Origin of the sequence: Bacillus sp. JJ634 (genome assembly GCF_036962285.1) — a bacterium.
In the GTDB taxonomy this organism is placed as follows: Bacteria; Bacillota; Bacilli; order Bacillales; family DSM-1321; genus Peribacillus; species Peribacillus asahii_A.
Map to the genome: position 1 here is coordinate 1 of NZ_JBALMU010000002.1, position 57,671 is coordinate 57,671.

Genomic DNA, 57,671 nt, shown 5'->3' on the forward strand with positions numbered 1-57,671 from the left:
AGCACGGTTGAATAATATTTTTTCCAATTTCTCCAATCGCTGAAACGCCACGCTACGATTAATACTATAAATTCCAAAATGATTGTTAAATAGTTTAAAAATCCCAAACCTTTCACCCCAAATTTAACTCTTATAGCCTCCCTTGATTATGTATATAACCATTGCTATTAGTTTATATAGTTTCCTTTTTTAGGGATTCGATTCAAATTTATCTATATTTAAATTTTTTAAAGTCTTCTTTGTTAAAATTCGACTTTGATTATGTATTCTTGTTCAGCAAAATGGACCGATTCATTAAGAAGAGCACATTTCTTGCTACAGAAATGCGCCCTTTAATGGAATAACTGAAACGGACCTTCTTCTATAAACCACCTGATCCTTCTTCAACTATCGCACCCTTTTCTGAAATAAGAAAATTATCATAATTGCAACTATCAGTCCAAAAGGAGTGAGTACCCTTTGTGACATAATCTACCTTACTGGAAACTAGAAATAAAGGGCAGCGACCTCTTAAAGAGCTGTACGAACCTTGGGTATTACAGGGGATAGTCTCCACACTCTTGGGTTACATTAATCTTTGAAGAAAATAATTAACAATCAATGGAAGGAAAAGATAATGGAGAAAGGCAAAATCTCATCTCTACAGATGGCCATCATGATGTTTCCTACGATTGTGGCTACCGCTATTCTTGGGGTTCCAAGCGTTACGGCGCAATATGCCAAAAATGATTTATGGCTGTCACCCATTTTGGCGTCCCTTATCGGGTATGTGACGGTGTTTATCGCTTATAAACTGCACAAATTGTATCCGAAAGAAACGGTTATCCAATTCAGTGAACGTATCATCGGCCGATTCGCGGGGAAAATTCTTGGTATTTTATTCTTGTTTTTTTATATCCAGGGCACAGGACTTATCATAAGACAGTACGCAGAATTTGTTGTTAACTCTTTTTTAGTCACTACTCCGATTAGCGTGATCATGGTATCGATGGTATTCCTCTGTGCCTTAGTGGTACACGGAGGTTTAGAAGTATTGGGGAGGGTTGCTCAATTATTTTCACCTGTTTTTATAGTTCCACTCCTCCTCTTAATTATTTTAGCATTCCCTGATTTTGAATTTAAGAACATATTCCCGATATTGGGAAATGGGATGTTGCCTCCAATCAAGGGTGCGATTGTGCCTGGTGGTTGGTTCACAGAATTTTTTCTGATTACTTTTCTCCTGCCTTTTTTAGCAGATCAGAAAAAAGGAATGAAATACGGAATGATAAGTGTTTTTGCTGTGATGATGTTGTTAATTATAGTCAATCTTATCGTTCTTTTTGTACTCGGATCAACGACTGCCTCTAGGGCTTATCCCTTATTTAACATATCTCGATACATCAGTATAGCCGACTTTTTTGAACATTTAGAGTCCGTCGTCATGGCTATTTGGGTAGCAGGGGCGTTTGTCAAAATTTCTGTATTTTATTATGCAGCAGCTTTAGGTACCGCACAATGGCTGAATCTTCCGGACTATCGACCCATTGTATGGCCTTTAGGGATCCTGATTGTAGCATTCGGCTTTTGGTCAATTCCTAATGGAATGGGATTGCAACGTTTTCTTGTCGGGACCTTTCCTCTATACGCACTATTGATACAAACGATTGTCCCTTTGTTTTTGTTGGTGATTGCTGTTGTTAGGAAAAGAAAACGTAAAAGAACCGAAATTATCTGAACTGTTACATAGATATCCAAATTTCTATAAAGCTGTTGTTCAACAATATGGACCTTAAATGAAAAATGAGCGCTTATCCAGTTCTGGATAGCGCCCGATTATTGAACAAAGAAATACTCTAAAGAATAGATCTTTTTATCAAACTTTATTATAAATAATCAACCCTCTTCATAAACTTCGAACTTTATTTTAAATCAACAAAAATACAACTTATCATCCCAATGGCGAAAGTCGATGTTGAATCTTCCCTTTAATCCTTTAAAGAAATGAAACTTCTTAAAGTACAAAAAATCCCAAGCATTAAGCTTGGGATTTTTCATTATCCAATAACTCTTCCAACATTTCAATTTTCTTTTGTGTATAATGTTCAAAATGATCATTGTACGATTTTGGATCTTTCGGATTTGCAAAGTGAGTAATTTTCCCTGTCACTGGGTCAATAAATTTACTCGCTGCACCGCAGCCAAGGCCGAGAATCGTTTGCTGCTCTTCCATAATCATAATGTTATAAATGCTTTCCTGACCTGGCAATGAGTAGCCGACATTTTCTAAATTACCGAGGATGTTTTTCTGACGATATAAATAATAAGGAACATATCCATGATCCGCTGTCCACTTCTCTGCTGCATGCATCATTCTTTCTACTTCATCACGAGATGCGACTTTATATTTTTGTTTATTCTTCGTCATTTCTGAAGCACGTTTAAAAGAAAGTGTATGAACGGTTAAGGATTCCGGCATCAATTTTTCCGTTTCAGCCAACGTTGTTTCAAACTCCGGTAATTCTTCACCAGGGAGACCGATAATTAAATCCATATTGATATTATTCATCCCCATGCTGCGTGATAAGTGGAATTTATCAATCGTTTCTTGCACAGTATGATGCCGGCCAATCGCTTTCAATGTTTCTTGAATGTACGATTGCGGATTTACACTAATTCGGTCGATATTCCATTTCTTCAACACTTCCAGCTTCTCAGGTGTAATGGTGTCTGGTCTTCCTGCTTCAACCGTAACCTCACGAACATTGGCGACATCAGGGAAGGAAGTGTACATTTCTTCATACAACATATCCATTTCTTCGGCTGTAATACTTGTCGGTGTACCACCACCATAATAAATCGTCGTAATCTTAATGCCTTTTTCTTTTAAATAACGACCCATTTCTCTTATTTCATAATGAAGACCGCCAAGGAAAGAATTAACTGAACCTTGACGTCCATTAATCGCATAAGCAGGAAATGTACAATACGCACATTTCGTTGGACAAAACGGAATCCCAATATAAATACTCACTTCTCTTCTTAAATCATACAAATCTGGAACAGCCGCTAATTGACGTTCGGTAATTTTTTGCATTAAGTCAATTTTCTCATCCGAAATTAAATAATCTTCCTTTAACTCCGCGTGCGCTTCTTCCATAGATAACCCTTGCTGAAGCTTTTTATGAAGCAGCTTGGTCGGACGAATCCCTGTCAAAATCCCCCACTTTTGAATCGTACCCGTAAGTTGCTGCAGCACTTGTAAATAAGCATGTGACACCGCACGCTTCACTTGCATGAATTGTTCTTTTTCTGTAGCGGGTAATATAAGCATTTCTTCATGTGCTGCTTCAAAGCGTTTGTTCGTTGATTGCTCTATCAGTACTGCGGAAACGGTAATTTGCTCTGTAACATGCCACTCTAAATGAACAACTAGTTCCGCGGCCTCTTCTTCCCCAAACTGAATGGTTGTTTCTTCAAAAAATAAATTAGCTATATTTTGAAGCGGTCGTCGAAACCGCTCATCTGTAATACCATGTATCGCAATTTGCAAATTAATCACCTATCTAATTTTTTTATCCTTTAAGAAAGTTTACCTTGTTTAAAGGATTAAAGCATAAGAAAAAACGGCGACTTTCACCATTAAGGGCAATAAGTCGTGTTTTTCTAATAAATATCCATGATAAGTGTACCTAATCGAGATAACACGGTCAACAGAGGAGAAACTGGGAAGAACTAGAATAATCCATATAACTGTTCTCATACTCTACCAACTTAATATTTCCGATAAAAAACAGCTTCTTTTTGCAACACTTCGCTTCGTAAAATCGTTTCACAAATCGCAAAAATTTGCTCGATTATTTGGGTTTGATTGGCCAAAACCCGTAAAAGAAGACCAGCAACCGGTAAGCGGGAGAGGCCGATTCTCGCCTCATTTTCAAATATATGCAGTGCCTCTACTAATTCATGAAAAGCAGCATCATTCAACTTTTCATGAATAAAAAGCAGAGAACCAAAATGGGTATAACCTTCTAATAAGAGGATGGAATCTAGTTGATCCTTAGGCTGTAATAAGAGGTGATCGATTACTATTTTTCTTCGATCATAAATGACTGTCATATCGGAGTGAATCCAATCATAGGTAAAGCTCTGTTGCGTCGCTGACCAGCCTGGAGTGTACATATCTGTTAGTAATAAGCTAGAGTCGGATTCCATTTCAATGGTCGTTTCTTGTATATACTTTGCCTGTTCATAAGCAATGACAGGATCTTGTAAATACGTTAGAAAACTACCTTTTTCAAGAAAAATCGTTGTTTGCTGCTTAGCAGGTAACGCTGTCGTTTTATAGACTTTCGTCGCTGACTGGGTCGTTAATGTTAGCACAGCTCCTTCTTCTAAATGAAAGCATTGATTGTACCGATCCCCGCCTACATAGCCGCCGCCGACATGAATCAAAAAATAAGTTGGGGAGTCCTCTTCTAAAAAAACGGGACGAGATACTTTAAACGCCCCTTCATAATAGCTATCATATAAAATGGTCTTCCCATTTTTTAATGAAGCCGTTAAATGTAATTGTCCCGTCCAATTCATTGCTCTAAACCTATTAAGAAAACCTCTGATTTAATCCAATTCACAACATCGTCTAAGCCTTGTTCATCTTTTAAATTAGTAAAGAAGAACGGCTTATCTCCACGAGTCATTAACGTATCTCGCTCCATGATTTCTAAGCTTGCACCAACATAAGGAGCCAAATCTGTTTTATTAATAATAAAAAGATCAGATTTAATCATACCTTGTCCGCCCTTACGCGGGATTTTCTCTCCTTGTGCTACATCGATAATATAAATCGAGAAATCAACAAGCTCTGGACTAAATGTAGCTGCTAAATTATCACCGCCGCTCTCGACAAAAATAAGATCCAAATCAGGGTGATATTCCATCAATTCATCAATTGCTGCAAAATTCATGGAAGCATCTTCTCGAATGGCTGTATGTGGACAACCGCCTGTCTCCACTCCAATAATTCTCGTTTCAGGAAGCACCCCGTTTCTCATTAAAAAGAGCGCATCTTCCTTTGTGTAAATATCATTTGTTACAACGGCCATACTAAAATCATTCGCCATCGCTCTTGTTAATTTTTCCACAAGCATCGTTTTTCCAGCTCCAACCGGACCACCTACACCAATTTTAATAACATCTTTCATCAACTATGGGCCTGCCTCTTTCTCCAGAGACAAACCTCTTCACCTCTTTTCCTATTAGCTCATAAATAGTCTTACATGTAATTGTTCATGTCTCATTTGCGCAATTTCGAGACCTGGTTGAGTTCGGCCAAGTGCTGATTCAGATAGCCCTTCGACTACTTCAACGGCCGATTGGATAACTTCATGCGCCCATAATAATAATAATTGTCCGTCTGTTTGCCCTAAAGGAATACCACGCACAGCATTTTGGATCAGAGAAGATACTCCTGCATATAAACAACTCATAACTGCTAACTCTCTTGAAATAGTAAGCTCATAACATACAAGCGCAAATACAAGTGCTGGATGGCCGTAACATTGCTTTTTCTTAATCTTCTGTTGATAATCAGCCAATGTATCAGATGGATATAACACTAAACAAATACGTGCCATTTGCTGGCCAATCCGCCGCGATGCTTCGCGTGATTCTGCAGAAGAACAGCTTGCATATAAGATTTCATCTAACGCCCACAACTCTTCAAGTTTCTGTTCCTCTGCTAAATCATAGGCCATCCGGCAGCCAAGCCCATCTGTATACGTTAATGATTTCAAAATATATACATGTAAAAACTGTTTAAACTCCTCAACAGTAGTTATATAATCTTCTTGAATATACGTTTCCAATCCAAAGGAATGGGAAAACGCTCCAGATGGAAAGTTCGAATCACAAAGCTGAATTAACGGAAGGATTTCTTTAATCATGCGCATGTCCGATATGACGAAATGCTTCTTTAACCTTTCTTTTTTCACGACGATATTGAACCTTCATATCAGTCAATAGCTTTTCAACAAGATAATCATATTGAACAAGCATTTCGTCTCCTTCAAACTGCGCTGGTAAATGACGATTGCCTAATTGATGTGCAACTTCTCCCATTTGACCAATGGATACAGGCTGAATAGCTAACACATCATCAGCCAATGTTTGAATGGCAATGATATTCTTTTCATCCATATATAGAATGTCGCCATCTGCTAAATCTTTATTTCCTTTTAAACGAATTCCTAACTCTTTTCCATGATCGGTTTTAACGCGCTGAATTCTTTTACGAAGTGCATCACTTTCTAAATAAATGCGTTCAAGATGTCTTCCTGCTCGATCAATCTCACGTAAGTTTCCAATTACTTTTTCAATAATCATCTATTTCACCTCAGAATAAGAAATATCGTTGTGCCATTGGTAAAACTTCAGCTGGCTCACATGTAATCAGTTGCTGATCCACTGTAACTTCATATGTTTGCGGATCCACTTCTATGACAGGAGTTTCTCCATTAAACTTCATATCCTTCTTTTGAAGCTGACGAACATTACTCACTGGTTTAATCAGTTTGTTTAACCCTAATTCATGATGAACGCCTGCTTCATAGGCTGCCCTAGAAAGAAAAGTGATGGATGTTGCAGCAGTGGCCTTGCCAAAGCTGGCAAACATCGGACGATATGTGACAGGCTGCGGAGTGGGAATAGACGCGTTCGGGTCTCCCATGATGCTAGCAGCAATCATTCCGCCTTTTAAAACTAAATCCGGCTTCACTCCAAAAAAGGCGGGGTCCCACACAACTAAATCAGCGAATTTCCCGACTTCTATTGAACCAACTTCATCCGCTATGCCATGTGCGAGCGCAGGATTGATTGTGTACTTCGCCACATATCGTTTCACGCGAAAATTATCGCCTTCACACATTTCCTCACTTAAACGTCCACGTTGTTTTTTCATTTTATCTGCCGTTTGCCATGTGCGCATAATGACTTCTCCAACTCGCCCCATCGCCTGGGAATCCGAGCTGATCATGCTGAATACACCTAAATCATGTAAAATATCTTCTGCCGCGATCGTTTCTTTTCGAATACGTGAATCAGCAAAAGCAATGTCTTCTGGTACAGCAGGGTCTAAATGATGACAAACCATCAGCATATCTAAATGTTCTTCAAGAGTATTAATCGTATAAGGTCTCGTTGGATTTGTTGAGGATGGTAAAATATTAGGAAAACTGGCTACTTTAATAATATCGGGTGCATGACCGCCGCCCGCTCCCTCTGTATGATATGTATGAATAACACGACCACCAATTGCTTCAATCGTGTCTTCTACAAATCCTGCTTCATTGAGCGTATCGGTATGGATGGCAATTTGAATATCATATTCATCAGCAACCGTAAGGCTCGTATCAATCGCTGCAGACGTCGTTCCCCAGTCTTCGTGCAGCTTCAGACCAATAGCGCCAGCTTCAATTTGTTCAATTAGAGGCTCTTTTGCCGAGGCATTTCCTTTTCCTAAAAACCCCAGATTCATAGGGAAGTGTTCAGCAGCTTGGAGCATACGGTGAATATTCCAAGCACCTGGTGTACATGTCGTGGCATTCGTTCCGGTGGCTGGTCCCGTTCCGCCACCAATCATCGTTGTAACTCCGCTCGAAAGCGCCGTTTCGATTTGATCCGGGCAAATAAAATGAATATGGGCATCAATGCCGCCAGCTGTAACAATCATCCCTTCAGCAGCAATAATCTCTGTAGCGGCTCCAATCACCATTGTCACATCATTCATAAGCAGCGGGTTCCCCGCTTTCCCAATGGCAGCAATTCTCCCATCTTTCACCCCGATATCCGCTTTAATAATCCCGGTATAGTCAAGAATAATCGCGTTTGTCAAAACTAAATCCATTACTTCACTTCTAGATGCAAGCGGGTGCTGACCCATGCCATCACGAATGACTTTTCCTCCGCCAAATTTCACTTCATCACCATACACCGCATAATCTTGTTCAATTTGGATAAATAGCTCTGTATCAGCGAGTCGTATTAAATCTCCCTTTGTCGGACCGAACATATCAGCATATTGCTTACGTGACATTTCAAGGCTCACACTTTCCCCTCCCCATCTAATTTTCTATCGGTCTGATTATTTAAGCCGTACACTTCTCGTTTTCCGCTAAAAGCCACGAGCTCAATTTCCTTCGCATCCCCCGGTTCAAAGCGGACAGCCGTTCCTGCTGGAATATTCAACCTCATACCAAACGCCTGACTGCGTTCAAATTCCAACCCTTCGTTCACTTCGAAAAAATGGAAGTGGGAGCCCACTTGAATCGGACGATCACCACGGTTAATTACGGTTAATTTTGTTACTTCTTTGCCTTCATTGCACACAATAGGCGTTTTTTTCAATCTATATTCACCAGGTATCATCTGTTCCTCTCCTTACTGAATCGGATTATGAACCGTCACAAGCTTCGTCCCGTCCGGAAACGTCGCCTCAACTTGAATATCATGAATCATATCGGGAATTCCTTCCATTACGTCTTCACTTGTTAATATCGTTTTTCCAAACTGCATCAGCTCAGCTACAGTTTTTCCGTCGCGGGCCCCCTCCATAATTTCGTATGTAATCAGAGCAACCGCTTCAGGGTAATTCAACTTCAAACCACGATCCTTACGTCGTCTTGCTAAATCAGCAGCGACTACAACTAACAATTTCTCCTGCTCCCGAGATGTTAAGCGCATAGAATCCTCCCTTCAAAACCCACAATAATATAACTCACCCACGTTACCTTTCCTCACATTAATAACTTCATTATAATCAATTTTCTGACATTTTCAAGTAAAATTTACAATAATCAAAATGGAATATACCTCCAATCAAATAAAAGCCCCTTCCATTTTCAAAGGGACTCACAAAGTATGAAACTTATTTAAACAACCAAAAACTGTTCAATATCCTTATAATCAATTTTCTGACAACTTCAAGTGAAATTTTATTATTCACAATCTCAATATTTGCTTCTATAGGAAACTACTTGCTATAATTTCACTTATGTAATCGTTTTAATTCAAATAATTATAATTAAGGAGACTTTCCACATGAACTATTTAAACAGTCAACTTCAATTGACACGTCAAAAAATATTAAGTGAAATCGAAGGAATCAATCCGGAGCTGTTCGATATCCAACCGAAGGGCTTTAATAACACACTTCATTGGCATATCGGCCATATCTTAACTGTCACTGAGCAATTTTTACTTGGCTATCCTCACACAAATCACTTGCCTGCTAATTATGGCGAATTATTTGGATATGGATCAAAACCAGCGGATTGGAAAGGGGACGTACCAAGCGTCGAAGTATTAGTACAACAATTGCAAGAGCAAGTGAACCGCATTCTTGCCATTCCAGAAGAACGCTATAGCGAAAAATTGCCACAGCCTTTTTTAGGCCTTGAAACAGTAGGGGAAATATTTACGTTTGCTTTATTCCATGAGTCTAATCACCTTGGACAAATTCACGCGATGAAACGTGTGATTGATGCAGCTAACTAAGATAAACTAAAAAGGTGCGCGAGACTACAGTCACACATACCTGAACCAAAAGATCTTATAAAGCGAAACCATAAAACAACAAGCCCTTCACTCATTAAGTGAAGGGCTTGTTGTTATTTCAACATATTCATTTTTTGTAAAAATTCAATAGGCGGCTGTTTACGGAAAAACTCTTTCAACATGTACGCTACACCGTTCTCATCATTAGAACGGGTTACCCATTTAGCTACTCGCTTCACTTCTGGTGCAGCATTCCCCATCGCCACACCGAGACCAACTCCATTAATCATATCTATATCATCTAGACCATCACCAATGGCGACAATATCCTGCCTCTTGATTCCTAAATAGTCGGCTAAATATAGCAGCCCGCTCCATTTTGACACACCTTTTGGTACAAGTATCAGCCTTTGATCGGATTGATCAATCACTTCTACTTCCGGAAACAACTCTCCAATCAACCTCTTTATATCTCGTTGGTCCATTCCTTTTACAAATTGAATATCGATTTTTATTGGTTCACACGGCTTTTTTTGAAGCTCCTCACTGAGCACTTCTACATACTGCTGCGCAAACATACTCGGTTCATTTAACGTCATTTTAGCTCGACTTACTAGTTTTTCCGGAAGATGAATTCTATTTCCTAACGATCCTTTTTCATGAATAAGCTGAATCTGACACGATGTCGTTTCTAGCAATCGGACGATTTCTAACGTAAGCTCCTCTGTCAACCTCTTTACAAATAAAGGCTTTTCAATTGTCTCTCCAACAAAAGCCCCTTGATGAGCGACCATCATTGGATTTACCTTGAGCGCCTTCGCTACTTTTTTTGCAGAGTAATAATTTCTATTCGTTACAAGTGCAATGTGCACACCTTTTTGGGATACGTATTCAACGGCCTCTTTCGTAACTTTATTTAAACGGCCATTTGACTGCAGTAACGTTCCGTCAATATTAACCGCTAATAGACGATACACCATGTTGATCTCTCCCATCTGTAATGTCTACCCTAATTTATGAATGAACTACGCTAAGTAGAACAAAACGGAGACCGTAAAAAAACTCCCCACTATTCAAAGCAGGGAGTACAAGCTTATGATCCTTGACCAGGAAGACCGTATAGTTCTTCAAGAGGCTTCATAATAATTTTATTTAAATCTGCAATCACTACACTCATTCTTTGTTCCGCTTCCATCAATTGAGCAATTGTTGGATGCTGTTGAACAAGTTGAACCGTTTTTTGCGCTTGCTCAATTTCTTCGGGCGTAATTTCTTGACCCATCATTTGTTTTTGCTGAAGCATCATTTGGATGTTACGAAAGTTATCAAACATTCCCTTTGAAGCCGGATCAGCGTTCACAAGATCATATAATCGTTTTAATTCTACATATTCATTACTAGAACGAATCGCTCGCTCCATTGCATAAGCTGCATCATATGCGTTACTCATGTTTCTCCCTCCTCCTGTCCATTATATTATTACATCTTTCCAACTATAACATAATCATCCTAATAAAGCCGAACTAATCGTCGTCTCTATTTTTTCAGAAGGGAATAGTATTGAATCATATTAGTCTATAAAAGCGTAACGAATAATCCTTGAAACAACCCAATAATCCCGCCTAAAAGCGCTCCTAAATACGTAATCATTGCCAGCTCACGCTTTGCAATTGCTATAACTACTTCTTCTAATTTTTGAACTGAAAAAGCCGCTACTTGTTCTTCAACGATTTCGTCTAAACGAAGCCTTTTAACTAACGCTGGCATATGTTCACTTACACGGTTCACCAACTGATCCAGCATAGCCGGCACAGCTTTATCAACAATTGAATCAACAAATGGACCTGCTACGTCTTTTACCGGCTTGTTCATAACAGCATCCACTGAAATCCATTCAGATGTTTTTTCGATAACTACTCGTTTTATCTCATGCGGACCAACTAGATTTTCAACTTTTTGAATCTCCCACTCACTAATCTGACCCCACTCTTTTTGCAACAGTTCTTCTACAAAATTGGTTGTACGTCGTTGCTCCAACAATTTCAAAATTTCTGGTTGTATTTTATCAATTAAAGCATCATTTCCAATAAACATTTGAATTAAATTAATTAGCTTTCCACGCTCTTTAAAAAAGTCATCCAACATCGCCTCTAAGCGAGCTTTCCCTTCCTTACTTCGGAAGTATTCTTTCCCCTTCGTAACAATGTAAGCAGAAAGTTCCGGGATTTGTTCCGTCACTTTTTCATGCAGCTCAGGTGAGATAAGTTGACGAAGGTTTTTGCCGCGATTCGCTGCCATCCACTCTTCATATTTGTCAAGCACAAAAGCTTGTACACGCTGCTCTACCGTCTCCCCCACATGATTTAACCCATATTGTTCTAATAACTCCGCAATACTTTTTTCAGTCGTTAACACTTTCTTCACTTCTGCCCCAACAAACTCTTTCATATTTTGTTTAGAGGTATCATTAACGATACGCTGTTGCAGACTCTCAGGAGTAATTAAATATTCCACTACGACCTTACCAAGCTGATGTGCCAATTCTCCTTGACGTTTCGGCATTAAACCAGGAGTAAACGGTAGTTGTTTCCCAAAAATGTACACCGCTTTATACGGACGGAACAACATTTTAATAGCAATTAAATTCGTAATTCCTCCAATGATTGCACCTACCACAACCATGAATACAAGTTTCATCCATAAATCCATGATGATTTCTCCTTTTATTGCTAAATGTATTGATTTCTAGACACACTCTATTTCCCAAAAACATAGAATACGTTATCCACATTTGCCCATTGTCTTATTATAAAGCATCCGAAACTAAGTGCAAACGGGGAATATACATGAACGGTCAATCTTCTAAATTATTGATATCTACTATCCAAGAAAAAAAAGCATTGATGTATATCGATGAAACTACCTTTACAAAATGGCAGCTTCAATATGGGGAAACTCTTTCGCTCAAGGCTGGTCAACGTTCTATAGAAATAACAGTGGAGTCCTTTTCTTCAACAAGCAGGGAATGCAAATTATCAAGTTTCACTTCACAATACTTAACTCTTCCACCGTTCACTCACCCAATCTCCGTCACGTTCTTACCATCCACTAAAACCGTTATCATTGGCCCATTTCTTGCCCTATTAACCAATCAATCTCTTCTTACAGATGGAACATTTGGTGAGATGGAAGTTTTTTTTCAAGAGATGCATACCTACTCTACTACTCTAGGCATCCCCTTTTATTTAACAACGTTACAGTCGCTTGAAAGTGAAGTCATGACAGGTTATTGGTTCCACGAAAACGGTTGGGAGCCCTGTGTTCTTCCATTTCCCAGTGTACTATACAATCGGATTCATTCACGCCGTTTAGAAAGGACCGATCGTTTTGAACAATTCACAGTCTATTTACAAGCAAAAAAAATCCCACTCTTTAACTCATGCTTTCTTTCTAAATGGGAAGTCCATGAAATGCTCGTACAAGACGAGAGCCTGCAGCCGCACTTACCAGATACCATTTCACTTGGAGCGCGAGAAGCCTTCTATTCTTTTCTCCAACATCATGCTGTTATTTATGTAAAACCAATTTTCGGAAGTCAAGGCAAACATATTGGCAAAGCGACCAAACTGGAGAAAGGTTGGCTATTTGAACATTCAGGTAACACTCAGGATACTCACTTTGTTCAATCGGAAGCGGAACTGTTCTTTTACCTAAAGAAATTTTGCAAGCAACGCTCCTTTATTATTCAAAAAGGGATCCCATTGCTTGAATGGGAACAGAAGAAATTCGATTTTCGTATACTCCTTCATCAAACGAAGGAAGACGTTTGGAAGGTAACCTCTGCGGTTGCGCGAATCGGTGATACTGGACATATCGTCTCCAATATAGCACGCGGAGCAGAAATGAAGAATGGCATTCAGTTTTTAAAAGAGCGATTCGATCGCCCGCAGGCCATTCACCTTTATCACACTCTTACTCACCTTGCCAAAAAGACGGCTCACTCCCTAGATAAACAACATGAAGGATTACTAGGAGAGTTAGGGATTGATTTGGCACTTGATGAACAATTCCATCCATGGATTATTGAAGTAAACTCTAAACCTTCTAAACGATTTGATGGTACAAGGGATAAATTACGACCATCGGTAAAAGCACTTATTGATTACATGAGTACGCTTCATCATACTTTAAAAAATGAAGGATGATAGAAAGGAGTTTGTCTCTATATGCTATTCGGAATTATGACGACAAATTTCTCAAATGAACAGCAGTATGTAACGGAATTAGCCAAAGCTGCCCAGCAGCATCAAGTGGAGGTTTGTCGTTTCTCGCCTCTTCAAATCGATATAAAAACAAAGGAGATTCAAGCAGAGATATGGGGCTCCGAAAAGGAAAGCTGGATGAACAAAACGGTCCCTCTGCCCGATTTTGTTTATGATCGCAGCTTCTATGGTTTAACTCGTGAAACAACAGAAATCACAGAAAAAGTAAATTGGCTCAAAAAACAGAGCGTCTTTTTAGGGTACGGTCTTCCTAGTAAATGGGATGTCTATAAAGCACTGAAAGACCATCCTCTTTTGCAAGCATTTTTACCAAAAACCGTACAAATCGAAACAGCGGAAGATATGTGGACACAGCTAGAGGAGCACGAACGAATCGTTTTAAAGCCCTCTTTCGGTGCACGCGGAACAGGCATTTACTTACTCGAGAGAACAGATACTGGCACAAACGTCACAATGACGAAGAAAACAGAAACTTACAAGCGCCTCTTCCAATCGAAATCACAATTAAATAAATGGGTCGATCGCTTATTACAACGCTACAGTTACCTTTGTCAGCCTTATTTAGAACTGGCTACTGCTCAAAATGAACCATTCGATTTCCGTATTCTGATGCAAAAAGACAAACGAAATCAATGGGTGGAAAAAGGGCGCGGCATTCGACTCGGACAAAAAGATCATATTACCGCTAACATTGCTACAGGCGGACTCTTTCTTCCAATTACAGCCTTCTTACAGCAATACCGTGACGTCCTTCCACTAGCCGCCGAACAAACGATTCACCATATTTTGCGGACACTGCCTGAACAAGTAGAAGCAACCTTCCACCGATTATTCGAACTTGGCATTGATCTCGGAGTCGATCGAAGTGGTCAGGTGTGGATTTTAGATATTAATTCAAAGCCAGGAAGAAAAATGATTGAAGTACTCTATCCTGACCAATACGATCAGCTCTATCACTCCCCTATTTTATACAGTCAATATTTAGCTCACTCTCTCTTGAAAGCAGGTGAATAATTACTTTATGAAGAATGTGTATCCTGTTGAAATTACAAAGCTTCCGAACGATATACTTTTCTATCCTTCAGAGCTAGAATTCGCCGCCATCGACATCGTTTGTTTTGGGCAGCACTCCTGTCCCGCTGCTGTAAAACGAAATCCTGCTAATACACAGAAGATTGTCCTATCAGAAAGCTTAGCAAACTCTTTACAATTTACCGAAACAAATACGCCGCTTCATCTATTTGCAGATAAAAACCGACTTCATATTGGACCGCTCGTTGGTATCTTTTCATCTGGGTTTACTGGATTTCATAATAAACCGCTGGGCGAACGGTCTCATTTTTTCTCTAAATTACTTTCACTTAATACAGAAACAGGTTGTATTCCCTTTGTTTTCGGTGAGCAGCATATCAATTGGGATGATGAAACAATTCGTGGTTTTATATACGAAGAGAATGAATGGAAAATGAATGATTTTCCACTTCCAAATGTCATCTACGACCGGCTTCCGAATCGAAGAACAGAGAACCAAAGCGGTCCCAAAGAAGTAAAACGCAAATTCCAAAAACTATATAGGATTCCATGGTATAATCCAGGATTTTTTAATAAATGGGATGTTTATGAACGATTAAGTGATGATGAAAACGCACTCCCTTACTTACCAGAAACATATCCTCTTTCTTCTTTTTCTACAATCGAGCATCTTCTTTCAAACTACCGACAAGTGTTTATTAAACCCATTCACGGGAGCCTTGGACTTGGCATTCATCAAATTTTGTACGATAAGCATGAACATATGTATTATTGCCGATATACAAACGAAGAAGAAGAAACTAAACTACAACGTTTTTCATCTTTAGAAGCTCTAATGAATCATGTTTTTCGAAATCGCCCGTTGGAAAATCTAATTGTTCAACAAGGAATTCCCCTTATGCGTTCTGAAAAACGCCCTGTCGATTTTCGAGTTCATACGAATAAAAACAATCAAGACGAGTGGCAAGTCACCGCTATCGCAGCAAAAGTAGCGGGATCTGGCAGCATTACAACTCATGTAAAAAACGGCGGAGTCATTAAAACCATCCAAGAACTATTCGAAGATCGCCAAACGACACTAGAGATAGAACAAAAGCTAACAAAAGCTGCGCTTACTTTAAGTGAAAGCATTGAAAATCACCTTGATGGAATTATCGCGGAAATCGGCTTTGACCTAGGGCTTGATAAACATGGTCAAGTATGGATGTTTGAAGCTAATTCCAAACCTGGCCGCTCTATCTTCTCCCATCCTGAACTTCAAGAGTTTGAACTTTTAACGAGGAAAATGAGCCTAGATTATGCCGTTTACCTCGCCGAACAATCGATTACACACGCTATCGGTGCCATAAAATGAAAATCTTTTATAACTCATCGACTAAACAGTGGTGGCACGGGCAAAACGGATTAACCGTTACGTTTGGGGCTGATCAAATAGAAATTCCTTATCAACATCCCTTATTTCTTCAAGATGTTCAAAGCTTTGACGTAAAACCCTTTCATAGGAACGAAATATTAACAATCGGCATTTTAACAACAAGTGGAAAAAACAAAATAGGATTGGGCGGGAACCTTCCCTTGTTCCAATCCTTGCATTCTTATTTATTACAGCACGGTATTTTATGTTATGTTTTTACAGCAAACGATATCCTGCAGGAACAACCTTATGGATTTATATACTGTTCTGAACTAAACACCTGGAAAAAAATCACCGTCCCTCTCCCTCATATTGTTTATAATCGGATTCCATCCCGTCCCTTTGAAGCATCCGACTCCTTTCAACAACTAAAAACTCTATTCTCCAACAAGCACATTAAGATGTTCAACCCTTGTTTTATTGATAAATATGAGATGTATACAACCTTTCAACAACACGAAAGGCTCAAGCAGCTTCTACCGAAAACGATTGTTGTCGACAATGTAAATCAACTAGCTTCTTTTCTTCGCACCTACTCAACCATTTATTTAAAACCTAGAGATGGAAATCGAGGCAAAGGGATTCATACCTTAACTTGTAAACAAGATAAATCCATCCAATTAGTAAGCCCGACAGGGGCAGAGACATTCCCTACTCTTCAAGCCTATTGGGATATTTACAAACAGCAGCTTCAACCGAAGAAATATTTAGCTCAACAAGCGATTGTTCCTAAGAAGAAAAATGGACATCGCTATGATTACCGCCTGCTTGTTCATTACGAACAAGGTCGTTTCAAGCTAAGCGGGAAAGGTGTCAGGATGTCACAAACACAAGAAATCACAACTCATGTGCCAACGGGAGGGAAAATCATTCCTTATCATGAAGTGACAACACCAGCTTTAGATCAACAATTAACAGAAATTGCTCAAACTTGCGGTGCCGTTCTATCTCATCAATTAGGCTTTATCGGTGAATTTTCAATTGATCTTGGTGAAAATGAAGCAGGGGATCTCTTTATCTATGAAGTGAATTCAAAACCGATGCAATTCGATGAAACCGATATTGAAACAACTCGACTGCATCAATTAAAAAATTTATTTATTGAATTAAAGTACCCAAATGATGATAAAAAATAACCTCTTCTATTCTTTTTCCAGTATAATGAAACAAATGGGAATAGCTATAGAGGAGGTTTTTTCATGATTACTCATTTTCAATGGAAACCGTTGTTCAAAGACCATACTTTACCTGGCTGGAAAATTTCTTTTTATGTAAAAAAACAACATTATCAAGCCATTTACCATAAAGATGGACAAATTGAATGGAAGAACATACAGCCTTCGGATCATTTAGAAGCTGAATTAAAACAAGCTATACATGAGCTCATGCTATTTCATGTATATGAGTGATACAACTGGTCCTCTGCGTTACAAATATACGCTGAATAAAAAAGACCCTTCCCTGCTCAAACTATAATGACAACTTCCGTCAGTATTTCATTGCCCTGATGGCTAGTTGAATTAAAGATAGCACTGTATGTTGCAAACTACAGAAGCTAAGGAGGGACTTTTTTTGGACAAAGATAAGTTTTTAAAAGATGCGGAATATGATAAGAAAGATTCTGTCTACTTAGACATTGATCGTATTATCAACGAAGGAATGGCTGGAGGAAATGTCTATACATCAGGTAATAACCAAAACATCGAAGAAGCTCATGAGTTCTATGATGAAACGCCTCCGAATGTAAATCGTTTAGATTAATTAAATGTGAGCTGGCCCTATAAGGTCAGCTCACATTTATTTACTACCTATTCATCTTACACTAGTGGATTGCACCTCTCTAAGAATGGACGTAATAATATGTTTCGAATCCCATTCATAGTCCGAGTACTCTATAATCGGATACAGCTTCGGTAAAACCTTCTGTTGAATCTCCTCAACGGTCAACCCTTGTTGATGCAGTCGAATAATTTCTCCCTGTAAATTTTCTAAATAGTCAAGCTTCACTTGAAATAATTCCCTTCCATTTGGAAGATAGCCTGCATGACAACAGAAAACCTCTTGAAAATCATATCGCAATACCTTCTTAATAGAATGTATAATCGTCGGAATAGACTCCTCCTGCAAAATCACTTTCGTTTTTGGCGTAACAAATAAATCACCTGAGAAAAGTACACCGTTGCTTTGATTCAAATAAGACATATGATCCCTTGCATGCCCCGGTGTAAAAATAGCCTTCCATGTATGATGACGAGATTGTACCGTTTCTCCAACCGGTCGTGCTTGAAACCCCTCTCGAACTCCCCAAATCCGTTTACGATAATCCGGATATTCTCCCTGTTTGGAACAAACATCAAGCGACATCGAATGAATAAATAACGGTACTTGTTTATGTTTTTGAATCCAAGCACAGCCACCTGTATGATCTTCATGATAATGCGTAAGCACTACTTGATCAAAGTCAGTCGACTGAAAAAAAGGAATCAAGTCAGACAACAAAGACTCTGATCCTGTATCAATCATTAAGCCGTCTGTTACAAAGACATATACACCCATCTTAGATTGTGCAGATTCTACTTTTCCATATACCCATTCTACATCTCCTACCCTCTTCCTTTCTATCATGCTTATCCCCCATTCGTTTTTATTGATGTCTATCAAATGAAGCCTTATTACTATTAACTGTATATAAGACGCATAACACTTACAAGGAATATATGGAAAATATTAAGAATGGAAAGGCACACTTCCATGACGAATAATAAATTCATCAAACTCACAAATCTATTTCTTATCTAAAAATAATAAATACACCTAAGCTTCAACTAACATTTTTTAGTTAGAGGGAGTAAGTTAAATCCTATAATGTAATAATATACTAGCATTTTTCATAATTATTACATCATTCACTCGAAAATATATTGACTTTTCGAACTATAACAAATAATATTCTAATATAAATATTCTAAAATATCTCAAAATAATAAATACTTATCAAGAGTGACCGAGGGATCAGGCCCAATGACGTCCGGCAACCTCCTATTTGGGGAACGGTGCTACTTCCTGCAGAGATACAATTCCGGAAGATAAGTCGTGATATAGATTATGTCGCCTCTTTCACTCAGAAAGAGGCTTTTTTAGGAGGAACGTCCATGATTGAAATTCGATCGTTACGAAAGGAATACATCACGAAGAAAAGTCGAGTTGTCGGCGTTGATGATGTATCCTTGACGATTCAAAAAGGAGAAATTTTTGGAATTGTTGGATATAGCGGTGCTGGTAAAAGCTCCTTAATTCGTTCGATTAATTTATTAGAACGTCCAACAAAAGGCCAAGTAATTATTGATGGTGTTGATTTAACGAAATTATCGGGTAAAGCATTGCGAGAACAACGACTGAAAATCGGAATGATTTTTCAGCACTTTTCACTCATCAGTTCGAAAACAGTGTTTGATAATGTTGCTTTCGCCTTAAAAGCTGCGCATCAATCGCCTGAAACCATTCGCAAACGTGTGCTTGAATTACTCGAAATCGTTGGTCTTAGTGATAAAAAAGATGTATACCCTGCTCAATTAAGCGGTGGACAAAAACAACGTGTTGGAATTGCCCGGGCATTAGCAAACAATCCTACCGTTCTTTTATGTGATGAGGCAACATCTGCCCTTGACCCAACAACAACAAAAGCCATTTTACAATTACTGAAAAAAATTAATAAAGAGTTCGGAATTACAATCGTCTTAATTACCCATGAAATGGAGGTTGTAAAAGAACTTTGTCATCGGGTAGCCGTTATGCAAGATGGGCGCATAATTGAAGAAGGCGACGTATACGGTGTGTTCGCTCAGCCTAAACAAGCATTAACGAAACAATTTATCGAAAGCGTCTTAGATTTTGAACTCCCTTCTCATTTAATTACGGAAAGTAAAGGAAGCATTGTCAAAATTCAATTTGAAGGACAGCTCGCTAGTGAAGCCGTTCTTTCAGACTTATTACAAGAACACCCTGTAAAAGCCAATATTTTGCACGGGAAAATTGAATATATCCAAAACATTCCTTTAGGCATACTTATCATTGAATTAACCGGGCACACTAATGACATTCAAGCGGCTTTAGACTATATCAACAAACGAACTAGCTATGTGGAGGTGATACATCATGCTTGAATCGATTACAGCTATACTTCCCGACCTTAATAAAGCATTCCTAGAAACGGTGTATATGGTTGGCATCTCACTTATCATCGCCCTGTTTCTCGGTTTACCGCTTGGAGTTTTACTCTTTATAACAGCGAAAAATTTATTTTTTGAAAATGCGTTTATCAATAGTCTGCTTGGATTCATCGTAAACCTTGTACGATCTATTCCATATATCATTCTATTAGTAGCATTGCTTCCTTTCACCAACTTAATAACAGGAACAACGATTGGACCAATCGCTGCCTCTGTTTCATTATCCGTAGCAGCGATTCCGTTTTTCGCTCGAATCGTTGAAACCTCTTTACGTGAAATTGATAAGGGCATTATTGAGGCGGCGATTGCCGTTGGTGCTTCACCATGGATGATCATTAAAGATGTCCTGCTCGCTGAAGCAAAACCAGGCATTATTCAAGGTCTAACCTTAACAACGATTTCACTCATTGGGTTCTCAGCTATGGCAGGGACGATTGGCGGCGGAGGAATCGGCGATTTAGCCATCCGCTTCGGGTACTACCGCTACGACAATACCGTTATGATTCTGACGATTATTGTTCTAATTTGCCTTGTTCAAATCATTCAAATTATCGGGGACAAGCTTTCTTATTTAGTTGATAAACGATAAGCACAATTATTGCTTTCTTCATAGAAAGTTTTAATACATTATTCAATATTCAGGAGGATTTACAAGATGAAAAAATGGGCATCCTTATTACTCGTTCTTGTTCTTGCCCTTGCTTTAGCAGCTTGCGGCAATAACAAAGACGAAGAAAAAGATACGGCTTCAAACACAACGGAAGAGAAAAAAGAACTTAAAATCGGTGCAACAAGCGGTCCTTTTGCCGACATGGTAAAAAAAGCGATTCAACCATCACTTGAAAAAGCCGGATATAAAGTAGAAGTCGTTGAATTTAGTGATTATGTTCAACCAAACCTTGCTCTAAGCAATGGATCCATTGATGCAAATTTATTCCAACATAAATACTACATGGAAACATTTGCAAAAGAAAACAACTTACAACTTTCTGAATTGATTGTTGTTCCAACAGCACCAATGGGAATTTATTCAAAACAATATAAATCTTTAGATGAAATAAAAGACGGTACATCTATCGCTGTTCCAAATGATCCATCTAATATGGCTCGTGCGCTAAAAATTCTAGTAGAGGCCAAACTAATTGAAGTTGATCCAGCTGCTAATCAGTTAACATTGTCAGAAAAAGATGTAACAAGTAACCCAAAAAACATCCAAATTAAACCATTAGAAGCAGCTCAATTACCACGTGCTACAGATAGCGTTGACTTATCTGCTGTACCTGGAAACTTTGCTATTGCAGCAAAAATGAAAATCGAAGATGCAATTGCTGTTGAAAATATGCCAGATGAATATCGTAATCGTGTCGTAGTGGATACGAAAAATGTAGATGCTCAATTTGCTAAAGATATTAAAGCAGCTGTTGAATCAGATGAGTTTGAAGCAGTTATCGACAAAGAATTTAAAGGCTTCGGTAAACCGGAGTGGATGAAGAAATAATTAAACAAACGACAAAAGGACCTGCTCCACTATCGGAGATCAGGTCCTTTATCTTACTTTAAATAATCGATACTTAAATTAGTACTACCCCCTATATCCGTTGCATATAATGAAAATCATCCATAGGTAAGGCTTCTTCCTAAACTAAAATTTTTTATAGCACGAATAGATATTCCTCACATTATTCATACTAAAGATTGAAGCAAGATTCACGCTCATTATGTCACAAGCGAAGTAAGAATAGTTGCCTTTTTAAGAAGCCGACACCTTTTACTACAATAATAATAAAAAGGAGGTTTTTTTATTTTCTTATTTATTTAAATAAAGAGCTTTGTTTGAAATTTGGATTAAAACAGTATTTTTTTCACATATTCAAGCATTTATTCACCTGATAAAAACAACGTACAATTGTGAATTTTCTGTAAAATTTTAACTTTTTAGGCATTTTTGTATTTTTTATTTTATCTGTATATGTTATAATTGGAATAATATAGAAAGGGAGTGATAATATGCAGTTTGCTGATGTATATTTATTCGAAAAAAAGACGGATTCTAATCCAGTAGAGTGGAAACAAGTAGAGGTCCTCTTCGAGAGTAACGGTATTCAGAAAACGACTCCTAGTTTTGAAGTAGCAATAAACCTAGAAGAAGAATTAGAAAGACTTCGGCCATTTGAAGGCGAGCTTCTTCGTCTAAGAACAATTGAAGTAGATGATGATGAAATCCCAACTAGATACCTTTGCTATGATTTGGCGAATTGGAGCTTTTCTGGTAACCGTTTAATCGTCACAAATCCAATTGAAAATGTCCACCAATACACCCTCCCTTTTAATTAAAACCATCATTTAGAAAGGCATCCCTTCATTGGATGTCCTTTCAACAAGCATTACCACCTGTTTGTCTTAAGCTTAGATTATCCCATGAATTATGAAGTATGGAACTTGCCCATTCAGTACTGAATGGGGAAATCCATCACTTTTCTTCAAAAATAGATTGATTCCTCATAGATGTTATCTCCACTACGATCATTCATTAATTTCTACTTTATTTTCCTCGCATATTAAGTGTACATATGCATATTTCTGAGACCATGACAAATGTACCCTTTCACAATCATGCGAAAGGGTACATTAAACTTTCTTATTTATTCACCATATTAGCTGGGATGACCCATTTATCGAATTCTTCTTCTGTTAAATAACCAAGTTGAAGGGCTGCTTCTTTCAAAGTAGAATTCTCCTTAAATGCGTGTTTCGCAATTTTCGCCGCCCTCTCATAACCGATGTATGGATTAAGCGCCGTAACAAGCATAAGAGATCGTTCTACATTTTGTTTAATAGCTTCTTCATTCGCTGTAATTCCAACCGCACAGTTGTTATTGAAGGAAAGAATTCCTTCTGTTAATAATTTAACCGATTGTAAAAAATTATAAATAATAACCGGTTTAAAGACATTTAGCTCGAAATTACCTTGGCTGGCTGCAAATCCAATAGTTGCATCATTTCCAACGATTTGAGTCGCAATCATCGTTAAGGCTTCACTTTGAGTCGGATTTACCTTACCTGGCATAATAGAACTTCCTGGTTCATTTTCTGGAATCGCAATTTCGCCAATACCGCTTCTTGGACCGCTTGCTAACCATCTAATATCATTAGCAATTTTCATTAAGTCAGCAGCTAGTGCTTTTAACGCACCGTGGACATAGACCATTTCATCATGACTTGTCAGCGCATGAAATTTATTATCGGATGTTTGGAACGGATGTCCCGTATCCTCAGCAATTTGTTTCGCTGCTTCCTCTGGAAATTCAGGGTCTGTATTAATCCCTGTTCCTACCGCTGTCCCACCAAGAGCTAAGTTCAATAATTTTTGACTGCTCTCTTCTACCATAGCTAAACTCTTATCTAACATCGCTCTCCATCCGGATATTTCTTGACCTAACGTAAGAGGCGTCGCATCTTGAAGGTGTGTTCGACCAATCTTCACTACATCCCAAAATTCTTTTTCCTTCTCTTTAAACGTATCACGCAGTACTTTAATAGCTGGAATTAGTTGATTGACTACTTCCATATAGGCAGCAATATGCATCGCCGTTGGAAACGTATCGTTCGAACTTTGCGCCTTATTTACATCATCATTTGGATGAAGTCTTTCCGATTCTCCAATCTCCTCCAACCACTTATTACCTTTATTGGCAATAACCTCATTGACATTCATATTACTTTGCGTCCCACTACCCGTTTGCCAAACAACAAGCGGAAAGTGCTCATCAAGCGTTCCATCCAAAATTTCTCTACAAATCGTTACAATAGCATTTTTCTTCGCTTCTGATAAATCTCCAAGCTTATGATTTACTTTAGCTGCTGCTTGTTTTACATAAGCGAATGCCCGAATTAATTCAATTGGCATCTTTTCCTTACCAATTTTAAAATTATTGCGACTTCTTTCTGTTTGAGCTCCCCAATATTTATCCGCTGGGACCTTTACCTCACCCATCGTGTCACTTTCAATTCTAAATTCCATTATTCCTTGCCTCCCATTTACATATAAAATCATATAATCCGTTAATTAGTTTCTCTTAATAGACTATATGTCATTCATTGAGATTGATTCTCATTTATATTGTACAAGTTTTCCATGTATACAGCAAAAAAATATCTTATTTTCGTACGCTATACGATAAAATTCATTAGTTTATGTATGTCTGTAAACAAAATAGACAATATAAAGATTGACGATATCATCGAACAAATCTTCCATTGGTATTGACATTAAGAAAAATGTATAGTAAATTCAAAAAAAACGAATTATTTCAACTCTTATCCAGAGAGGTCGAGGGAATGGCCCGTTGACACCTCAGCAACCTTCATTGACCCGTGATCAATGAAAAGGTGCTAATTCCTCAAGTTCCTGTAACTTGGCAGATAAGAAGAATGACTCAACTTACTCAAATTAAAGTCTTCTTCTTAAAGAAGACTTTTTTTATTTCGTATCTTTAAAGGAGCCGTGATGGTGATGTATAAAAAGGAAACATATCTTGCTCAAATTGGAAATAGAAGCGAAACAACTACAGGAACAGTCAACCCTCCTGTCTATTTCTCAACTGCTTATCGACATGAAGGAATTGGGCAATCAACTGGATTTGACTATACTCGTACTGGAAATCCAACCCGCCAAATTCTTGAACAAGCAATCGCTGATCTTGAATCCGGCGATCGAGGCTTTGCTTGCAGTTCAGGTATGGCAGCCATTGCGACAATCTTAGCTTTATTTGAATCAGGCGATGAATGGATTGTTAGCGGCGATTTATACGGTGGAACGTACCGCCTTTTAGAACAAGGGTTTAAAAAATGGGGCTTAGGCTGTAAATATGTAGATACTTGTTGTTTGAGTGAAATTGAAGGTGCAATTACGCCGCAAACAAAAGCCATCTTTCTAGAAACCCCAACAAATCCCCTTATGCAGGAAACAGATATTCGAGCTGTTGCCGACATTGCTAAGAAATATAACTTAATATTAATTGTGGATAACACATTCTATACCCCACTCCTTCAACAACCGATTTCAGAAGGTGCTGATATTGTCATTCACAGTGCAACGAAATATTTGGGCGGACATAATGATGTACTAGCGGGATTGATTGTCGCAAAAGGAACAGAATTATGTGACGCGTTAGCGTTCCACCATAATGGATACGGCGCTGTATTGAGCCCATTCGATTCTTGGCTTCTTATGCGCGGAATGAAGACTTTAGCTCTGCGCATGAAACAACATGAACAAAATGCTAAAGCACTTGCTGAATACTTAACAAATCATGAATGCGTTACAGATGTACTTTACCCAGGAAAAGGCGGCATGCTTTCCTTCCGCATTATCGATGAAAAGGCCGTTAATCCATTCTTACAATCTTTACAATTAATTTGTTTCGCTGAAAGCCTTGGCGGAGTCGAAAGTTTCATTACGTACCCTGCAACGCAAACACATGCTGATATTCCGTTAGAAACGCGACTCGCAACTGGCGTATGTAATCGACTGCTGCGCTTCTCTGTTGGCATTGAAGATTATAACGATTTAACTCAAGACCTAGAACAAGCTTTTGCTCGTGTAAAACAGGAGGTATTATGATGAAAAACAGGGAACAATTTAGCTTTGAAACACGCTTGCTTCATAATGAACATAAAGTAGATCCATTAACTGGTGCCGTTAGCGTTCCGATTCAGCACGCATCTACGTTCCATCAATTTGACGTTGATCAATTTGGTAAATACGATTACAGCCGCAGTCTAAATCCGACTCGTGAAGCATTAGAAACGATTATTGCTGAACTAGAAGATGGAACACATGGGTTTGCTTTCGCATCAGGAATGGCAGCCATCTCAACAGCCTTCCTATTATTATCGGCAGGTGACCATATCGTCATTACAGAAGATGTATACGGCGGAACATTCCGAATGGTCACAACGGTGTTAAACCGCTTTAACATTGACCATACATTTGTCGACATGACAGATTTTGAAAGCGTGAAAGCAGCGGTTCGACCGAATACGAAAGCTATTTATATGGAAACACCATCAAACCCAACTCTTAAAGTAACTGATATTAAACAAATTTGTGATTTCGCTAAAGAAATTGGAGCCTTAACGTATGTAGACAATACATTCTTAACTCCAGCTTTACAAAAACCACTTCAACTAGGTGCCGACATTGTACTGCATAGTGCAACGAAGTTCCTATCTGGACATAGCGATGTTGTAGCAGGACTTGCTGTTGTGAAAGATCCCGAGCTAGCCGCTAGACTTGGCACACTTCAAAATGCATTCGGAGCAGTACTTGGCGTACAAGATGCTTGGCTAGTAATGCGAGGGTTAAAAACATTGTCTGTACGGATGGAGCATTCTCAAAAAGGAGCTCAAAAAATAGCGGAATATTTAAATCAGCATCCACTTGTTAAGAGCGTCTATTACCCAGGGTTAGCTGATCATCCGCAATACGACATTCAACATAATCAAGCAAGCGGAGCTGGCGCGGTTCTTTCATTTGAACTAGAAAATGAAGAAGCACTCCGAACATTTGTCAATCACGTACAATTACCTGTTTTTGCAGTGAGCTTAGGGGCCGTTGAAACGATTCTATCTTATCCTGTAAAAATGTCTCATGCGGCTATGCCTGCTGATGAACGTGAAAAACGCGGCATTACTAATAGCTTACTTCGAATTTCCGTTGGATTAGAAAATGCTGATGATTTAATTCAAGACTTTGAACAAGCGCTGCAAAAGATCCAAGCAAGCCACACGATAACTGCACAATAATTGATAATCGCTAGGATAATTCATATATCCTAGCGATTATTTGTTACTGAAGCAAAAATAGTACTTATGACTCAATTAACTTTATCTCCCCTACTTAATATACAGATTAATACAAATCCCTTACTTTTTAATAGTTTTATATACCCATTTATTGCGTCGATTCATTTTTAAAAAGAGACTTAAGCACACTCAAGCTTTTTCTCTTCTAAACTGACTTATTGTAAAACTCCTGTAATTTTTGCAAAACCATAGAAATAAAAGTGAATTTTCTATATCATGGAACTAACGATATTTGTAAGGAATGATGAATATTGAATAAAGGGAAAAAGAAAAAGAAAAAAAGGAGAACCGTCTCTCTTCGATTAAATTTTCTATTTTTTATCGTTTTTTTATTATTTTCTGGTTTAATCATCAAGCTTGGAGTCGTACAAATTGTATACGGTGATGAATATTTACGCGAAGTTGAACGAACGGAAAATGATACTATTAGCACACCGGTTCCTCGCGGCAAAATGTATGACCGATACTTCAATCCAATTGTGGATAATAAACCGCTTAAAGCGATTACTTATACGAAGTATCCGAATACTAAATCAAATGAAATGCTTGAAACAGCAGAGAAGCTTGCTACATTAGTTGAGCAAGATACGGAAAAAATTACGGAACGGGATAAAAAAGATTTTTGGCTTTTAACACATCCGAAAGAAGCAGAAGCTCTCATTACTGATAAAGATTTAGAGCTAGTTAAAAACCATAAATTAGAAGAAAAAGATTTATATAAACTTCAGTTAGAGAGAATTAAAGAAACGGAGTTGGATAAATTCACAGATGAAGAGCTGGAAGTATTAGCTATTTTCCGTGAATTCAACAGCGGCTACGCTCTCACCCCTTCTATTGTGAAAAATAAAGACGTAACAGAGCAAGAATTCGCAAGAGTGAGTGAACGACTAGACTCCCTGCCTGGCGTAGGTGTTACAACAGATTGGGAAAGAGACTATCCTTATGACGAAACATTGCGCTCTGTTATTGGGAAAGTATCTTCTTCTGACGAAGGTCTCCCACGCGACAATATCGACTATTACTTAGCACGGGGATACAGCCGTAACGATCGTGTTGGGCTTAGTTATCTAGAGAAGCAATATGAAGATATTCTTCATGGGAAGAAAGCGAAGATGGAAGCCGTATTACGACAAGGAGAAGTCGTCGATACAAAACCACTTTCCGAAGGAGAACGAGGCAAAGACTTAGTTTTAACCATCGATATGGAGCTGCAATTAGCTGTTGAAGAAATTATTGAAACAGAATTACGAAGAACAAAAGCAAAAGGAAATACATACTTACTAGATCGAGCATTCGTTGTGTTGATGGACCCGAATACAGGAGAAGTATTAACAATGGCAGGAAAGCAATATGTACGAAACAGCGAAACTGGAGCCATGGAAATTAAAGACTTTGCACTAGGAAATATTACAACGTCCTATACGATGGGGTCATCTGTCAAAGGAGCAACCGTCTACACAGGCTTTCAGCTAGGAGCCATTTCTCCAGGAACAACATTCTATGATACAAAGATGCGTATTGGCAGAACGTTAAAAGGTTCCTATGCCAATTTAGGTCCTGTCAGTGATGTTACAGCTTTAAAGAAATCATCCAACGTATACATGTTCCAAACAGCGATTAAAATTGGCGGTGGAAACTATGTTCCAGGTCAAGCTCTAAGAATAAATCCAAATGCCTTTTCCGTTATGCGAAATCATTATGCCCAATTCGGACTTGGCGTACGAACGGGAATCGACCTTCCAAACGAAACACCTGGATCAAGAGGACCAGATACTCTTCCTGGTTTATTACTAGACTTATCGATCGGACAATACGATACCTATACTCCGATGCAATTAGCTCAATATGTTTCCACGATTGCAAACGGTGGAAAGCGTCTTCAGCCGCAAATCGTGAAAGAAATTCATGAGCCTAGTAATGAAGAAACAATTGGACCGGTCTTTCAACAAATTCAGCCGAAAGTATTAAATGATTTGAACGGCCAAGAAGCATGGATGGACCGTGTACAAGAAGGCTTCCGCCAAGTGGCTCAAGAGGCTGGTGGAACAGCTGCTAAGTATTTCATGGGAAAATCATATAGACCAGCTGCTAAAACAGGAACAGCAGAAGCTTTCTATGACGGACCTCGTAAAAATGAGTTCAGCGGGCTAGTACCAACGACTAATTTAACACTCGTTGGTTATGCTCCTCATAATAATCCAGAAATCGCTATGTCTATCGTTGTACCTTGGGCCTATCAAAGCGGCGGCTCTGACGACATTAATAAACGAATCGGCCAGCAAGCTTTAGATACGTATTTTAAATTAAAAGAAGAACGAGCATCTGGTAAAAAAAGTGAATAGAAGAAGTTCACTACGTTAAAATGCAGAACACAAAAAACACCATAATAATAGCAAGAGGCTGTTACTTCAGGACAGCCTCTTCGCTTAAATCGACAATTATCATATTTATTTTTATCTAGATATATCTATCTTAAATCAATAAATATTTTGTTAACACTCACTAATTTTATGAACCTATGCATCTCTAATAATAAAAAAGGGACTTGCCGCAGCAAGTCCCTTTTCATCCATTCATATATGTAACAGCGTCACGTTAATGACTTTAGTTGTTCTATTTTCACGTTTGTAATTAATGAATATCCTGCTTTTTGAAGTTTCCTCCCTTAACTTCTGCTACGTCATATACCGTAACAAAGGCACTTGGGTCAATTTCACGAATGATTTCTTTCATTTTGCTTTCTTCTAAACGGTTAATCACACAAGTGATTTCTTTAAATTGTTCGTTTGAATAGCCGCCCTCAGCCAGTTTATACGTTGCCCCGCGACCTAAGCGATCACGAATTGTCTCTACCATTAATTCAGGTTGATTTGTAATAATGTTAAAGGTTTTAGAACCGCTTAAACCTTCTTCAACGATGTGAATGACTTTAGAGGCAATAAAGTAAGCGATTGCCGATAAGATAGCCCCTTGAAGACCGAATACCGTTGAAACAACAATAAAGACAAATATATTTAAGAATAAGATAAGATCACTTGTTCCAAAAGGTAATTTTCGAGAAAGTAATACGGCTAACATATCAATTCCATCTAATGCACCGCCATTTCGTAATGCTAGCCCCATTCCAAAACCGATGATAATACCACCCACAACGGTCACTAACAATGTATCACCTTGAATAATGGTTGGTACATGATGCATAAGAATAGTGCCGACTGCTAGTGAAGCAATACCGATAACCGAATAAATAGCAAAGCTTTTCCCAATTTGTTTATATCCTAAAAATACGAATGGAATATTCAGTACTGCAATTAGAAGTCCCAAAGGTAATCCAATTAATTGTGAACCAACGATACTTAGACCTGTCACACCACCGTCTGATACGTTGTTTGGGATTAATACCGCTTCTAGCCCATAGGCTGTTGTAAAGGCCCCAATAATAACCATTAATGCGCGTAAAACCATTTTAAGTTTATTGGTTTTTTGCTTTTTGCTTGTACTCATTTTAATGTCCTCGTTTCAAACTTTTTTCGTTTTCACACTTCTTTCAAGCATTTATGTAATCACACTTTAACCGTTTAGCCCCTTTCCAAGCTTAATTATATTCGTATCTTATTTTTTTGGCAAAGCACTTTTGAAAGCTTGAAGAACAATGTAGTTTATGTTTATCTTCTTGCTTCTGTTATAGGACGTTGTTAGTTTTGGTCTCCTACTCGCTCTCCCCAATACAATAAAAATGAGACTGTCCACGAAGTCATGAAGGATATCATTCTAGGAATCCAGCCAGGGAATGTCCTTCATCAGAGTGATGAGTGAAACCCCTGCCGGTAGAGCCACCACTTAAAAAAGCAATTTTTGTAAAAAACATTCGCACATTTATTCAACCTCTTTTACAATGAAAGAAGACGTATAAAAATGGAGGTAGTCGGATGAATAATCATGAAATTGATTACAAAATTTTTGGCGATGATATGCAATTTGTTGAAGTAGAATTAGATCCGAAAGAAACAGTCGTTGCCGAAGCCGGAAGCTTTATGATGATGGATGGTAACATTAAGATGGAAACCGTGTTTGGTGATGGATCAGCGGGAAGTAGTGGAATCATGGGCAAACTGTTTGGTGCGGGTAAACGTATCCTAACCGGGGAAAGTTTGTTTATGACGACTTTTACAAACGAAGGAACGGGAAAAAGCCATGTATCATTCGCTTCTCCTTATCCAGGAAAAATCATTCCAATGGATTTAAGTGAACTAGGCGGCAAAATTATTTGTCAAAAGGACTCCTTCCTTGCTGCGGCCAAAGGAGTTTCAATTGGTATTGAGTTTCAGCGTAAGCTTGGGGCAGGATTCTTCGGTGGTGAAGGGTTTATTATGCAAAAGCTTGAAGGCGATGGCATGGCCTTCGTTCATGCAGGGGGCACTATTCACGAAAAACAACTTGCTCCGGGCGAAATGCTGCGTGTTGATACAGGCTGCTTAGTCGCTATGACGAGCGGTGTGAATTATGATATTGAATTTGTTAAAGGAGTGAAAACAGCCTTGTTCGGCGGTGAAGGCTTGTTCTTCGCTACATTGCGCGGCCCTGGTAAAGTGTGGATTCAATCCCTTCCATTCAGCCGTCTATCAAGCCGTGTTTTTGCAGCAATGCCGCATAATGGCGGTTCTTCTGACGAAGGAAGCGTTGTAAAAGGAATCTTTAATTTATTTGAGAAATAAACAGACGACTGTCGAGCTTTCGACAGTCTTTGTTTTTTCCGCTTATAATAACTTTTCAATATCCTCTTCCATATCAAGGGGGCTATCCGTTGATTCAAATCGCTTTACCACATTTCCGTCGCGGTCGATTAAAAACTTGGTGATTGTAAATCCTCATATTGCGGAGTAAATCCACATTTACTAGCAGTATTTACAATGACTAGTACCTTTCCTCTATAATTTCTCTAAAGATACTTCCTGTCCATTCATTCTTCTAGCTGAAAAATTGCAAATACTCATGTCATTCCTCCTAGTTGTATATGGTAAAATTATATAAAATTTATAAATAAACCAAAAGGAATATGCACAAATACCTATTTTAAATATAAAAATATCTCATTATAATCTTAAATTTCCTGTTTTCTAAATACATATGTGCCTAACAACAACAAAACGGAAATTAGACATAAGGTGCTAAACAAAGGAACCATAATTTCATACGAATCTCCATTTATTACTTGATTTGCATTTTGTATCAGATTATAAGGTGAAATAGATTGAAGCGAATCATGCAAATATTGAGGAACTTTTGTAATCACAAGATACGTAACAAACGCAAGCAAACCACCTGATACAGAATTTTTTACAAAAGAAGAAAAAAAGATTGAAAGCGTAATAACAAATAATAAAATAGGTAGATACAACAAGGTGCCCAGAGCAATGTCTTCCCAAATTAGTTTTTCCTCAAAAAGATAATTCGTATAATAACTTGTTATTGTCATTCCAATTAAAAAGCTTACACTAGCTAATAAGGAATAAGTGAACCATTTAGATAGAAAGTAGACATTTCGACCGACTGGCTTGACTAAAACCATCGGTGCAATCGCTTTATCCCTTTCACCAGAAATGGTTCCCATCGAAATAAGAATAAGAATTAATACACCCATCGTTTCAAAATTCAAAAAGACATTCGCCATAATTTCATGTGCAGTAGGCATCGGTATATCTACAGTAGCCCCTTTTGGTAATTCCCTCTCTAACAAGGTAGGAAGAAGCTTGATTGAAATTGGATACGTAATCATCAGAATAATCGATACAATTGGTACAATTAACAATTTATGTGAGCTTACTAATTCATTCATTTCTTTTTTTAATAACGTATAAAACACAGGCACATTAACTCACCAACCTTAAATAAATATCCTCTAATGACGCAGTTTCAATTCGATAGTTAATTAACGTCAAATTTTGATTCGTAATAAGTTTTGGTAACTGTCTTTTAGACATCTCTAATTCTTTTACTGTCACTTGGTATTCATTAAGGTTCATTCGAACCGTTTCAATCCACTCTTGATTATTTAAAATATGAAGAAACTTATGATTCGTCTCTAACAGTTCAAATGTAATAATCGGGTGTGAATACCTATTTTTTAATTCTTCTAAACTCGACGTAATCAGAATGTTCCCTTTATCAATAACCGTAATATGATCCGCCACTTTTTCGACATCTTCTAGAATATGACTAGACATAAAAATCGTCATATCTCGCTTTAATTTTGAAATCATCTGTAATACTTCATAGCGTCCAACAGGGTCTAAAGCCGAAACAGGTTCATCTAAAATAAGTACTTTCGGTTGATTAATTAACGCTTGAGCCAAACCGAGGCGTTGTTTCATTCCTCCACTATATTCTCCAATTTTCCGATTCCGTGCTTCCCATATTCCACAATCTTTTAATAATGATTCTGTTCGCTCTGCAATTACTTCTTTAGACAAACCAAATAATTCTCCAACCCAATACATCCACTGTTTTCCAGTCATATGTTCAAAGAAAGCAGGATGCTGTGGAAGATATCCAAGAAGATTAGCAATCTTATCTTTTTCTTTCACAACATCAACACCTGCTACTTTTATTTCGCCAGATGTTGGTTTAGCGAGTCCCGCGAGCATTCTTAAGGTTGTCGTTTTACCCGCACCATTTCCCCCTAAAAAACCGAAACAACCAAATTGATTGATATCTAAATTAATGCCTTTCACAGCGGTTGATGATTGAAAAGTTTTCACTAAATCTTTACAATAAATCATAAAAAAATTCCCCCATCTACCCTTTTTTCCTTCCAATTACTAAATACATAATTGGACCGATTACATTAATAAACAAAATTACCAATACCCAAATGAGTTTACTTTCTCCTTGTAAAGTCGATACGTCCCGTTTCGCTACATCTAGTAAAGTAATAATAATTAAAATAAGCTGCAGCATGACTAATGGCAAAATTAACATAAAATCAAATGTTTCCATATGCCTTCACCCTTTCAAGCTTCATAAAGAATGCCTATTCCACATAAACCGCCGTACCATATGCAATAATTTCACACGCATTTTGCATAATAGCCGACGTTTCTAAACGGACCGCAATAATCGCATTAGCTCCTTTCTCTTTCGCATCCTCTACCATTCTGCCAATTGCCTTTTGTCTTGCCTCCGTCATCATTTCTGTATATTCGTCAATTTCACCACCAACAATCGTTCTAAGCCCTGCTAGAATGTCCTTTCCAATATGTTTAGATTGGACACAGTTCCCTCGAACAAATCCCTTTAATTCTGTAATTTCTTTTCCCGGTACAAAATCAGTAGTCACGATAATCATTTAGTTCATCCTCCTCTTTTTTTCGCGAACGTTTAACTAATAAATAAAAGATAAGCGGCATAGGTGTTTGAATTAACCCAATAATGCCCCAAAACCAATAGTTCATTCCATTTTTTCTAGCGTCCGTAAACAAATAAATACTTTGAATGAGCAGCAGCAGGGCAACTATAGGCAGTATATATAAATCGACTTTACTCATGACGTACCCGCTCCTTTCCCTTCCTAAATTCATACCCTGTATATCCAACTAAAGAAATGACAGTCATAACTTGTAAAAAGACAAATACATAGGGTTGTTGAAAAAACGCTGTAAACATAAGGCTAAGGATAATGATCGCTATCGTACTAAACAGGAGAAGATCCTGGCGCCATTTTTTCCGTATTTGCTTTTTTTGTTCTGCAATTTTTTGTTCAAAAAAATTGACATCTGGAGTTGTAAATGAAAAGGATTGCTCTAATTTTTCAAAACTATGATTCATAGATTGTACAAACTCTGCTTCAGTTTTGCTCGACTGTTTTTCCGACGGGATATTGTCCTTTGTCATCTTCATTTAACTCCTTTCTCACCATTTGAATTCCTTTATGAACACGGGACTTTACCGTTCCTTCTGCTATTTGCAGCATAGCGGCAATTTCTTCGTACGAATACCCATAGTAATGTTTTAGCAAAATGGGGATTCGAAAATCATCCTTTAACTTTCCTAATGACTCTAACATCATGTGCCAATCTTCATTAACAGATTGTGCCTGCCACCGAATCATCCTTAACGCTTGCTCCTGCTTTTGCCACGATTGTTCTCGTTTTTGCCTTCGTTTTTGATCAATATATAAGCGTGTGGCAATGGAGATCAGCCATGTTGAAAACTTCGATTTTCCATTAAACTTCGCTACATGTTCAATCGCTTTTGCCATCGTATCTTGTGCTAAATCTTCTGCCTGCTCAAGGCTATATGTTAACTTAATTAAATAATGAACAAGAAACGAATAATTTTGTTGAAACAACTGAGCTAACGCGTATTCATCTCCCTTTTTTGCAGCAGCAACCCACTCTCTTTCTTCCATGCTCTCCCTCCCTCCGCCGCTTCGATTTATTATTATGACGTTTTGCTTTCCAATTTCGTTCACTCGATTTTAAAAAAATTTTTAAAATCAGAAAAACACTAAGCGAAATCTTATAGTATAAAAAGCTTTGACAAACTGATAATAATGATGTAAATTACCCATTGGGCGAACATTTTTTATTTAGAAGTAATTAAATATTCGTATTTAGAGGTGTAAAACATGGATAATGTGTTTGATTATGAAGATATCCAATTAATTCCGGCAAGATGTATAGTACAAAGCCGTTCTGAATGTGATACAACAGTAACTTTAGGGAAACATACATTTAAGTTACCTGTAGTACCTGCCAATATGCAGACTATTATAGATGAAAAGATTGCTATTTACTTAGCAGAAAATGGCTACTTTTATGTGATGCATCGCTTCGAACCAGAGAAGCGAGTATCCTTTATTAAAGATATGCAATCACGTGGATTAATCGCATCGATTAGCGTTGGAGTTAAAGATGAAGAGTATGAATTTATCCAACAATTAGCAGAGGAACAGCTTGTGCCTGAATACATTACAATCGATATTGCACACGGTCATTCGAATGCAGTAATAGAGATGATTCAACATATTAAAAAATACTTACCTGATAGTTTTGTGATTGCTGGAAATGTAGGCACTCCAGAAGCAGTAAGAGAATTAGAGCATGCTGGTGCGGATGCGACAAAAGTAGGCATCGGGCCAGGAAAGGTATGTATTACAAAAATTAAAACCGGATTTGGAACAGGTGGTTGGCAATTAGCTGCACTACGTTGGTGTGCAAAGGCAGCAAGCAAGCCGATTATTGCTGACGGAGGAATTCGTACACATGGCGATATCGCTAAATCGATTAGATTTGGTGCAACTATGGTCATGATTGGTTCATTATTTGCTGGACATGAAGAATCACCAGGAGAAACGTTTGAGAAAGATGGAAAACTCTATAAAGAATACTTTGGTTCCGCTTCAGAATTTCAAAAAGGCGAAAAGAAAAACGTAGAAGGCAAGAAAATGTTCGTCGAGCACAAAGGTTCTTTGCAAGATACATTAACAGAAATGGAGCAAGATCTTCAATCCTCTATCTCTTATGCAGGTGGAAATAAGTTAGAAGCAATCCGCAATGTAGATTACGTTATCGTTAAGAACTCTATCTTTAACGGTGATAAAGTGTATTAAAAGCTTTTAAGCACCCTGGATAGTCAACAATATCGATATGATTTTTTCATACCAAGCTGAGTGAGAGACTTTAATACTTGCTCAGCTTTTTTCATAGATTAATTTGCAGCCCATTTAAGCCGCAAATCAAATGGAACAACCATATTCACTAACACTTAGAAATTAAACGATAGAAAAAGCCGGACCTATAACAGATCCGACTGAAGATTTAATACGCTTTTCTCATTAATACATTTCTTGCCGTTGAATAAAGCATCACCACGATAATAGCAGATAGTACAAAGCATCCTAGCATATACGTACCATTATAAACGAGCGAGTAAAGCGCGACTGGTTGGCCCGGCGGCGCATACTCTCCATAAAGAATAATACCAGAAGCAAAATGACATAAAAATCGTAAAAAGCTTCCTAACAACACTCCGCTTATAATGTAAAAGTTAGCTTTCGAATAGTTTCCTTCCCTTAAGCTTACATTTACCTTATTCACATATACACCAGCGAACCCTACGACTCCAAAAGCTAAGAAATAATCTATAATCCATGAAGCAAAATGATACGGAATGGCTCCCGTTATAATTTGCAATCCTCCTAATAAAACTCCAGTAAGGACTCCGCCTTTAACTCCCCAACGAAAGGCCATTAGAAAAACAGGAACCATCGCAAGGGAAATAGAACCTCCTTGCGGCCAAAACCTTCCCATAATCGCACCTGATACAAAATCAAGCAGCAATGCCAAAGCAGCAAAAATCGCTACTTCCACTAAAAATAGTGTTTTATTATTCATTATACTTCCTCCTTCTCCTATTTAGAGAAGCGTGATGAGCTACCCGTATTGCTTTTTTCCAAATAAAAAAGCAATACTAGGACGGTAATGGATGGCCCGTATTGCTTTATATCCAAAACCACATCCCTACGCTAGCATTAACTAACAGGTTCATAGGGTCAGAACTCATTCGCTCACTCTCAGCCTCTTTGGCTCCCCTTGTGGACGTATTTAATTTTTATCCTAGGTTAGAATATACTACTAGTTTATTCATAAAACAAGTACTAATCTTTTCTTCCTTCCTAATTAAGGATGTATTTTTAGCTGTGACCAACTTATTTTTAGCCCATCAATACAAATGCAAAGATACAATTTAAATGGATGAGGGAGACATTGTTTCTATAGACCCACTACGGTTTCATTTGATATCGTTAATACGCAAGTTTGCAATGGGGGTACAATCATGGATACAGATCAAAATTCTATTTCAGCTGAAAGAGGGGCCTATATTAGTATCATCGCTTACATATTTTTAGCATCGCTGAAATTAACGGTGGGCTATTTTGGTCACTCCAAAGGCTTATGGGCTGATGGATTAAATAATGCGACCGATATTGTCGCTTCGGTTGCCGTATTAATCGGATTAAAAATTTCAAAAATCCCGCCAGATAAAAATCATGCATATGGCCATTTGCGTGCAGAAACAATCGCTTCTTTAATCGCTGCTTTTATCATGATTACGGTCGGTATTGATGTCATTACCGGTGCTATTGAAGATTTTTTCACAGAAGACACACAATCACCAAGCACATTGACAGCGATTACAGCATTATTCTCCGCGGCGTTTATGTACGGTATTTATCGTTATAATGTAGCGCTTAGTCGAAAAATAAACAGCGCTTCTATTTATGCGGTTGCACAAGATAATCGATCGGATGCACTCGTTAGTGTAGGTGCTTTAGTTGGAATTTTAGGAACCTATATCGGCATCGCATGGCTCGATGGAGTCGCTGCTATCGTTGTCGGAATTATTATTTGTAAAACAGCTGTCGAGATTTTCCTAGACGCTTCCCACTCCTTAACCGATGGCTTTGATGAAGAGTTATTACAAAAAATTGGAGTGACCATTTCAAAAACAGAAGGCGTTAAGGAAATGAGCGAAATTAAAGCTCGTATGCATGGAAACGAAATTCTTGTTGAAGCAACCATTCATGTAAACCCGCTTTTAACGGTTATAGAAAGCCATGAAATCACGGTCAAAGTCGAACAAAACTTACTATCGCAACATAATGTTAAATATGCAATCATTCATATAGAACCTTATACGACTTCACAACAGTAACCAACAACTATTTTGTTGGTTACTTTTTTATTAGCTCTATTATATGACTTTGTTGATTGCTGGCTTATTATTGAACACAGCCTTTTTACTAGTTATAAAGACACAAAAAAACGTTTTTTTAGAATTTTTGCCTAATTTTCTTTAGAAGTTAAAGGATTTTCGTTTCCTATTAGCGAAATAGGAATAATCAACGAAAAAAATCTTTTCCTGTCAATGGAGGGCGAGATGCTATTTAATAACGCTACAGCAATTGATTTCTTAATGGATCATAAAGATCGTATTATTAGCCAGTGGACGCAATTCTCCCTTTCCGGAGAAAAAGTCGAACACTTTTTCAAACTATTTATAGAAAAAATGAAAAAGCAGCAATCAACGCTTGAAGAGTGTTTAGATTCATTATCAGAAAATATTGCGACAGAACAATTTCTTCGGATTATGAGTATGGAGGAATTCACTAAAACGATTACAGCTGGAAGATCCATTATGATAGAAGAAGTACTTTCCTTACATTTAGCACCCTGTGATTCACTTCGTCTCATTAATGAAATTAACCGTTCACTCGATCAATTGATTCAACAGACCATTACTTATTACGCAAAATTACAAGCAAAATCGCTGGAAGAACAGTACTATTTCATTAGTCAGACACATAAAGACCGCTTGACTCTACTCGGTCAAATGACATCTAGCTTTGTTCATGAATTTAGAAATCCATTAACATCCATTATGGGATTTATCCAATTGCTACAATCGGAACATCCAGAAGTAAAATATTTAGATATTATCTCAAGTGAACTTAATCAACTAAACAGTCGAATCACACAATTTCTGAATTTATCAAAGAAAGAAAAAGCAAGTGAATATATTGATTCCTTTTCTATTTCAAAGCTTGTCGATGATGTTATTGAATTTCTTTATCCAAGCATATTAGAAGCGAATGCTACCGTTTCTTATGCCATTCCAGACGATATAATGATTAGCGGCTCTAAGGAAGAAATACGTCAAGTATTGTTAAATATTATCTTAAACGCACTAGATGTCATTCCCACAACCTCTGTACCGACTATTACTATTTCTGGTACACAATCTAGAGAAGGATTACTCTTAACGATTGCTAATAACGGTCCAAAAATCCCAGACGATGTATTGCCAACTATTTTTGATCCTTTCGTCACCACCAAAACAAAAGGAACGGGACTTGGCTTATTTGTTTGTAAAGAAATTATTGAAAAACATGGCGGCTCTCTTACATGTAATTCTTCAAATTTCTTAACAACCTTTACGATTCATCTTCCTATTTGAAGGTGAATTTTTTTATGGGCATTATTTCATAGAAAGACACTATTGATTTTTTAATGGAATGAATCCTATTTCCGTATACTAATATTAACTTTCCATTAGGCTATGAATAAGATTTAACGAAGCTTTCAATTAAAATGAATAAGCGATAAAATAATAAATAGTTGGAACTACTTTCATACCGTTATTGAAGCAGAGGTATGATTTTATAAATTTTATTGTATTTTGGGAGGTGACTGAGATCGATCAAACGCCATAGATTTGATTTGTATCTCGCACTAATTGGACACTTTTAATTTAATACTAGTTATTCTTTTAATTGCATTAACGGCTTTCTTCGTTGCTTCGGAATTTTCTATTATCCGAGTTCGCAGCTCTAGAATTGATCAGCTCATCGAAGAAGGAAATAAAAATGCAATGGCCGCAAAAAAAGTGATATCCAATCTGGATGAATATTTGTCGGCAACACAACTTGGGATTACCATTGCAGCTTTGGGATTAGGTTGGCTTGGTGAACCTACTGTTCTACATCTCATTAAACCTTGGTTTGATTTATTACATATTCCAGCTCAAGCAGCCGAAATTTTATCATTTGTTATTGCCTTTTCGCTTATTACTTTTTTAAACGTTGTTGTAGGTGAATTAGCGCCAAAAACGGTCGCTATCCAAAAAGCAGAACAAGTGACGCTGCTGCTTGCTAAACCGTTACTATTCTTTCATAAAATTGCCTTTCCTTTTATTTGGCTGCTGAATCATTCAGCTCGTGCCGTAGTAAAAATGCTCGGATTTAAGCAAACGAATGAAAGCGAAGCCCATTCTGAGGAAGAGTTACGATTTATCTTATCCGATAGTTATGAAAATGGAGAAATCAACCAGTCGGAATTCAAATATGTAAGTAATATCTTTGAGTTTGATGATCGTCTTGCCAAGGAAATTATGGTACCGCGAACAGAAATTCTGACCATTTCAAAGGACGAAACACTTGAAGATTTCGTCAACATGGCGAAGCAAGAACGGTATACACGCTATCCTGTTATGGAAGGCGATAAAGACCATGTAATTGGCTTAGTTAACCTAAAAGAAGTGTTCGCTGATTTAATCAAAAAACAAGATAATCGCTTTAACAAAATTGAAACATATACTCGCCCTATCATCCGAGTAATGGAAAATATCCCGATTCATGATTTGCTGCTAAAAATGCAGAAAGAACGGATTCATATGGCGATTGTTATGGACGAATACGGCGGGACCGCTGGACTTGTTACAGTTGAAGACATACTCGAAGAAATTGTCGGTGAAATTCGTGATGAGTTTGACAATGACGAAGTACCGTCTATACAAGTTCTTTCAGATGGACATTATATTCTTGATGCAAAATTACTCGTTAAAGAAGTCAATGATTTACTAGACCTAGAAATTGATGATGAAGATATCGATACGATTGGCGGCTGGATTTTAACAGAAAATTATGATGTATCTCTTGGCGATATCATTCAAAAACAAGATTTTGCTTTTAAAGTTATCGAAATGGAAGATCATACAATTAAATTTATTGAAGTACAGAAAGTGAAACAACCGATATTACAAGCAGACAATCAACTAGAAGAATCATGACAAAAGGAGCTGTCTAAAACGGACAGCTCCTTTGTTTGTTTCCTAAATTTTGTTCTTCATGACTCCTTTGATGTTCAACTGAATGGAGAGGCTGCCTCGAAAGCCATTTTCACTTTTGGGACCCCCTTCTTCCTTTAGCCCTTGCGATTATAATCGTTCATTTTCTTCACAGTTATAATCGGAGGTGTTCGTTTCTGACTCCACATAATATATCCACTAATAAACAATACAGATAGGACAGTTAGCGGAATAATATACGGTGTCGCAAAGCTTCTCACCTCTTGCCAATTTTCCCCCAGTAATTTCCCTAATAGCAAAAATAAGACTGTCCATGGAATAATCGCCGCAACAGTATAAATGATAAACTTCCAATGAGACATTTTCGCAATGCCTGCCGGTATGGAAATGGCATGACGCACAACAGGAATGAAGCGTGCCGTAAAAATTACCGCTACCCCATAACGTTCAAACCACTCCTCTGCCATCGTTATATGCTTTTCTTTAATCAATACATATTTACCATATTTCAATAAAAATGGCCTGCCTCCAAAATAACCGGCCCAATATAGAAAGAGCTGGGCTAATGTCCCTCCAATTACCCCTGCAATTACAGCTCCACTAAAAGTCAATTGTCCAATTCCTACTAAATATCCACCGTACCCTAGTACTAACTCACTTGGGATAACTTCCACCATCAGCCCTAACATAATGCCTATGTACCCTAAATCCGAAAAAAACTGCAAAGCTAACATAATCCATTCTGACATAATTAGCCCGTTCTCCCTTATTTTATTTTCGAAATCGCTCGTCCCTCTATTCATAAAGTTATTTCAACTTCACAAAAAAAAGACCAACTTTACAGTCAGTCTCTTCCCTGTCTTACTCCACTTCAATCGTTTGTAATTGGTGCTCATGGAGCTCGCCTTTTTCTACATGTACTTGGATTTTATAAGTACCTTCGTCTTGGAAGGATACTTTATTTTGATATTTCCCGCTCTCTTTTTCAATCGCTTTAATAAAATGGCTTTCTTCGCTTCCCTCTTTCCAAACTTCAAAGCTCACATTCGCCGCTGTTAACGGTTTTCCATCTAAGATTATAGCTGCTTCCACATCAGACTTTTGTCCAGCTTTTGCCCGGTTATTAAAGAACTCAATAGAAAAGTCCGAACTTGGATGAGCCGATGTTTCTGAAGGCTTATGCTCTTCAATTACAAATTCTTTCTCTGGCATAACATGAAGACCCTTTGTCGTTACATGAGCGATTACAAAATATTTTCCGCTATCCGGGAACGTATGTAATACTTGATACTTACCTTCTCCAATATTTTTCGCACCTAACATCGTTCGCTCATCGCTTCCAGATTTTCGAATTTCAATAAGCACTTCATCCGCTTCCTGAATGACTTCCTTTCCTTGTTTCACTGAAGCCTCAATAATAATCTCCTTGCCTGCTACAAGATCGCCCACACTTGAAATTGAAGCGACTAACGGAGTAGTAACCGTACTATTTACTTCCTTCCCCTCTGGCATTTCTGTTTCTTGACATCCTGCTAATAGTACAAGTACAAGCAGGATACTAAACGCTGGTAATTTCTTCATCGCATAACTTCCTTTATATTAAAATGAAATATAGTGGAATATTTGTCTTCACCAACCTCCACTAAATTCCATATTTACCCAAAAGGAATGATTTTATACAAAAAAATCACCAGGATCTCCTCACCGTAATCGACGTCATAAAAGCTCCAGCAATAATGGTGAGCACAGAATAACAAAAGATGGTTACACCAACAATATTAATACCTGATACGAGTACACAACTATCTAGGAACAAAATAATTAACCCGACATTCCATCCGCTTTTTTTAGAAATAATGTGAGCCAGCATATCTGTTCCTCCTGTTGATGTTTCATAACGAAGCATAAGACCAATACCTAACCCAATTAATAAACCGCCTACTATAGCACTAAGCGCAATTGGCACCTTCCAATGTATAATAATGTTTGAACAAAGATCGATACACAAGGAAGAAACGAGTAAACCATTTAAACTGCGAAAGAGCCAACTCCTTTCAAAGAACCAAACATATGCATAAAGGGGTGCACTAAGTAAAATAATGCTTAATCCAGCAGGAAGATGAAAATAATAATGAACAATAAGCCCAAGTCCAATCAATCCGCCATCTAATAAATGATAAGGAACTAAAAAAAGGTTGATAGCAATTCCAAGAAGCAAGCTACCAACAATCGTCGCTGCTACCTTTTCAATATATGATATATAAATCCCCCCATCATAAGCCCGTCCGTTTCTACACAATATGTCATACAAGATAAAAAAATTAATCTTAATGCTTCTATTTTTTCAACCATACAAGAATGAATGAACAAGCAACCATATAATGTAACAGAGTGATTATTTCAAAAAGAGGGTGAATTGACTGAATATTCTATAATATCGAGAGAGAAGTAAAGAAAACGGCTAAAAAACGCTAATATTCCTTTAAAACATTCATATATTAAGCAATAATCGTCAAATTAGCCCTTCTAGTCGGTTTGACGGAATTTATGACTATTTCTATAATGAAGATATTTAATTAATTAGAATTCGAGGTGATTGGATGGGGCATTAAAGGATATTCGTAGTGACGAGCGGATACTACGTATTCCGATGCAAAAGTGTATATGGAAGAAGCTACTAATCTTACAGCACTTATTCACGGAAAAAGTTCTTGTAGCTCCCGTCTCGTCGTAATCCAGCATCACATATTTAACGAACAAAAATTCAGTATATTTTAAAAATCTAGGAGGTGGACTCCTGATTCGCCTTAAAGGCGAGTTAAGGGAGACTTATTTGGACATAATAAACTTGGTTTTGATTGCCATTCTAATTGCTTTGACAGCATTTTTTGTAGCTTCAGAGTTTGCAATTGTTAAAGTAAGGAGTACAAGAATTGACCAATTAATTGAAGAAGGAAGAGCGAATGCCATTCCGGCAAAACGAGTAACCTCTAATTTGGATGAATATTTATCCACCTGTCAGCTCGGTATTACGATTACCGCACTCGGTCTTGGTTGGCTGGGGGAACCGACTGTTGAAAGAATTTTAGGACCGCTTCTAACTCAACTTCATATCCCTAATTCTGTTTCTCATATTTTATCAATTATCATTGCCTTTTCTCTTATTACCTTTATTCACGTAGTTGTCGGAGAATTGGCACCAAAAACGTTAGCGATCCAAAAAGCCGAGCAAGTAACTTTGCTTGTATCGAAACCGTTAATTTGGTTTAACAAAATCATGTACCCATTTATTTGGATACTGAATGGAAGCGCACGAATGCTTACAAGAATGTTTGGTTTAAAAGCTGTATCTGAACATGATATCGCTCATACAGAAGAAGAGCTTCGTATTATCGTTTCAGAAAGTTATAAAAGTGGTGAGATTAACCAATCTGAGTTTAAATATGTAAATAAAATTTTCGAATTCGATGATCGGATTGCAAAAGAAATCATGGTACCTCGTACAGAGATTGCCACATTATCTAAAACAGATACGATTCAACAATTTTTTGAAGTTTTATCAGAAGAGAAATACACACGTTACCCTGTTATTGATGGAGATAAAGACCATGTCATCGGGATGGTCAACATGAAAGAACTATTTACGCAAATGATTGATAAGAGCAACCAGTCAACTCAAACGATCGAACAGTATATCCGTCCAATTATCCGAGTGATTGATAGCATCCCTATTCATGACTTATTAGTCAAAATGCAGAAAGAACGCATTCACATGGCGATTTTAATGGATGAATATGGCGGTACATCAGGACTCGTTACAGTTGAAGATATTTTAGAAGAGATTGTCGGCGATATTCGCGACGAATTCGACTTAGACGAGGTTCCAGATATTCGTAAACTCAAAGACGATCACTATATCATCGATGCAAAAGTATTAATTAGTGAGATCAATGATTTACTCAAAATTGATATCGATGATGAAGATATCGATACTATGGGCGGCTGGATTTTAACGGAGAATTATGAATCTAAGCAAGGCGATGTTCTCAAGTATGGTGATTATCATTTTAAAATAAAAGAAATGGAAGATCATCATATTCACTATATTGAAATTTACAAACCAGCTGCAGCCATTGCAGAAGTGACAGAGGTGAAAGATTTCCCAATCATCTCTAAAACAGAGATTGTTTCATAAACACAAAAACCCCGCACTTTTATAAGCGCGGGGTTTTTGTTGTGCTCATTTCTGCTCTATTGCACATATACTATAATTTAACAGATATCTTTATCCATCCTAAATTATTGTAATTAAGTATAATTATTCCCTTCTTGCTCGATACTGTTAGTAAAAACGACTTCAAGGAGGTAGAAACATGAAAGTCATCTCAATCTGTCAACACTGCAAAGGAAGAGGAAAAAAGAAATTTCTCCAATTCTTCTCACGCAGTTGCTCCCACTGTCAGGGAAAAGGTAAAAAGGTAAAAAACGTAAACGACGTTAATCAAAAGTTTAAAAGCTTCTAAAGTTTAAAATTAGGCTTAATCACCCCTACCTTTTTTAATGTTTCATAGACAATCACTAGAGCGGGACCAACAAAAAGCCCAATAAATCCGAGCAGCTTAAATCCTAAATATAAACTGATTAAAGCGGCTAACGGTGTTAATCCCATATTAGCCGAATAAACTTTTGGTTCGACCGTTCTTCTCACTATTGTAATGACAAGAAAGAGAAGCAATAAACCAATTGCCAAATGTTGATTCCCTTGAAAGAAAACGATGATTGCCCATGGCACAAGCACGGAACCTGTTCCTAGAATAGGCAAAATATCCACAATAACAATTAACAAAGTAAGTAATAAGGTATAAGGAACGTTTAATAACCACAAGCCGGCGTACGCCATCACAAACGTAAGTAAACTAAGCAACACCTGTGCTTTCAAAAAACCAACTGCTGCTATACTTAAATCTTGATACACGAAAGAAATCTTTTGGTAAGTGGAATCTCTAAAAAACTGTTTCGCCCTTTCCCTGATAACCGGCAGTTCTAAACAAATTAAAAACACGGCAATTAAATAAATTAACAAATCAATAAATAAAGCCGGCACTGATGTAACAAACTGAACCGTTCCTTGTACAAAGTTTTGCGTAAAGCCTTCTAACGAACGAATTCCTCTTTCCATTGCATTTTCAATAGACCAAATCGTATCAGCCGGAAGAGTTTTAGAATATTGCTCCCACTGTTTAATGAATGGGAGCATCACCGTTTGATACAAATCTCTTGCAATATCTGGCACCTTTTCCGAAACAGTAATGATTTGCCTCGTTAGAACAGAGATTAACAGAAAAGTTAAAGTCGTTAAACTCCCCACATACAAAACGAATACAATAAAAACTGCCCATAACCGCTTCATCGAAAAACTTTTACACAACCAATCTACAATCCCATTCAATAAAAGCGCTGTAAACAAAGCTAAAATTAATGCCCATGAATACGGAATTAACCAGAATAAAAGGAGAAGAAATCCTATCCTCCACATCCAAAGAATCCATATAGAACGATTCACTTTAACACTCCTCTATTTAGCCATTCATTCTTATATGTATGTGAGGAAATCCAGTATCTTTCGTCATCCTTTTGTTTTATATTCAAACAAATAAACAGGCCATTCTAAATCGTATAGAATGGCCTGTTTATCGTTTTTCATTCAAATGATTATAGAAACCGCTTTACTCGTTATTAGCTCCACTTTTAGCTGTACCTTCGGCTAATTGCTCAAAGGATTTCACTTTACCATGTGGGTTTTGCGATTGTTTACGATTTTTCCATTGTCTTTCTTCTTGCCGTTTTGATTGCGTCATAACTATAAAAACCCCTTTACGTAAATGTAATCAATAATAGATTAACCTTAGGGGCTATTTTCATGCCTAAAACTTTAAATTACTCATCTGTACGAGTTCTCGAACGACTTCTCCTGCTGGCAGCTCCTTGGTTAGTTTATGCCCCTGCCCTGCCCACAATGCCATAAGCTCTGGTTCATTTTTTTGCCCGGCCACTTTTCGCATCGTTTTCGTCATATGGTGAAGATGTGGATAAGCCGCTGGCGCTTCAGCGCTATAAGTTGTTAAAAAGTAATTGACTAACCCGCGTGCACGTCGGCCGCTAAAAGCACGGGTCAAAGCAGTTTTCTTAAATCGAGAATCGACAAGTGCTGCTTTATGAACAGAACTTGCCCCACTCTCTGGACAACGAAGAAAAGCAGTTCCTAATTGAGCGGCCGTTGCACCTGCTGTTAGTACCGCGGCAACGTCTCTCCCATTCATAATTCCACCTGCTGCAATAATCGGCAGGTCTATTTCTTGTTGGATGAGGCGAATTAATATGAGTAGCCCATAGTCTTCCTCTGTTTCATTCTTAAAAGAACCACGATGACCACCTGCCTCTATTCCTTGTGCACAAATGGCATTCGCTCCTCGCTCTTGCGCAATTTTTGCTTCCTCTACATCTGTAACGGTTACGATAACGATTGAGCCTGCCTGTTGGATTTCACGAATGACTTCTTCCGCTGGACACCCAAATGTAAAGCTGACAACCGGTACTTTTTCTTCTTTTAAAACAGCTATTTTTTGACTCCACTCATCATCATCACTGTATGCTTCTCCAATTGTTGTTTCGATCTTTAAAGCTTCTTGTTCAATTTTTTGCCGATACTCCGCTAAAACTCCTTCGTCCACTGATTCATCGCCTGGGACAAATACATTTACACCGAAAGGCTTTTCTGTCATTTGTCTTGTTTGGACAATTTCTTTTCGCATATCTTCGGCTGTTTTATAACCAGCAGCTAGAAAACCTAAGCCTCCTGCATTTGATACTGCAGCGGCTAATACAGGATTGGATGCTCCTCCTGCCATTGGAGCTTGAATAATCGGATATTTCACTAAGTTTTGTAACATTTCCTTCACCTCTTGGTCACTTTTTGGAAAATAAGCTGTTTTCTTATCTTTTACGCAATAATTTGATACAATAATGGTCTGTAAGAGAAATGTTTTAAATAGATCATCTGCCTAAATACATTATACCTTGCAAATATAACCAATAGGTGGTAAAAAGTGATGACAGAAAATAAACCATACAGAATATTGCTGTATTATAAGTATGTAACGATTGAAAACCCTGAGGAATATGCGGCTGAACATCGAGCATTTTGTATCGAGCACGGGTTAAAGGGCCGTATTTTAATTGCGAAGGAAGGAATCAATGGTACGGTTTCTGGTACAGTTGAACAAACAAATCAATATATTGAAATGATGAAAAACGATCCGCGATTCGCGGATATGGTTTACAAAATAGACGAAGCAGATGAGCATGCTTTCCCTAAAATGAAAGTTCGCGCTCGTCCAGAACTGGTTACACTTCGCTTAGAAGATGATATTAACCCGAATGAGTTAACAGGCCGCCATTTAAGTCCAAAAGAGTTTTTTGAAGAAATGCAGGATGAAAATACGGTTGTACTCGATGCTCGTAATGACTATGAATATGACTTAGGTCATTTCCGCGGAGCAATTAAACCAGATATTTTAAACTTCCGTGATTTGCCGCAATGGGTACGTGACAATAAAGAAATGTTTGAAGGAAAAAGAGTGTTAACATATTGCACAGGTGGTATTCGCTGTGAAAAATTCTCAGGCTGGCTCGTTCGTGAAGGTTTTAAAGATGTTGGTCAACTGCACGGCGGAATCGCTACGTACGGTAAAGACCCAGAAGTACGAGGTGAGCTTTGGGACGGACAAATGTATGTATTTGATGAAAGAATCTCTGTTCCAATTAATCAAAAAGAGCACGTCATTGTTGGTCGCGACTATTTTACTGGCGAACCTTGCGAACGCTATGTAAACTGTGCAAACCCAGAATGTAATAAGAAAATCTTAGCGAGCGAGGAAAGTGAACATAAGCACCTGCGCAGCTGTTCTCATGAATGCCGCGTGCATCCACGCAACCGCTATGTAGCTGAGCATAACTTAACTGAAGAAGAAGTGGCAGAAAGACTACAACAATTAGTAACTCAATAACTCATCAATCGGTGCAACGAACAATTTTAGTTCATTGCACCAATTTTTCTTTGTTTATCTGCTAATTCGGCTTATTATCTTGCTCATGACAAACAGCTCGATAAAAAAAGCATAAATCCGCTCATACTGGATAAACTATACAAGTAAAATAGTTAAAAGGAGCGATGAACAATGAACTCAGAACAAGATTATACTGCAGCAAGCCTATCGCAAGATGCTCTTCAAGATTTACAACAATTCGAAAGCAAATTACGTACTGAAACGAATAAAGAAGTTATCGTTATTGCGTATGAAAAAGAAAAATAAGCCCCAAAAAACGGTAAGCGTGTTCGCTTACCGTTTTTTAGGGAAGATAAAGTAAAATTCTCTACATGTTTCGGTGTCTAACTCCATTTATTAAACCAATTTTTAATTCGTTGTTTGTTCCTCTCCAATATTTCCTTCGAAGTTGTGTTTTCTTTTTGTTTTTTCCACTCAAAAAAGCTAGCAACAGCAATGAGCAAAATACCACCGATAATTAAATAAAACCACCATGGCATTTGCCCCCATAACGAATTCGTATTCATATAAATATTAAGTAAAATCGTTCCTGTTCCAGCAAGGAAGAACGATTTATATTTCATCATAAATCCGAATAACAGAGCGATTAAAGAAATCGTTCCGATAATCAGCGCATCTGTTAATGTATTCCCTTCTATCGCATCAAAAATTAATACGAAAAACAGAAAAGAAACGATAACGAGCTCAACGATTTGAGTTGTTTTTCCAAATGTGAAAATCTTTCTACATAACACCGGCACAATGATTAATAACGGCACAACATATACTTCCGTAACAAATACATCTGGAATAGGCAGTTGCTCAACAATCACCTGATATGGATATAAACATAACGTGATGGCAGCCGCTGCATATATCTTTCGCTCTTTCAAATCAATGGTCCACACTCGAATCGCAAGGAAATATAGAACAACTAGGAGAGACACAAAAATCTCTAAACTTATCACACTCGTTGTATTCGCAAACACTTTCGCATTCATCGCGATTACATAAAGCAAACCGAAAATCCGGTAAAAATCAATAATGATCGTTGATTCTGTCCGCTTTATGAAGCCCGAGAAGTCTCGTTTACTAAGTAGAAGCATGACAGCCATTAACACGAATAACACAATCATGCCAAGTACAAGAGATAAATTCCCGGCATACATAACAAAATAAATGAAGGCTAATAAAAGCGGTGCTGCAGTAGCATTTTCCCACTTCTTCTTCCGTAACAAATATAAAGCACCAGCTAATAGAACGGTTACAAGCCCTGCCCAAACTTCTGTCCATTTCTCTGGAAACCCATAGGCATATACTTCTGCAATATGAACGAACGTAACCAAATGTAAGAAAGGAATTAAGTACCATTCAATAAGATGCTTCCATCCCGTATTAGCTGCGCTCCACAACACGATGATGATAATCGCGGTCGTTACTAACGTAAGAGACATTGTATACTCCACTAATAAAGAACGTTCAAATACTAATAGCACTTGGACATAGAGTGTGACGAAACCAACGTAAGTAAAAACATATCTTTGCCAATTAATCTTTGTTCGCAAAGCACTCCATATATAGACGGCTAAGACTAATACATACAGCCAAGGTGTTGCCCCTTCTATGCGGATGAGCAGATACCCTATAGGAATCGCTAACACATTCATCAGCTGGCTCCACCAAAAGAAATATCGCTTACCGTTCCTTGCGTATTTGCCAAGCCACTCAGCAAGCAATAAGAACAGTAACGGACCTAACAAATAATACGCAATATTGAAGGAAGGCTGCCTGAAGTCGAATACCGAAAATAGTGAACCATAGACTCCTACACTCGTAATAAGAACCGGGATCCAAAGCAAGTGATGACGATACTGATGCACGGACCATCCGTTAATAGCGGTCGTTAGAGTGATTAGCAGCGTGATAACTAGTGGAGACAACGAGCTGCCAACTAAGAATAAAAATGCTAGAAACGATAACACTTGCCCAGCAATAAAAAACACATGAAAGAATACTTTTTCTGTTTTCTTAAACAAACTGCCGATTCCAATAGAAAGTATAGCGACTATCATCGTATGAACACTGATCTCTATATTATTTTCATAAAATGGACTTATTTGATTGAAATATGGATACAGCGTCATACAGGCGACAATTAAACTAATTGGGAATCCATAGGCGCTTACTCTTCTCATCTCTTCGCTGCAATCTTTTCGATACGTAACATAAAGTAATCCGGAAATAATCGCTAAACCTGCACTAAGATCAAGCCATTGTAATACGGCTAATTTCAACGTTAATATACCTAGCATAACGCTGCCCGTAATATATAACGCACTTTCCTTAAATAAGCGTAGTTTCTTAGAATGATAGATATATAAACCTAAATAGAGCAAAAGCTGAATCACAAACAGCAGATTAACCGTATTCGAAAAATTTAACTCCAAAGCAAAACCTAAATAAACAAAGGCTAAACTAAATAAAACAAGAGCTGGATATGTGTAAGCCTTTCTTTGCGTTGTAAAAGAAAGATACACAAATTGACAGGTTAGCACGAGCAAAGCCAAAAAGATTTGAGCTTCCTGATCGGTCCACGCCATTGCATTCACATAGATAAAGACTAGGCCGCCTGTTACTAAACTTGTTTGTCTAAAACTTGTCGCTAATGCTTGATTTCCTTTACCCAGATAGTTGGACAACCCGATAAATATCAGCGGCAGTATGGCAAAGGCAACAATTGAATATTCTTTCAAAAACGATTGATACACCGTATGAACGAATCCATAGGTAAACACGATACTAAAGACAAAATGAAAATAAAGTTTTTGATGCTTAACAGCCAATAGTAAAAATAATACAGATAGGATTAGTAATGTGAATGAATACATACTATTGCTTGAAAATAAAGTAAGGGTGACAAACGTTTCTGCTATTATTTTAAACATCATAAATTGAAAAACATACGGTTTAAATAACATCAGCTTCGTCTGGCTCTTCACATAATCAAGATTCCATAGGAACAACACGTTTAATAAGGCCATCAGCAGCAACAACACGTCTCTTGAGAAAGTGATATAGGCCAGGCCAAAGTACGTTGTCATCGCAAAAGTAACTAATGAAATCAACACAAATACTTTTGACTGAAAATATTGAGCAATTTTCATATAAATCACGAAACAAATAACTCCCCCAATTAACCCAAGCAACCCTCTTCCGTTCCCTTGAAGCGATAAATATTCTCCAAAAATTTGATAATAGGAAGCAGATAAAATCGAGATGGGGATAAACAAACTCGCTAATGTTAAAAAGGCAAAGGCTGTTTGTTTAATTTTCAGTTTGGAAGCAATAAAAGCCATACCGGCAAAAAACACAGACACTAAGCTAATACTCATCACTTTTAAAACAGCATTTAACTCTCCCCATGTGGAGGTAGCCAAAATAAGACCGCCAAACAATAGAAAGATAACACCTGTAATTAACACAATGGAAATGTTTCGCTCCCGAAGCTGCTCCGCCGTTTTTTCAGGCTTTACTGTAACTTTTGGAACGATTACCGGCTTGATTGGTGCTTGAGCTGTTTCTATTTCGTGTGAAATGATTGGTTCTTCAGAAACAATTTCCTTCACTTTTTCTTGTGATGGTATCGTCGGTTCCATCACATTTTTCTTTTCTTCTTTTACAATATGATTCGTTTTCTCCTTATGAATCATTTGCATGGTATAGCGATCGTACAAACGACTGATTCGAATATAATCTGTTTTTGGAATAAGTCTTTGTTCTCGCAACGTCTGCAGCTCTTCTTGGAAAATCTGCCGTCGCTTCTCTATCGATATGTCTTCTTTAGAAGGATCGCTCATTCTAAGCAAATTCTCCTTTCTCTCCCTGCCTTTATTAGGCATATTTATTATCTTTTGCAAATATCACTATCATACCAAATATCCCCTAATCAAAATAGTATAAGTTTCCCTCCCTTTCGGTATTACAATTTATTAAGTAAATATTAAAATGCCACTTCATCCAGAACAACAGATTATTCGGGATAAAATGGCATATAATTATAAATTGGTTTAATTTTCTAACACAATTGAATCGTGTACTAAATTGATATCCTCCATTCCCTTAAGAATAAACAAAATATCTCTCCAGAAACCGTTTGTTAGCCTATTAGAATGAGAAAGCAGTGAATTCTATTGAATTGTCTTGTTTGCTTAGAAAGCTTGCCTACCAGCACATTGCATTTTACTCTTGATTTCCTTTATGCTGCACAGTTCATCCACGAAGGAAAGAAATGACTCTCGATCATGTGCATCAAGTGCTTCGTCTACCTTAAAACGCAAATAATTAATCCTTAGTTCTAAATCCGAAATGGAGCAGATGCTTCCCTTAGCGTGCAGTTCCTCGATCTCTGCTGCATACATAAAAAATTGAACCTCATCGTTGATATCTATTAAAACATGCCATCCCAGGCAATCAACGTACTTCCGCTCACCTGTAATTGTCAAAACATCACCTTGACGGAACTCAATTATATGTTGATGCTGTTGCCCTGGACAACAACAACTTACTTGATGCTGCAACAGCTCTAGTACTATAAAACGCTCAATCATAGCTAGTCCTCCTTTATGCACCTTCAGTTTTTTTCAAATTCCTCTTTAACCACAAAGTCTCTTCTAATTGACTTGCAAGAAACATTCATTGAGATTAATTATCAATTATAATTCACATTATACATGATAATGATTATCAATTTCAATTTATTTTCAACCTTTCTATATACTCCTATAAGTAGTCCTTCCCTCCTTACATGCATTGGAGGAAGAATAGCGTATGTTTAAAAATGAAAAGACTGCCCAAAATTTTACTTTGCGGACAGCCGTTATTCTTCATATTATTTTATAAAAATATCTATTAACACCGGTACGATTTGTTTTTCACTAAAAATATCTTCCGGCGGATTTGTTGATATGGAATATTATCACTTTTATTCAATACACATATCAATGTAGTGTTCAATTTTTTCAAGCAGTTCATCAACATTATTTGCCCCAATATTTTGGCCATTTACAAGGGCAAATGGTTCAACCAAACATTGTCCGCAAAAAAGCAAGCAGCGTTCTTCTATAACATTTACATCGCTTCGCTCCATCAACTGTTCTTTAATACTTTCCATATCATCCTCAAAGTTGCAAGGGCAAAATTTTACTTCTATCTCCATTTCCAACACCCCTTTTTATATTGTTAGTATATTAACTGAATTTTCGAAAGGTACGTAGGCATATGTCGAAACTCGTCCTTGCATTAACTCACTGAAATACCTATGCCCTAAAAAATTAAAGGAGTGTTAAACATGGCTAAAAAAATATCATCTACAAAAATAAAGAAGGAAGAAATTTTTCCGATTAAAAATGTACATTACATGGAGATTTATACAGGTAATGCAAAACAAGCGGCATATTACTACGCAAATGCATTCGGCTTTAAACTTGTGGCATACAAAGGGCTTGAGACTGGCTCGCGTGACCATGTTTCATATGTGCTGGAACAGGGCGCTATCCGATTGATTTTAACAGGAGCACTTTCAGATAGCACGAGTATTGCTGAGTTTATTAAAAAACATGGAGAAGGTGTCAAAGATATCGCCCTTCTTGTTAAGGATTTGGAGAAAACATACACAGGTGCTATTGAACGCGGAGGCATAGCAATCCAGGAGCCTTGGATCGAAGAGGACGCAAATGGAAAAGTGAAAAAAGCCATTATCGGCACATACGGTGACACGATTCATACACTCGTTGAACCTATTGATTATAAAGGCCCCTTTATGCCAGGATTTGTAACATACGAACACCATTTTGAAACCGCTTCCTCTGGTTTAATTGGCGTGGACCACGTTGTCGGCAACGTAGAAGTAATGGAAGATTGGACAAATTATTATGAAAAAGTTTTTGGATTTAGCGTCCTAAAACATTTTGATGATGAGAACATTTCAACAGAATATTCTGCGCTTATGTCCAAAGTGATGATAAATGGAACAGGCCGCATCAAATTCCCCATCAACGAACCAGCAGAGGGAAAACGCAAATCACAAATTCAAGAATATCTTGACTACTATAATGGACCAGGTGTGCAGCATCTTGCCCTATTAACGAATGACATTGTCGGCACAGTCTCTCTGCTAAAAGAAAATGGTGTAGAATTCCTGAGTACACCAGACACGTATTATAAAGATTTAGCAAACCGTGTTGGAGATATTGATGAAGATGTAAAAAAACTTCAAGAGCTGAATATTCTTGTCGATCGAGATGACGAAGGGTATTTACTTCAAATCTTCACAAAGCCAGTTGTCGACCGTCCGACTCTGTTCATCGAAATCATTCAGCGTAAAGGCGCACTTGGCTTTGGTGAAGGAAACTTCAAGGCACTATTTGAATCCATTGAGCGTGAGCAAGAACGCCGTGGAAATATTTAATTTAAACGGTCATACCTGCATATTAACGGGTATGACCTGTTTTAAAAGGCAGAATAAATTTGATATTAACAAAAATAAAGGCAAAATTGGAAAGGAGAAGCGGTCCGTCATTTTATGACCGAACTCATTGATTATGCAGGGTTATTTCCATCGGCCTCCCTCCCCCTTTCAGAGGCTATTTCAAACTATCAATCTTATATAAAGGGCTCTAATGGATGCTTCATACATTTGTTATGCCTGTAACACGCTTAAAAGAACTCAAACTCTTTAAGGCTTATTCTAACGAGACTGGAAGAATGGAGAATATAACTATCAACCCATACAACTCATAGTGTCTTTGCTGCTTCATGCGGAAGCTGCAGTTTTGATGAGCTGCGTGAAGAACTGGGAGAGTTATTTTTTCATAGGAGGAAGTAGAATGAAATATTCTTTTATCGAAACAAAACAGCATTCACATTTTCCCATTCAAAACTTGCCATATGGAATTTTTCAGCCGATGGATAAAGAGCCACGTGCCGGCACAGCCATTGGTGATTATGTTCTTGATTTATCTGTGATGGATGAAGCAGGATTATTAAATGGAACTGGAGCAGAGAACAAAAATATCTTTAATGATTCGTCACTTAATAAATTTATGGCTCTTGGCCGTCCGGTCTGGACAGCTGTACGTACGAAACTTCAGCACCTTTTGGATGCAAACACACCGGATTTAAGAGATAACGAATCGCTGCGTGCAAAAGCGTTTTATCGATTGACTGATGTTAAAATGCTTCTACCAGCCAAAATTGGGGACTACACGGACTTTTATGCATCAAAGGAGCATGCAACAAATGTCGGCACTATGTTTAGAGGTAAAGATCATGCGCTCATGCCGAATTGGACATATATCCCGGTTGGTTATCACGGACGATCTAGCTCCATTGTCCCAAGCGGCACAATGATTCGGCGTCCATTTGGACAACGTAAGTCAAAAAGCACAGACCAGCCCGTATTTAGCCCATCTGCTCAGCTTGATTTTGAACTAGAAATTGGATGGTTCATTGGTCCAGGCAACGACCTTGGCAAACCGATACCAGTTGATCAGGCTGAAGATCAAGT

Annotated in this window: 56 protein-coding genes, 1 pseudogene and 3 riboswitches (1 of these 60 running past the window's edge); of the genes and pseudogenes, 25 read left to right on the plus strand and 32 right to left on the minus strand. The window is 37.8% G+C overall.

Translation table 11 applies throughout. The features are described from left to right. Nucleotides 1-616: 616 nt before the first annotated feature. Complete coding sequence (locus V7068_RS00470) at nt 617-1,717, plus strand: GerAB/ArcD/ProY family transporter (RefSeq protein ID WP_499710438.1); 1,101 nt, start codon at nt 617-619, stop codon at nt 1,715-1,717. Between the two features lie 300 nt (nt 1,718-2,017). On the opposite strand, the gene V7068_RS00475 is transcribed toward V7068_RS00470, so the two are convergent. The 8 genes from V7068_RS00475 to V7068_RS00510 form a co-directional block, all read right to left on the minus strand. Further along, nucleotides 2,018-3,532, minus strand: coding sequence for a coproporphyrinogen III oxidase (locus tag V7068_RS00475; RefSeq protein WP_499710441.1), 1,515 nt, complete (start codon nt 3,530-3,532; stop codon nt 2,018-2,020). 221 nt (nt 3,533-3,753) lie between these two features. Continuing rightward, a complete protein-coding gene (locus V7068_RS00480; RefSeq protein ID WP_499710442.1) occupies nt 3,754-4,569 on the minus strand; it encodes an urease accessory protein UreD in 816 nt (271 codons plus the stop codon). Further along, nucleotides 4,566-5,183 (minus strand): urease accessory protein UreG, encoded by a 618-nt coding sequence (gene ureG, locus V7068_RS00485; RefSeq protein WP_127762446.1) that lies wholly within the window; start codon nt 5,181-5,183, stop codon nt 4,566-4,568. The genes V7068_RS00480 and ureG overlap by 4 nt, the downstream gene beginning before the upstream one ends. 54 nt (nt 5,184-5,237) lie before the next feature. Next, nucleotides 5,238-5,924 carry an urease accessory protein UreF gene (locus V7068_RS00490; RefSeq protein WP_499710444.1) on the minus strand — a complete coding sequence of 229 codons (687 nt, stop codon included), beginning with the start codon at nt 5,922-5,924 and terminating at the stop codon, nt 5,238-5,240. Beyond that, nucleotides 5,917-6,363, minus strand: coding sequence for an urease accessory protein UreE (ureE, locus tag V7068_RS00495; protein ID WP_499710446.1), 447 nt, complete (start codon nt 6,361-6,363; stop codon nt 5,917-5,919). Before ureE ends, V7068_RS00490 begins: the two co-directional genes overlap by 8 nt. 10 nt (nt 6,364-6,373) lie before the next feature. Continuing rightward, nucleotides 6,374-8,083 carry an urease subunit alpha gene (gene ureC / locus V7068_RS00500; RefSeq protein WP_499710447.1) on the minus strand — a complete coding sequence of 570 codons (1,710 nt, stop codon included), beginning with the start codon at nt 8,081-8,083 and terminating at the stop codon, nt 6,374-6,376. Beyond that, nucleotides 8,080-8,403 carry an urease subunit beta gene (locus V7068_RS00505; protein ID WP_499710448.1) on the minus strand — a complete coding sequence of 108 codons (324 nt, stop codon included), beginning with the start codon at nt 8,401-8,403 and terminating at the stop codon, nt 8,080-8,082. The genes ureC and V7068_RS00505 overlap by 4 nt, the downstream gene beginning before the upstream one ends. Nucleotides 8,404-8,415: 12 nt before the next feature. Beyond that, nucleotides 8,416-8,718 carry an urease subunit gamma gene (locus V7068_RS00510; RefSeq protein WP_252289104.1) on the minus strand — a complete coding sequence of 101 codons (303 nt, stop codon included), beginning with the start codon at nt 8,716-8,718 and terminating at the stop codon, nt 8,416-8,418. 357 nt (nt 8,719-9,075) lie between these two features. Between V7068_RS00510 and V7068_RS00515 the strand changes: the two genes are divergently transcribed. Then, the gene (locus V7068_RS00515; RefSeq protein WP_375349382.1) at nt 9,076-9,531 is read left to right on the plus strand and encodes a DinB family protein; all 456 of its coding nucleotides are present in this window, start codon (nt 9,076-9,078) and stop codon (nt 9,529-9,531) included. A gap of 113 nt (nt 9,532-9,644) precedes the next feature. Here V7068_RS00515 and V7068_RS00520 read toward each other — a convergent pair whose 3' ends face one another. The 3 genes from V7068_RS00520 to V7068_RS00530 all read right to left on the minus strand — a co-directional run bounded on the left by V7068_RS00520 (nt 9,645) and on the right by V7068_RS00530 (nt 12,240). Then, nucleotides 9,645-10,511: a Cof-type HAD-IIB family hydrolase gene (locus V7068_RS00520; RefSeq protein ID WP_499710449.1), complete on the minus strand. Its 867-nt coding sequence runs from the start codon at nt 10,509-10,511 to the stop codon at nt 9,645-9,647. A gap of 113 nt (nt 10,512-10,624) precedes the next feature. Next, complete coding sequence (locus tag V7068_RS00525) at nt 10,625-10,981, minus strand: YlbF/YmcA family competence regulator (RefSeq protein WP_499710450.1); 357 nt, start codon at nt 10,979-10,981, stop codon at nt 10,625-10,627. Between the two features lie 125 nt (nt 10,982-11,106). Next, nucleotides 11,107-12,240, minus strand: coding sequence for a DUF445 domain-containing protein (locus tag V7068_RS00530; RefSeq protein ID WP_499710451.1), 1,134 nt, complete (start codon nt 12,238-12,240; stop codon nt 11,107-11,109). A gap of 137 nt (nt 12,241-12,377) precedes the next feature. On the opposite strand from V7068_RS00530, the gene V7068_RS00535 reads away from it, so the two are divergent. The 6 genes from V7068_RS00535 to V7068_RS00560 all read left to right on the plus strand — a co-directional run bounded on the left by V7068_RS00535 (nt 12,378) and on the right by V7068_RS00560 (nt 18,021). After that, nucleotides 12,378-13,736, plus strand: a complete 1,359-nt coding sequence (locus V7068_RS00535) for a YheC/YheD family endospore coat-associated protein (protein ID WP_499710452.1) — start codon at nt 12,378-12,380, stop codon at nt 13,734-13,736. 21 nt (nt 13,737-13,757) lie between these two features. Next, the gene (locus V7068_RS00540) at nt 13,758-14,828 is read left to right on the plus strand and encodes a YheC/YheD family endospore coat-associated protein (protein ID WP_499710453.1); all 1,071 of its coding nucleotides are present in this window, start codon (nt 13,758-13,760) and stop codon (nt 14,826-14,828) included. Nucleotides 14,829-14,835: 7 nt separating this feature from the next. Then, nucleotides 14,836-16,200, plus strand: a complete 1,365-nt coding sequence (locus V7068_RS00545; protein WP_499710454.1) for a YheC/YheD family endospore coat-associated protein — start codon at nt 14,836-14,838, stop codon at nt 16,198-16,200. Beyond that, complete coding sequence (locus V7068_RS00550; protein ID WP_499710455.1) at nt 16,197-17,396, plus strand: YheC/YheD family endospore coat-associated protein; 1,200 nt, start codon at nt 16,197-16,199, stop codon at nt 17,394-17,396. The genes V7068_RS00545 and V7068_RS00550 overlap by 4 nt, the downstream gene beginning before the upstream one ends. Nucleotides 17,397-17,459: 63 nt before the next feature. Further along, entirely contained in the window at nt 17,460-17,669 is a 210-nt protein-coding gene (locus V7068_RS00555) for a YheE family protein (protein WP_499710456.1), read from the plus strand. Between the two features lie 163 nt (nt 17,670-17,832). Continuing rightward, the gene (locus tag V7068_RS00560) at nt 17,833-18,021 is read left to right on the plus strand and encodes a hypothetical protein (protein WP_252289094.1); all 189 of its coding nucleotides are present in this window, start codon (nt 17,833-17,835) and stop codon (nt 18,019-18,021) included. Between the two features lie 51 nt (nt 18,022-18,072). Here the strand turns inward: V7068_RS00560 and V7068_RS00565 are convergent, their stop codons facing one another. Next, on the minus strand, nt 18,073-18,885 hold the full coding sequence (locus V7068_RS00565) for an MBL fold metallo-hydrolase (RefSeq protein ID WP_499710457.1): 813 nt from the start codon (nt 18,883-18,885) through the stop codon (nt 18,073-18,075). Nucleotides 18,886-19,248: 363 nt separating this feature from the next. After that, nucleotides 19,249-19,353, plus strand: a riboswitch (SAM riboswitch). 59 nt (nt 19,354-19,412) lie between these two features. On the opposite strand from V7068_RS00565, the gene V7068_RS00570 reads away from it, so the two are divergent. From V7068_RS00570 to V7068_RS00585, 4 genes are all read left to right on the plus strand, one after another. Further along, nucleotides 19,413-20,423: a methionine ABC transporter ATP-binding protein gene (locus V7068_RS00570; RefSeq protein WP_499710458.1), complete on the plus strand. Its 1,011-nt coding sequence runs from the start codon at nt 19,413-19,415 to the stop codon at nt 20,421-20,423. Beyond that, on the plus strand, nt 20,416-21,078 hold the full coding sequence (locus V7068_RS00575; RefSeq protein ID WP_375349394.1) for a methionine ABC transporter permease: 663 nt from the start codon (nt 20,416-20,418) through the stop codon (nt 21,076-21,078). Before V7068_RS00570 ends, V7068_RS00575 begins: the two co-directional genes overlap by 8 nt. A gap of 66 nt (nt 21,079-21,144) precedes the next feature. Further along, the gene (locus V7068_RS00580; protein WP_499710460.1) at nt 21,145-21,987 is read left to right on the plus strand and encodes a MetQ/NlpA family ABC transporter substrate-binding protein; all 843 of its coding nucleotides are present in this window, start codon (nt 21,145-21,147) and stop codon (nt 21,985-21,987) included. Between the two features lie 509 nt (nt 21,988-22,496). Continuing rightward, complete coding sequence (locus V7068_RS00585) at nt 22,497-22,823, plus strand: hypothetical protein (RefSeq protein ID WP_499710462.1); 327 nt, start codon at nt 22,497-22,499, stop codon at nt 22,821-22,823. A 304-nt stretch (nt 22,824-23,127) separates the two neighbouring features. On the opposite strand, the gene fumC is transcribed toward V7068_RS00585, so the two are convergent. Further along, nucleotides 23,128-24,510 (minus strand): class II fumarate hydratase, encoded by a 1,383-nt coding sequence (gene fumC, locus V7068_RS00590; RefSeq protein WP_499710464.1) that lies wholly within the window; start codon nt 24,508-24,510, stop codon nt 23,128-23,130. A 293-nt stretch (nt 24,511-24,803) separates the two neighbouring features. Then, nucleotides 24,804-24,918, plus strand: a riboswitch (SAM riboswitch). 84 nt (nt 24,919-25,002) lie between these two features. Between fumC and V7068_RS00595 the strand changes: the two genes are divergently transcribed. The 3 genes from V7068_RS00595 to V7068_RS00605 all read left to right on the plus strand — a co-directional run bounded on the left by V7068_RS00595 (nt 25,003) and on the right by V7068_RS00605 (nt 29,698). Continuing rightward, nucleotides 25,003-26,112: a methionine biosynthesis PLP-dependent protein gene (locus V7068_RS00595; protein ID WP_499710518.1), complete on the plus strand. Its 1,110-nt coding sequence runs from the start codon at nt 25,003-25,005 to the stop codon at nt 26,110-26,112. Beyond that, nucleotides 26,112-27,296, plus strand: coding sequence for a cystathionine beta-lyase (metC, locus tag V7068_RS00600; RefSeq protein ID WP_499710466.1), 1,185 nt, complete (start codon nt 26,112-26,114; stop codon nt 27,294-27,296). The genes V7068_RS00595 and metC overlap by 1 nt, the downstream gene beginning before the upstream one ends. A gap of 308 nt (nt 27,297-27,604) precedes the next feature. Beyond that, a complete protein-coding gene (locus V7068_RS00605; protein ID WP_499710519.1) occupies nt 27,605-29,698 on the plus strand; it encodes a peptidoglycan D,D-transpeptidase FtsI family protein in 2,094 nt (697 codons plus the stop codon). A gap of 289 nt (nt 29,699-29,987) precedes the next feature. Here the strand turns inward: V7068_RS00605 and V7068_RS00610 are convergent, their stop codons facing one another. Continuing rightward, entirely contained in the window at nt 29,988-30,860 is an 873-nt protein-coding gene (locus tag V7068_RS00610; protein ID WP_499710467.1) for a YitT family protein, read from the minus strand. A gap of 425 nt (nt 30,861-31,285) precedes the next feature. On the opposite strand from V7068_RS00610, the gene V7068_RS00615 reads away from it, so the two are divergent. Then, complete coding sequence (locus V7068_RS00615) at nt 31,286-32,071, plus strand: TIGR00266 family protein (RefSeq protein ID WP_499710469.1); 786 nt, start codon at nt 31,286-31,288, stop codon at nt 32,069-32,071. 143 nt (nt 32,072-32,214) lie between these two features. On the opposite strand, the pseudogene V7068_RS00620 reads toward V7068_RS00615, so the two are convergent. The 8 genes and pseudogenes from V7068_RS00620 to sigY form a co-directional block, all read right to left on the minus strand. Beyond that, nucleotides 32,215-32,350 (minus strand): annotated as a pseudogene (locus V7068_RS00620) (glutathione peroxidase); the annotation flags it as partial. 107 nt (nt 32,351-32,457) lie between these two features. Continuing rightward, a complete protein-coding gene (locus tag V7068_RS00625; protein ID WP_499710470.1) occupies nt 32,458-33,225 on the minus strand; it encodes an ABC transporter permease in 768 nt (255 codons plus the stop codon). A gap of 1 nt (nt 33,226) precedes the next feature. Continuing rightward, a complete protein-coding gene (locus tag V7068_RS00630) occupies nt 33,227-34,135 on the minus strand; it encodes an ABC transporter ATP-binding protein (RefSeq protein ID WP_499710471.1) in 909 nt (302 codons plus the stop codon). 16 nt (nt 34,136-34,151) lie between these two features. Beyond that, nucleotides 34,152-34,352 carry a PLD nuclease N-terminal domain-containing protein gene (locus tag V7068_RS00635; RefSeq protein WP_499710472.1) on the minus strand — a complete coding sequence of 67 codons (201 nt, stop codon included), beginning with the start codon at nt 34,350-34,352 and terminating at the stop codon, nt 34,152-34,154. A 34-nt stretch (nt 34,353-34,386) separates the two neighbouring features. After that, a complete protein-coding gene (locus tag V7068_RS00640) occupies nt 34,387-34,701 on the minus strand; it encodes a YbjQ family protein (RefSeq protein WP_499710473.1) in 315 nt (104 codons plus the stop codon). Next, entirely contained in the window at nt 34,682-34,900 is a 219-nt protein-coding gene (locus V7068_RS00645; RefSeq protein WP_252293168.1) for a sigmaY antisigma factor component, read from the minus strand. The genes V7068_RS00640 and V7068_RS00645 overlap by 20 nt, the downstream gene beginning before the upstream one ends. After that, nucleotides 34,893-35,246 carry a YxlC family protein gene (locus V7068_RS00650; protein ID WP_499710474.1) on the minus strand — a complete coding sequence of 118 codons (354 nt, stop codon included), beginning with the start codon at nt 35,244-35,246 and terminating at the stop codon, nt 34,893-34,895. Before V7068_RS00650 ends, V7068_RS00645 begins: the two co-directional genes overlap by 8 nt. Further along, nucleotides 35,200-35,763, minus strand: a complete 564-nt coding sequence (sigY, locus tag V7068_RS00655; RefSeq protein WP_499710475.1) for an RNA polymerase sigma factor SigY — start codon at nt 35,761-35,763, stop codon at nt 35,200-35,202. The genes V7068_RS00650 and sigY overlap by 47 nt, the downstream gene beginning before the upstream one ends. A gap of 219 nt (nt 35,764-35,982) precedes the next feature. Here sigY and guaC point away from each other — a divergent pair, with 219 nt between their 5' ends. Continuing rightward, a complete protein-coding gene (guaC, locus tag V7068_RS00660) occupies nt 35,983-36,966 on the plus strand; it encodes a GMP reductase (protein ID WP_375349406.1) in 984 nt (327 codons plus the stop codon). A 208-nt stretch (nt 36,967-37,174) separates the two neighbouring features. Here guaC and thiT read toward each other — a convergent pair whose 3' ends face one another. Continuing rightward, complete coding sequence (gene thiT, locus V7068_RS00665; RefSeq protein ID WP_499710476.1) at nt 37,175-37,750, minus strand: energy-coupled thiamine transporter ThiT; 576 nt, start codon at nt 37,748-37,750, stop codon at nt 37,175-37,177. A 106-nt stretch (nt 37,751-37,856) separates the two neighbouring features. After that, nucleotides 37,857-37,959: riboswitch (TPP riboswitch) on the minus strand. A 233-nt stretch (nt 37,960-38,192) separates the two neighbouring features. Between thiT and V7068_RS00670 the strand changes: the two genes are divergently transcribed. The 3 genes from V7068_RS00670 to V7068_RS00680 all read left to right on the plus strand — a co-directional run bounded on the left by V7068_RS00670 (nt 38,193) and on the right by V7068_RS00680 (nt 41,984). Next, nucleotides 38,193-39,071 (plus strand): cation diffusion facilitator family transporter, encoded by an 879-nt coding sequence (locus tag V7068_RS00670; RefSeq protein ID WP_499710477.1) that lies wholly within the window; start codon nt 38,193-38,195, stop codon nt 39,069-39,071. A 225-nt stretch (nt 39,072-39,296) separates the two neighbouring features. Continuing rightward, nucleotides 39,297-40,373, plus strand: coding sequence for an ATP-binding protein (locus V7068_RS00675; protein ID WP_499710478.1), 1,077 nt, complete (start codon nt 39,297-39,299; stop codon nt 40,371-40,373). A gap of 279 nt (nt 40,374-40,652) precedes the next feature. After that, nucleotides 40,653-41,984 (plus strand): hemolysin family protein, encoded by a 1,332-nt coding sequence (locus tag V7068_RS00680; protein ID WP_499710479.1) that lies wholly within the window; start codon nt 40,653-40,655, stop codon nt 41,982-41,984. A 134-nt stretch (nt 41,985-42,118) separates the two neighbouring features. Here V7068_RS00680 and uptA read toward each other — a convergent pair whose 3' ends face one another. The 3 genes from uptA to V7068_RS00695 form a co-directional block, all read right to left on the minus strand. After that, on the minus strand, nt 42,119-42,751 hold the full coding sequence (gene uptA, locus V7068_RS00685; protein WP_499710480.1) for an undecaprenyl phosphate transporter UptA: 633 nt from the start codon (nt 42,749-42,751) through the stop codon (nt 42,119-42,121). A gap of 112 nt (nt 42,752-42,863) precedes the next feature. Next, complete coding sequence (locus tag V7068_RS00690; RefSeq protein ID WP_127759185.1) at nt 42,864-43,583, minus strand: FixH family protein; 720 nt, start codon at nt 43,581-43,583, stop codon at nt 42,864-42,866. 106 nt (nt 43,584-43,689) lie between these two features. Next, entirely contained in the window at nt 43,690-44,313 is a 624-nt protein-coding gene (locus V7068_RS00695; RefSeq protein WP_499710481.1) for a YitT family protein, read from the minus strand. A 522-nt stretch (nt 44,314-44,835) separates the two neighbouring features. Here V7068_RS00695 and V7068_RS00700 point away from each other — a divergent pair. Further along, nucleotides 44,836-46,197, plus strand: coding sequence for a hemolysin family protein (locus tag V7068_RS00700; protein ID WP_499710482.1), 1,362 nt, complete (start codon nt 44,836-44,838; stop codon nt 46,195-46,197). A 324-nt stretch (nt 46,198-46,521) separates the two neighbouring features. Here V7068_RS00700 and ytvI read toward each other — a convergent pair whose 3' ends face one another. The 3 genes from ytvI to V7068_RS00715 form a co-directional block, all read right to left on the minus strand. Then, on the minus strand, nt 46,522-47,565 hold the full coding sequence (gene ytvI / locus V7068_RS00705; RefSeq protein WP_499710483.1) for a sporulation integral membrane protein YtvI: 1,044 nt from the start codon (nt 47,563-47,565) through the stop codon (nt 46,522-46,524). Between the two features lie 163 nt (nt 47,566-47,728). Further along, the gene (locus V7068_RS00710; protein WP_499710484.1) at nt 47,729-47,860 is read right to left on the minus strand and encodes a DUF6254 family protein; all 132 of its coding nucleotides are present in this window, start codon (nt 47,858-47,860) and stop codon (nt 47,729-47,731) included. A 66-nt stretch (nt 47,861-47,926) separates the two neighbouring features. Then, nucleotides 47,927-48,952, minus strand: a complete 1,026-nt coding sequence (locus tag V7068_RS00715) for an NAD(P)H-dependent flavin oxidoreductase (RefSeq protein WP_499710485.1) — start codon at nt 48,950-48,952, stop codon at nt 47,927-47,929. 159 nt (nt 48,953-49,111) lie between these two features. Between V7068_RS00715 and trhO the strand changes: the two genes are divergently transcribed. Further along, nucleotides 49,112-50,068: an oxygen-dependent tRNA uridine(34) hydroxylase TrhO gene (gene trhO, locus V7068_RS00720; protein ID WP_499710486.1), complete on the plus strand. Its 957-nt coding sequence runs from the start codon at nt 49,112-49,114 to the stop codon at nt 50,066-50,068. Nucleotides 50,069-50,239: 171 nt separating this feature from the next. Continuing rightward, nucleotides 50,240-50,374, plus strand: coding sequence for a hypothetical protein (locus V7068_RS00725; RefSeq protein ID WP_499710487.1), 135 nt, complete (start codon nt 50,240-50,242; stop codon nt 50,372-50,374). A gap of 77 nt (nt 50,375-50,451) precedes the next feature. On the opposite strand, the gene V7068_RS00730 is transcribed toward V7068_RS00725, so the two are convergent. From V7068_RS00730 to V7068_RS00740, 3 genes are all read right to left on the minus strand, one after another. Then, a complete protein-coding gene (locus V7068_RS00730; protein ID WP_499710488.1) occupies nt 50,452-53,964 on the minus strand; it encodes a hypothetical protein in 3,513 nt (1,170 codons plus the stop codon). A 351-nt stretch (nt 53,965-54,315) separates the two neighbouring features. Beyond that, complete coding sequence (locus V7068_RS00735) at nt 54,316-54,714, minus strand: IDEAL domain-containing protein (protein WP_499710489.1); 399 nt, start codon at nt 54,712-54,714, stop codon at nt 54,316-54,318. Nucleotides 54,715-55,088: 374 nt separating this feature from the next. Further along, the gene (locus V7068_RS00740; RefSeq protein ID WP_499710490.1) at nt 55,089-55,322 is read right to left on the minus strand and encodes a DUF1450 domain-containing protein; all 234 of its coding nucleotides are present in this window, start codon (nt 55,320-55,322) and stop codon (nt 55,089-55,091) included. Nucleotides 55,323-55,454: 132 nt separating this feature from the next. Here V7068_RS00740 and hppD point away from each other — a divergent pair, with 132 nt between their 5' ends. Both hppD and fahA read left to right on the plus strand, forming a co-directional pair. Beyond that, the gene (gene hppD / locus V7068_RS00745; protein WP_499710491.1) at nt 55,455-56,573 is read left to right on the plus strand and encodes a 4-hydroxyphenylpyruvate dioxygenase; all 1,119 of its coding nucleotides are present in this window, start codon (nt 55,455-55,457) and stop codon (nt 56,571-56,573) included. A gap of 418 nt (nt 56,574-56,991) precedes the next feature. Continuing rightward, a protein-coding gene (gene fahA / locus V7068_RS00750; protein WP_499710492.1) for a fumarylacetoacetase crosses the window boundary here: on the plus strand, nt 56,992-57,671 show its 5' portion. It continues 616 nt past the right edge of the window; the window shows 680 of its 1,296 coding nt (coding positions 1-680); it begins with the start codon at nt 56,992-56,994; its stop codon lies off the right edge, out of view.

Bases quoted from the DNA above. Each gene is read 5' to 3' on its own strand.
- V7068_RS00510 (WP_252289104.1), bottom strand. From the start codon at position 8,718: ATGCGCTTAACATCTCGGGAGCAGGAGAAATTGTTAGTTGTAGTCGCT.
- guaC (WP_375349406.1), top strand. From the start codon at position 35,983: ATGGATAATGTGTTTGATTATGAAGATATCCAATTAATTCCGGCAAGA.
- V7068_RS00740 (WP_499710490.1), bottom strand. From the start codon at position 55,322: ATGGAGATAGAAGTAAAATTTTGCCCTTGCAACTTTGAGGATGATATG.
- ureG (WP_127762446.1), bottom strand. From the start codon at position 5,183: ATGAAAGATGTTATTAAAATTGGTGTAGGTGGTCCGGTTGGAGCTGGA.
- V7068_RS00610 (WP_499710467.1), bottom strand. From the start codon at position 30,860: ATGAGTACAAGCAAAAAGCAAAAAACCAATAAACTTAAAATGGTTTTA.
- V7068_RS00470 (WP_499710438.1), top strand. From the start codon at position 617: ATGGAGAAAGGCAAAATCTCATCTCTACAGATGGCCATCATGATGTTT.
- V7068_RS00615 (WP_499710469.1), top strand. From the start codon at position 31,286: ATGAATAATCATGAAATTGATTACAAAATTTTTGGCGATGATATGCAA.
- V7068_RS00580 (WP_499710460.1), top strand. From the start codon at position 21,145: ATGAAAAAATGGGCATCCTTATTACTCGTTCTTGTTCTTGCCCTTGCT.
- ureE (WP_499710446.1), bottom strand. From the start codon at position 6,363: ATGATTATTGAAAAAGTAATTGGAAACTTACGTGAGATTGATCGAGCA.
- V7068_RS00520 (WP_499710449.1), bottom strand. From the start codon at position 10,511: ATGGTGTATCGTCTATTAGCGGTTAATATTGACGGAACGTTACTGCAG.
- metC (WP_499710466.1), top strand. From the start codon at position 26,112: ATGAAAAACAGGGAACAATTTAGCTTTGAAACACGCTTGCTTCATAAT.
- V7068_RS00635 (WP_499710472.1), bottom strand. From the start codon at position 34,352: ATGGAAACATTTGATTTTATGTTAATTTTGCCATTAGTCATGCTGCAG.
- V7068_RS00575 (WP_375349394.1), top strand. From the start codon at position 20,416: ATGCTTGAATCGATTACAGCTATACTTCCCGACCTTAATAAAGCATTC.
- V7068_RS00505 (WP_499710448.1), bottom strand. From the start codon at position 8,403: ATGATACCTGGTGAATATAGATTGAAAAAAACGCCTATTGTGTGCAAT.
- V7068_RS00540 (WP_499710453.1), top strand. From the start codon at position 13,758: ATGCTATTCGGAATTATGACGACAAATTTCTCAAATGAACAGCAGTAT.
- V7068_RS00675 (WP_499710478.1), top strand. From the start codon at position 39,297: ATGCTATTTAATAACGCTACAGCAATTGATTTCTTAATGGATCATAAA.
- V7068_RS00525 (WP_499710450.1), bottom strand. From the start codon at position 10,981: ATGAGTAACGCATATGATGCAGCTTATGCAATGGAGCGAGCGATTCGT.
- V7068_RS00715 (WP_499710485.1), bottom strand. From the start codon at position 48,952: ATGTTACAAAACTTAGTGAAATATCCGATTATTCAAGCTCCAATGGCA.
- V7068_RS00570 (WP_499710458.1), top strand. From the start codon at position 19,413: ATGATTGAAATTCGATCGTTACGAAAGGAATACATCACGAAGAAAAGT.
- V7068_RS00565 (WP_499710457.1), bottom strand. From the start codon at position 18,885: ATGATAGAAAGGAAGAGGGTAGGAGATGTAGAATGGGTATATGGAAAA.
- V7068_RS00595 (WP_499710518.1), top strand. From the start codon at position 25,003: ATGTATAAAAAGGAAACATATCTTGCTCAAATTGGAAATAGAAGCGAA.
- V7068_RS00630 (WP_499710471.1), bottom strand. From the start codon at position 34,135: ATGATTTATTGTAAAGATTTAGTGAAAACTTTTCAATCATCAACCGCT.
- V7068_RS00735 (WP_499710489.1), bottom strand. From the start codon at position 54,714: ATGATTGAGCGTTTTATAGTACTAGAGCTGTTGCAGCATCAAGTAAGT.
- V7068_RS00670 (WP_499710477.1), top strand. From the start codon at position 38,193: ATGGATACAGATCAAAATTCTATTTCAGCTGAAAGAGGGGCCTATATT.
- V7068_RS00725 (WP_499710487.1), top strand. From the start codon at position 50,240: ATGAACTCAGAACAAGATTATACTGCAGCAAGCCTATCGCAAGATGCT.
- V7068_RS00730 (WP_499710488.1), bottom strand. From the start codon at position 53,964: ATGAGCGATCCTTCTAAAGAAGACATATCGATAGAGAAGCGACGGCAG.
- hppD (WP_499710491.1), top strand. From the start codon at position 55,455: ATGGCTAAAAAAATATCATCTACAAAAATAAAGAAGGAAGAAATTTTT.
- V7068_RS00545 (WP_499710454.1), top strand. From the start codon at position 14,836: ATGAAGAATGTGTATCCTGTTGAAATTACAAAGCTTCCGAACGATATA.
- uptA (WP_499710480.1), bottom strand. From the start codon at position 42,751: ATGTCAGAATGGATTATGTTAGCTTTGCAGTTTTTTTCGGATTTAGGG.
- V7068_RS00645 (WP_252293168.1), bottom strand. From the start codon at position 34,900: ATGAGTAAAGTCGATTTATATATACTGCCTATAGTTGCCCTGCTGCTG.
- trhO (WP_499710486.1), top strand. From the start codon at position 49,112: ATGACAGAAAATAAACCATACAGAATATTGCTGTATTATAAGTATGTA.
- V7068_RS00480 (WP_499710442.1), bottom strand. From the start codon at position 4,569: ATGAATTGGACGGGACAATTACATTTAACGGCTTCATTAAAAAATGGG.
- fumC (WP_499710464.1), bottom strand. From the start codon at position 24,510: ATGGAATTTAGAATTGAAAGTGACACGATGGGTGAGGTAAAGGTCCCA.
- V7068_RS00530 (WP_499710451.1), bottom strand. From the start codon at position 12,240: ATGGATTTATGGATGAAACTTGTATTCATGGTTGTGGTAGGTGCAATC.
- V7068_RS00640 (WP_499710473.1), bottom strand. From the start codon at position 34,701: ATGATTATCGTGACTACTGATTTTGTACCGGGAAAAGAAATTACAGAA.
- V7068_RS00710 (WP_499710484.1), bottom strand. From the start codon at position 47,860: ATGACGCAATCAAAACGGCAAGAAGAAAGACAATGGAAAAATCGTAAA.
- thiT (WP_499710476.1), bottom strand. From the start codon at position 37,750: ATGAATAATAAAACACTATTTTTAGTGGAAGTAGCGATTTTTGCTGCT.
- V7068_RS00650 (WP_499710474.1), bottom strand. From the start codon at position 35,246: ATGACAAAGGACAATATCCCGTCGGAAAAACAGTCGAGCAAAACTGAA.
- V7068_RS00515 (WP_375349382.1), top strand. From the start codon at position 9,076: ATGAACTATTTAAACAGTCAACTTCAATTGACACGTCAAAAAATATTA.
- sigY (WP_499710475.1), bottom strand. From the start codon at position 35,763: ATGGAAGAAAGAGAGTGGGTTGCTGCTGCAAAAAAGGGAGATGAATAC.
- V7068_RS00585 (WP_499710462.1), top strand. From the start codon at position 22,497: ATGCAGTTTGCTGATGTATATTTATTCGAAAAAAAGACGGATTCTAAT.
- V7068_RS00550 (WP_499710455.1), top strand. From the start codon at position 16,197: ATGAAAATCTTTTATAACTCATCGACTAAACAGTGGTGGCACGGGCAA.
- V7068_RS00555 (WP_499710456.1), top strand. From the start codon at position 17,460: ATGATTACTCATTTTCAATGGAAACCGTTGTTCAAAGACCATACTTTA.
- V7068_RS00535 (WP_499710452.1), top strand. From the start codon at position 12,378: ATGAACGGTCAATCTTCTAAATTATTGATATCTACTATCCAAGAAAAA.
- V7068_RS00490 (WP_499710444.1), bottom strand. From the start codon at position 5,924: ATGATTAAAGAAATCCTTCCGTTAATTCAGCTTTGTGATTCGAACTTT.
- V7068_RS00690 (WP_127759185.1), bottom strand. From the start codon at position 43,583: ATGAAGAAATTACCAGCGTTTAGTATCCTGCTTGTACTTGTACTATTA.